General features: G+C 42.1%; 53 protein-coding genes and 1 tRNA gene. 24 read left to right on the top strand and 30 right to left on the bottom strand.

All coding sequences use genetic code 11. The features are described 5' to 3' along the window. Nucleotides 1-159 precede the first annotated feature (159 nt). Nucleotides 160-624 (top strand): crossover junction endodeoxyribonuclease RuvC, encoded by a 465-nt coding sequence (gene ruvC / locus NL930_RS13070; protein WP_039671803.1) that lies wholly within the window; start codon nucleotides 160-162, stop codon nucleotides 622-624. A 59-nt stretch (nucleotides 625-683) separates the two neighbouring features. Here the strand turns inward: ruvC and thyX are convergent, their stop codons facing one another. The 5 genes from thyX to NL930_RS13045 all read right to left on the bottom strand — a co-directional run bounded on the left by thyX (nucleotide 684) and on the right by NL930_RS13045 (nucleotide 8,767). Further along, nucleotides 684-1,304, bottom strand: a complete 621-nt coding sequence (thyX, locus tag NL930_RS13065) for an FAD-dependent thymidylate synthase (protein ID WP_041962778.1) — start codon at nucleotides 1,302-1,304, stop codon at nucleotides 684-686. Nucleotides 1,305-1,359: 55 nt separating this feature from the next. Continuing rightward, complete coding sequence (locus NL930_RS13060; protein WP_254376945.1) at nucleotides 1,360-4,554, bottom strand: flagellar hook-basal body complex protein; 3,195 nt, start codon at nucleotides 4,552-4,554, stop codon at nucleotides 1,360-1,362. 85 nt (nucleotides 4,555-4,639) lie between these two features. After that, complete coding sequence (locus tag NL930_RS13055; RefSeq protein ID WP_254376944.1) at nucleotides 4,640-6,334, bottom strand: flagellar hook-basal body complex protein; 1,695 nt, start codon at nucleotides 6,332-6,334, stop codon at nucleotides 4,640-4,642. Nucleotides 6,335-6,343: 9 nt separating this feature from the next. Beyond that, a complete protein-coding gene (locus NL930_RS13050) occupies nucleotides 6,344-7,054 on the bottom strand; it encodes a flagellar hook capping FlgD N-terminal domain-containing protein (protein WP_041962775.1) in 711 nt (236 codons plus the stop codon). A 12-nt stretch (nucleotides 7,055-7,066) separates the two neighbouring features. Next, on the bottom strand, nucleotides 7,067-8,767 hold the full coding sequence (locus NL930_RS13045; protein ID WP_254376943.1) for a flagellar hook-length control protein FliK: 1,701 nt from the start codon (nucleotides 8,765-8,767) through the stop codon (nucleotides 7,067-7,069). A 194-nt stretch (nucleotides 8,768-8,961) separates the two neighbouring features. On the opposite strand from NL930_RS13045, the gene typA reads away from it, so the two are divergent. The 4 genes from typA to fliL all read left to right on the top strand — a co-directional run bounded on the left by typA (nucleotide 8,962) and on the right by fliL (nucleotide 12,830). Continuing rightward, nucleotides 8,962-10,761 (top strand): translational GTPase TypA, encoded by a 1,800-nt coding sequence (typA, locus tag NL930_RS13040; protein ID WP_039671808.1) that lies wholly within the window; start codon nucleotides 8,962-8,964, stop codon nucleotides 10,759-10,761. 72 nt (nucleotides 10,762-10,833) lie between these two features. Beyond that, nucleotides 10,834-11,388, top strand: coding sequence for a LemA family protein (locus NL930_RS13035; RefSeq protein WP_039671809.1), 555 nt, complete (start codon nucleotides 10,834-10,836; stop codon nucleotides 11,386-11,388). Between the two features lie 21 nt (nucleotides 11,389-11,409). After that, nucleotides 11,410-12,375 carry a DUF3137 domain-containing protein gene (locus NL930_RS13030; RefSeq protein WP_254376942.1) on the top strand — a complete coding sequence of 322 codons (966 nt, stop codon included), beginning with the start codon at nucleotides 11,410-11,412 and terminating at the stop codon, nucleotides 12,373-12,375. Next, nucleotides 12,375-12,830 (top strand): flagellar basal body-associated protein FliL, encoded by a 456-nt coding sequence (fliL, locus tag NL930_RS13025; RefSeq protein ID WP_254376941.1) that lies wholly within the window; start codon nucleotides 12,375-12,377, stop codon nucleotides 12,828-12,830. The genes NL930_RS13030 and fliL overlap by 1 nt, the downstream gene beginning before the upstream one ends. Here the strand turns inward: fliL and NL930_RS13020 are convergent. From NL930_RS13020 to purB, 12 genes are all read right to left on the bottom strand, one after another. Continuing rightward, the gene (locus NL930_RS13020; protein WP_254376940.1) at nucleotides 12,814-13,902 is read right to left on the bottom strand and encodes an MFS transporter; all 1,089 of its coding nucleotides are present in this window, start codon (nucleotides 13,900-13,902) and stop codon (nucleotides 12,814-12,816) included. The genes fliL and NL930_RS13020 overlap by 17 nt on opposite strands. 4 nt (nucleotides 13,903-13,906) lie before the next feature. Then, entirely contained in the window at nucleotides 13,907-14,368 is a 462-nt protein-coding gene (locus tag NL930_RS13015; RefSeq protein WP_254376939.1) for an RDD family protein, read from the bottom strand. Between the two features lie 6 nt (nucleotides 14,369-14,374). Further along, nucleotides 14,375-14,983: an orotate phosphoribosyltransferase gene (pyrE, locus tag NL930_RS13010; RefSeq protein ID WP_039671813.1), complete on the bottom strand. Its 609-nt coding sequence runs from the start codon at nucleotides 14,981-14,983 to the stop codon at nucleotides 14,375-14,377. 8 nt (nucleotides 14,984-14,991) lie between these two features. Next, entirely contained in the window at nucleotides 14,992-15,552 is a 561-nt protein-coding gene (frr, locus tag NL930_RS13005; protein WP_254376938.1) for a ribosome recycling factor, read from the bottom strand. Beyond that, on the bottom strand, nucleotides 15,539-16,495 hold the full coding sequence (locus tag NL930_RS13000) for a polysaccharide deacetylase family protein (protein WP_254376937.1): 957 nt from the start codon (nucleotides 16,493-16,495) through the stop codon (nucleotides 15,539-15,541). Before NL930_RS13000 ends, frr begins: the two co-directional genes overlap by 14 nt. A 3-nt stretch (nucleotides 16,496-16,498) precedes the next feature. Next, the gene (gene secG / locus NL930_RS12995; protein WP_039671816.1) at nucleotides 16,499-16,834 is read right to left on the bottom strand and encodes a preprotein translocase subunit SecG; all 336 of its coding nucleotides are present in this window, start codon (nucleotides 16,832-16,834) and stop codon (nucleotides 16,499-16,501) included. A gap of 146 nt (nucleotides 16,835-16,980) precedes the next feature. Further along, a complete protein-coding gene (locus tag NL930_RS12990; protein WP_254376982.1) occupies nucleotides 16,981-17,661 on the bottom strand; it encodes an anaerobic ribonucleoside-triphosphate reductase activating protein in 681 nt (226 codons plus the stop codon). Beyond that, a complete protein-coding gene (gene nrdD, locus NL930_RS12985; protein ID WP_039671818.1) occupies nucleotides 17,648-17,812 on the bottom strand; it encodes an anaerobic ribonucleoside-triphosphate reductase in 165 nt (54 codons plus the stop codon). The genes NL930_RS12990 and nrdD overlap by 14 nt, the downstream gene beginning before the upstream one ends. Continuing rightward, nucleotides 17,809-19,923: a ribonucleoside triphosphate reductase gene (locus NL930_RS12980; RefSeq protein WP_254376936.1), complete on the bottom strand. Its 2,115-nt coding sequence runs from the start codon at nucleotides 19,921-19,923 to the stop codon at nucleotides 17,809-17,811. The genes nrdD and NL930_RS12980 overlap by 4 nt, the downstream gene beginning before the upstream one ends. 213 nt (nucleotides 19,924-20,136) lie before the next feature. After that, entirely contained in the window at nucleotides 20,137-20,835 is a 699-nt protein-coding gene (locus tag NL930_RS12975) for an aspartate/glutamate racemase family protein (RefSeq protein ID WP_039671820.1), read from the bottom strand. A 71-nt stretch (nucleotides 20,836-20,906) separates the two neighbouring features. Continuing rightward, the gene (locus NL930_RS12970) at nucleotides 20,907-23,273 is read right to left on the bottom strand and encodes a ribonucleoside-diphosphate reductase subunit alpha (protein WP_039671821.1); all 2,367 of its coding nucleotides are present in this window, start codon (nucleotides 23,271-23,273) and stop codon (nucleotides 20,907-20,909) included. Next, nucleotides 23,273-24,601: an adenylosuccinate lyase gene (gene purB, locus NL930_RS12965; RefSeq protein ID WP_254376935.1), complete on the bottom strand. Its 1,329-nt coding sequence runs from the start codon at nucleotides 24,599-24,601 to the stop codon at nucleotides 23,273-23,275. The genes NL930_RS12970 and purB overlap by 1 nt, the downstream gene beginning before the upstream one ends. Before the next feature lie 116 nt (nucleotides 24,602-24,717). Here purB and NL930_RS12960 point away from each other — a divergent pair, with 116 nt between their 5' ends. Together NL930_RS12960 and NL930_RS12955 are read left to right on the top strand one after the other, a co-directional pair. Then, the gene (locus NL930_RS12960) at nucleotides 24,718-25,638 is read left to right on the top strand and encodes an RluA family pseudouridine synthase (RefSeq protein WP_039671823.1); all 921 of its coding nucleotides are present in this window, start codon (nucleotides 24,718-24,720) and stop codon (nucleotides 25,636-25,638) included. Further along, nucleotides 25,635-26,249 carry a fumarylacetoacetate hydrolase family protein gene (locus tag NL930_RS12955; protein ID WP_254376934.1) on the top strand — a complete coding sequence of 205 codons (615 nt, stop codon included), beginning with the start codon at nucleotides 25,635-25,637 and terminating at the stop codon, nucleotides 26,247-26,249. Before NL930_RS12960 ends, NL930_RS12955 begins: the two co-directional genes overlap by 4 nt. A gap of 100 nt (nucleotides 26,250-26,349) precedes the next feature. Here NL930_RS12955 and rlmN read toward each other — a convergent pair whose 3' ends face one another. The 3 genes from rlmN to hisF are packed head-to-tail and all read right to left on the bottom strand — an operon-like array spanning nucleotide 26,350 to nucleotide 28,736. Beyond that, complete coding sequence (gene rlmN, locus NL930_RS12950) at nucleotides 26,350-27,423, bottom strand: 23S rRNA (adenine(2503)-C(2))-methyltransferase RlmN (RefSeq protein WP_039671825.1); 1,074 nt, start codon at nucleotides 27,421-27,423, stop codon at nucleotides 26,350-26,352. A gap of 6 nt (nucleotides 27,424-27,429) precedes the next feature. Continuing rightward, entirely contained in the window at nucleotides 27,430-27,981 is a 552-nt protein-coding gene (locus NL930_RS12945) for a purine-nucleoside phosphorylase (RefSeq protein WP_254376933.1), read from the bottom strand. After that, nucleotides 27,978-28,736, bottom strand: a complete 759-nt coding sequence (gene hisF / locus NL930_RS12940; RefSeq protein ID WP_254376932.1) for an imidazole glycerol phosphate synthase subunit HisF — start codon at nucleotides 28,734-28,736, stop codon at nucleotides 27,978-27,980. The genes NL930_RS12945 and hisF overlap by 4 nt, the downstream gene beginning before the upstream one ends. 149 nt (nucleotides 28,737-28,885) lie before the next feature. Between hisF and rsmA the strand changes: the two genes are divergently transcribed. The 7 genes from rsmA to NL930_RS12905 are packed head-to-tail and all read left to right on the top strand — an operon-like array spanning nucleotide 28,886 to nucleotide 36,787. After that, the gene (gene rsmA / locus NL930_RS12935) at nucleotides 28,886-29,728 is read left to right on the top strand and encodes a 16S rRNA (adenine(1518)-N(6)/adenine(1519)-N(6))-dimethyltransferase RsmA (protein WP_254376931.1); all 843 of its coding nucleotides are present in this window, start codon (nucleotides 28,886-28,888) and stop codon (nucleotides 29,726-29,728) included. Further along, nucleotides 29,697-31,700 (top strand): ribonuclease J, encoded by a 2,004-nt coding sequence (locus tag NL930_RS12930; RefSeq protein ID WP_373027910.1) that lies wholly within the window; start codon nucleotides 29,697-29,699, stop codon nucleotides 31,698-31,700. Before rsmA ends, NL930_RS12930 begins: the two co-directional genes overlap by 32 nt. 8 nt (nucleotides 31,701-31,708) lie before the next feature. Continuing rightward, nucleotides 31,709-32,674, top strand: a complete 966-nt coding sequence (locus NL930_RS12925) for an SIS domain-containing protein (protein ID WP_254376929.1) — start codon at nucleotides 31,709-31,711, stop codon at nucleotides 32,672-32,674. Between the two features lie 8 nt (nucleotides 32,675-32,682). Continuing rightward, nucleotides 32,683-33,462, top strand: a complete 780-nt coding sequence (locus NL930_RS12920) for a pseudouridine synthase (RefSeq protein WP_254376981.1) — start codon at nucleotides 32,683-32,685, stop codon at nucleotides 33,460-33,462. Beyond that, nucleotides 33,452-34,645, top strand: a complete 1,194-nt coding sequence (locus NL930_RS12915; protein WP_254376928.1) for a replication-associated recombination protein A — start codon at nucleotides 33,452-33,454, stop codon at nucleotides 34,643-34,645. The genes NL930_RS12920 and NL930_RS12915 overlap by 11 nt, the downstream gene beginning before the upstream one ends. A gap of 34 nt (nucleotides 34,646-34,679) precedes the next feature. Further along, on the top strand, nucleotides 34,680-36,512 hold the full coding sequence (locus NL930_RS12910) for a flagellar hook-length control protein FliK (RefSeq protein ID WP_254376927.1): 1,833 nt from the start codon (nucleotides 34,680-34,682) through the stop codon (nucleotides 36,510-36,512). Further along, the gene (locus NL930_RS12905; RefSeq protein WP_254376926.1) at nucleotides 36,509-36,787 is read left to right on the top strand and encodes an EscU/YscU/HrcU family type III secretion system export apparatus switch protein; all 279 of its coding nucleotides are present in this window, start codon (nucleotides 36,509-36,511) and stop codon (nucleotides 36,785-36,787) included. Before NL930_RS12910 ends, NL930_RS12905 begins: the two co-directional genes overlap by 4 nt. A gap of 3 nt (nucleotides 36,788-36,790) precedes the next feature. Here NL930_RS12905 and NL930_RS12900 read toward each other — a convergent pair whose 3' ends face one another. Together NL930_RS12900 and purM are read right to left on the bottom strand one after the other, a co-directional pair. Further along, nucleotides 36,791-37,576 (bottom strand): YdcF family protein, encoded by a 786-nt coding sequence (locus NL930_RS12900; RefSeq protein ID WP_039671834.1) that lies wholly within the window; start codon nucleotides 37,574-37,576, stop codon nucleotides 36,791-36,793. After that, entirely contained in the window at nucleotides 37,573-38,571 is a 999-nt protein-coding gene (purM, locus tag NL930_RS12895) for a phosphoribosylformylglycinamidine cyclo-ligase (RefSeq protein WP_039671835.1), read from the bottom strand. Before purM ends, NL930_RS12900 begins: the two co-directional genes overlap by 4 nt. 88 nt (nucleotides 38,572-38,659) lie before the next feature. On the opposite strand from purM, the gene coaE reads away from it, so the two are divergent. The 3 genes from coaE to NL930_RS12880 are packed head-to-tail and all read left to right on the top strand — an operon-like array spanning nucleotide 38,660 to nucleotide 40,713. Then, nucleotides 38,660-39,265 (top strand): dephospho-CoA kinase, encoded by a 606-nt coding sequence (coaE, locus tag NL930_RS12890; RefSeq protein ID WP_254376925.1) that lies wholly within the window; start codon nucleotides 38,660-38,662, stop codon nucleotides 39,263-39,265. After that, nucleotides 39,246-39,989 carry a diaminopimelate epimerase gene (gene dapF, locus NL930_RS12885; RefSeq protein ID WP_039671837.1) on the top strand — a complete coding sequence of 248 codons (744 nt, stop codon included), beginning with the start codon at nucleotides 39,246-39,248 and terminating at the stop codon, nucleotides 39,987-39,989. The genes coaE and dapF overlap by 20 nt, the downstream gene beginning before the upstream one ends. Beyond that, nucleotides 39,967-40,713 (top strand): glucosaminidase domain-containing protein, encoded by a 747-nt coding sequence (locus tag NL930_RS12880; RefSeq protein WP_254376924.1) that lies wholly within the window; start codon nucleotides 39,967-39,969, stop codon nucleotides 40,711-40,713. The genes dapF and NL930_RS12880 overlap by 23 nt, the downstream gene beginning before the upstream one ends. A gap of 6 nt (nucleotides 40,714-40,719) precedes the next feature. On the opposite strand, the gene prfA is transcribed toward NL930_RS12880, so the two are convergent. From prfA to NL930_RS12860, 4 genes are all read right to left on the bottom strand, one after another. After that, on the bottom strand, nucleotides 40,720-41,787 hold the full coding sequence (gene prfA, locus NL930_RS12875) for a peptide chain release factor 1 (RefSeq protein WP_254376923.1): 1,068 nt from the start codon (nucleotides 41,785-41,787) through the stop codon (nucleotides 40,720-40,722). A gap of 37 nt (nucleotides 41,788-41,824) precedes the next feature. Beyond that, the gene (gene rpsT / locus NL930_RS12870; protein ID WP_039671840.1) at nucleotides 41,825-42,100 is read right to left on the bottom strand and encodes a 30S ribosomal protein S20; all 276 of its coding nucleotides are present in this window, start codon (nucleotides 42,098-42,100) and stop codon (nucleotides 41,825-41,827) included. Between the two features lie 124 nt (nucleotides 42,101-42,224). After that, complete coding sequence (locus tag NL930_RS12865) at nucleotides 42,225-43,907, bottom strand: TrkA family potassium uptake protein (protein ID WP_254376922.1); 1,683 nt, start codon at nucleotides 43,905-43,907, stop codon at nucleotides 42,225-42,227. Between the two features lie 10 nt (nucleotides 43,908-43,917). After that, nucleotides 43,918-44,295, bottom strand: a complete 378-nt coding sequence (locus NL930_RS12860) for a DUF6394 family protein (protein ID WP_041962749.1) — start codon at nucleotides 44,293-44,295, stop codon at nucleotides 43,918-43,920. Nucleotides 44,296-44,406: 111 nt separating this feature from the next. Here NL930_RS12860 and glmM point away from each other — a divergent pair, with 111 nt between their 5' ends. From glmM to rplT, 7 genes are all read left to right on the top strand, one after another. Next, entirely contained in the window at nucleotides 44,407-45,747 is a 1,341-nt protein-coding gene (gene glmM / locus NL930_RS12855; RefSeq protein ID WP_041962748.1) for a phosphoglucosamine mutase, read from the top strand. Beyond that, nucleotides 45,740-46,189, top strand: a complete 450-nt coding sequence (gene lspA, locus NL930_RS12850; RefSeq protein ID WP_041962747.1) for a signal peptidase II — start codon at nucleotides 45,740-45,742, stop codon at nucleotides 46,187-46,189. The genes glmM and lspA overlap by 8 nt, the downstream gene beginning before the upstream one ends. 78 nt (nucleotides 46,190-46,267) lie before the next feature. Beyond that, nucleotides 46,268-46,343, top strand: a tRNA-Val gene (locus NL930_RS12845). 50 nt (nucleotides 46,344-46,393) lie between these two features. Beyond that, nucleotides 46,394-48,211 carry a threonine--tRNA ligase gene (thrS, locus tag NL930_RS12840; protein ID WP_254376921.1) on the top strand — a complete coding sequence of 606 codons (1,818 nt, stop codon included), beginning with the start codon at nucleotides 46,394-46,396 and terminating at the stop codon, nucleotides 48,209-48,211. Beyond that, nucleotides 48,208-48,732 (top strand): translation initiation factor IF-3, encoded by a 525-nt coding sequence (gene infC, locus NL930_RS12835; protein ID WP_039671845.1) that lies wholly within the window; start codon nucleotides 48,208-48,210, stop codon nucleotides 48,730-48,732. Before thrS ends, infC begins: the two co-directional genes overlap by 4 nt. A 110-nt stretch (nucleotides 48,733-48,842) precedes the next feature. Further along, the gene (rpmI, locus tag NL930_RS12830) at nucleotides 48,843-49,037 is read left to right on the top strand and encodes a 50S ribosomal protein L35 (RefSeq protein ID WP_039671846.1); all 195 of its coding nucleotides are present in this window, start codon (nucleotides 48,843-48,845) and stop codon (nucleotides 49,035-49,037) included. A 123-nt stretch (nucleotides 49,038-49,160) separates the two neighbouring features. Beyond that, a complete protein-coding gene (gene rplT, locus NL930_RS12825) occupies nucleotides 49,161-49,514 on the top strand; it encodes a 50S ribosomal protein L20 (RefSeq protein WP_039671847.1) in 354 nt (117 codons plus the stop codon). Between the two features lie 49 nt (nucleotides 49,515-49,563). Here rplT and NL930_RS12820 read toward each other — a convergent pair whose 3' ends face one another. The 4 genes from NL930_RS12820 to NL930_RS12805 all read right to left on the bottom strand — a co-directional run bounded on the left by NL930_RS12820 (nucleotide 49,564) and on the right by NL930_RS12805 (nucleotide 53,073). After that, nucleotides 49,564-49,995, bottom strand: coding sequence for a hypothetical protein (locus tag NL930_RS12820; RefSeq protein WP_254376920.1), 432 nt, complete (start codon nucleotides 49,993-49,995; stop codon nucleotides 49,564-49,566). Beyond that, on the bottom strand, nucleotides 49,985-50,938 hold the full coding sequence (locus NL930_RS12815; protein WP_254376919.1) for an SLAC1 anion channel family protein: 954 nt from the start codon (nucleotides 50,936-50,938) through the stop codon (nucleotides 49,985-49,987). The genes NL930_RS12820 and NL930_RS12815 overlap by 11 nt, the downstream gene beginning before the upstream one ends. A gap of 73 nt (nucleotides 50,939-51,011) precedes the next feature. Then, nucleotides 51,012-52,379 (bottom strand): cytochrome c oxidase accessory protein CcoG, encoded by a 1,368-nt coding sequence (ccoG, locus tag NL930_RS12810; RefSeq protein ID WP_039671850.1) that lies wholly within the window; start codon nucleotides 52,377-52,379, stop codon nucleotides 51,012-51,014. A gap of 25 nt (nucleotides 52,380-52,404) precedes the next feature. Next, nucleotides 52,405-53,073 (bottom strand): recombinase family protein, encoded by a 669-nt coding sequence (locus NL930_RS12805; protein WP_039671851.1) that lies wholly within the window; start codon nucleotides 53,071-53,073, stop codon nucleotides 52,405-52,407. Nucleotides 53,074-53,275 lie beyond the last annotated feature (202 nt).

The raw sequence follows: 53,275 nt of genomic DNA, 5'->3' as shown, positions 1-53,275 counted from the left end.
TCAATCTCCTTAAAAAAGTCTTCACATCGTGAATAACATGTGAATAAGTTTGTTTTATTTTAACCAAACTATTATTAGTTCCTTGTTAAAGCAAGTGCCGCTATAATGTGAAAAAAGTTATTCACACTGTGACAAAAGACGTGAATAAAGGATAAAAATATGGTGATTTTAGGTATAGACCCTGGTACTAGAAACTGCGGATACAGCGTGCTTCGTAAAGAAAAAAGCAAACTTATTTTAGTGGAAGCCGGACTGATAAAAATTAAGGAAAAAATTTTACAGCATCAGATTGTGGAATTGGTCGAAGGGCTTGATACGATCTTTCGATCCCATGTGATAGACGAAGTGGCGATTGAAGATATTTTCTATGCGTACAACCCCAAAACGGTGCTAAAATTGGCTCAATTTCGAGGAGCGTTAAGTCTTAAAATTTTGCAGCTCAAAGGCAATTTTAGCGAATACACTCCTTTACAAGTTAAAAAAGCGGTTACGGGAAACGGTAAAGCGCAAAAAGAACAGGTGTCGTTTATGGTGAAAAAGATTTTAGGCATTCAACAAGAAATTAAGCCTTTGGATATTACCGATGCCATAGCAATAGCGATTACGCATGCGCAAAGGCTTTAATCAATACTAATCGGTTTTTTGACGCTAAAAGCTTACATGTCAGTCTTGACATGTAAGGCTTAAAGTGATACGTTTTCTTTGAGGCTAAAGAGGTATCGGTGTTCTTCGGGAAGTGCTTCGTAAAGGGCATGGGCTAAATTTTGAATTTCCCATAGAGCGCTTTTATCGCTTCGAAGCGTTAAAAAGTTTTGAAGGCTTCGCGCGTTAATCGTCCACGTAAGTTCGGTTTTATAGCTCTCCGGAAGGCAGTATTTGGCTTTATCGTTGCTAATGCCTTCGTTGAGTACCAAACGCAAGTTTTCAAGTGCTTTGACGCTCATTTCGTCTACCATTTCGACGCCCGTTAGGACAAGGTACTTTTGGGCGCGTTCAAAATCCTTACATGTAAAGAGTGCTTCGTTTTTGAGTTCTTTTAGGGTATAACGGGTGGATTTTACCGAAAGTGAAGCCATACGATGACGCGCAAGTTCTTGAAGCAAGGCTCTGGAAACGCCTTCGATGTAAAAATTGTAAACCAGATGTTCCAACGTTGAAGCGTGTTTAAATTTATTGCCGACGCGATCGATCAGCTCTTTATCCTTTTCGCCGCCGTTATCGCTTTTATCAAAACTTTGCCAACATGTACGAATAGCGTCTGCACAAATAAGTAACGGAGTGTAGTGATTCAGTGTAATTTTCATGTGTTGAGTCCCAAGTTTTTTGGGACTCATTGTAGTACATGTAAGCTAAAAAAATCTATTTTAATTGAAGAAGCGTATTGAGCATTTCATCCGAAGTCGTGATCGTTTTGGAGTTTGCTTGGTATCCTCTTTGGATAACGATCAATTGCGTTAAGGAGCGTGAAAGATCCACGTTACTCATTTCAAGCGAGCTTGCTTGAATGGCTCCCCTACCGCCGACGGATGCTTGACCGATAACGGGATCGCCGGAGTTTGACGTCTGGATAAAAGTATTTCCGCCGTCGCTTTCCAAACCTTCGTTATTGGTAAATTTTGCCATGGCAACTTGTGCAAGACCGAAACTTCGTCCGTTGGTAAAGCTTCCGATAAGCGTTCCCGTTTCGTCGACGCGAATACCCGAAAGATCGCCGCCCGGATAACCGTCTTGTGAAATACCCGAAGTATTGGACTCTTTATCAAATGAAGTCATACCGTCAAATTGACCCAAAGTACCAAAATGAAGCTCTATATTTTGATTCGGTGATGAACCGTTATTGGCGGTATATGTCAAGTTTGTCGGCGTAAAGGTTGCAAGTGATCCGTCGCTATTGAACGCAATAGAACCTGTGATAATATTTTCAGGTAAATTTCCAGCCGCATAATTAATTTGACCCGGTTCCGGTACGGTAATGAGCATGGACCATTCGGTACCGCCGTTATCGGTTTGTCCAATTTTTCTAAACTCAAAACGAACGGTATGTTTAGAACCTAAAGAGTCGTATACGTCGATACTGGAAGCATGACTTGCCATATAGATATTTTGAGTCGATCTTTCAGACGTACCTGAGGGGAGTGAACCTTGAAGCGCGGAAAACGATGTGGTAAATTTGGTATTTTCACTGACGTTATTGCTTGCATTGGTTAATCCCGTAATAGAAACGTAAATAGCTTGATCGTCTTTTTTACCGTCACCGTCTTTATCGGTAATACCGACATCCGTAACATCGACGGCGTCGATATTGGTTGAAGCAACGATATTTTCCGTTCCTGCACCTTGATCAATAGTAATAACGGATCCTACAACGGACGTGTGTCCGGTATAAGCGGCATCGGCTTCTATTAAGGCTCGTAAACCGCTCGCTATGGTAGCCGCATTCTCTCCGGCAGCAGCAGGAGTATAGGTATACGTTGTACCACCGATAGTAATAGAATATGTTTGTCCCGCAATGGAATTGGACGTACCGGCTAAATTGATCGTACGGTCGTCATCCGCTGCCGCAAGTGCCGCACTAATCGTTGCCGAAATTGTTCCCGCTACACTTGAGGTAGGAGGATTAATCGTTGTCGTACCGGCATTGGTCGGTAAAGTAATCGTCGTACCGTCAAGCGTTGCATCGGCATAGTCGGCTTTAATAAGGGTATACAATGCGCCTGCTACGGTTGCCGCGGTTTCTCCGCCGGCTGCGGCTGCGGTAGTATAGGTTGTACCGCCGATGGTAATAGAATACGTTTGTCCGGCAACGGCCGCCGTTGTAAGCGTAATATCGATGGTTCTATCGTCTGCAGTCACGTCAAGCGGATCGTTAATCGTTGCGCTAAATTGAGGAAAAGTCGTTCCTTGAGGTAATGTAGCGTCCGCACTTAAAACGAAGCCGGCAGGGATTGTTCCGATGAACGTATAATCTCCTTCCGTTCCGTAAGTAGCATCACCCGGGATTTTTCCGCTTAAGGTTACGGTCGTACCCGTAGGTAAAGTGATTGCATTTTTAAATGTTGTTCCGGCAGGAAATGTAACGTCTTGTGAAGATAAAACGGAGTTGATCGTAAAGCCGCTCATGGCTCCGGTATAAACATCCGGTGCATCTCCCGTAGGGTTTTTAAGTACAAATTTTCCCTCTTCGTTGACTAAAACTTGCACGCCGTCGTTTTTATTTAAGGCACTGACGGTTGACCAAGGGATGTTGTCGTTTGTCGTATTTGCTTTATTATCGGCACCGTTTGGATCGACGACGCTACCTAAATAATTCGTCCATAAACGTGCGTCTACTTGCATAGCATTTCGTAAATCTTCCGTCGTATGAAATTTTCTAACGACGCTTGCATCGTAATCATGTGATGCCGAGACGGAAGAGGTCGAATAAGCGTATTGATAAGCGGTAATGACTTGTGTTGACGTTAAGCCGATTGTTGTCGGAGAGGTAACGTCAAGGTTAATATTTTTATGTTGCTCATCGGTTCCTATTTTATTAGTATTTTTAAGAACCAGATGATTACCGTTTTCAACGGTTGCGACAACACCCGTTTCGCTTGTTTTTTGGTTAATGAGGTTTGCAATTTCGTTAGCGACAAGAATATTTTCTTCACTTGTCGGAGTCGCTTTTGCGGCTTTTGTCAATTCGCCGCTGATACTAACGCCGTTAACGGTAATTTTTAACGACGACGTTGAATTGCTCGCCGTGATGCTTTGCGGTTTGGCGACGGCATCGGCATAACTCATCCAAATACCCTGCCCTTCTCTTAGGTTAAACGCTTCGCCCGTGGCATTAAATAAAACACCCATGTCGACACCGCGTTCGACCAATTCATTATCGGTATTGAAAGAGTTTAACGAAGCATCGTTTTCATCATGTTTTTCCGTTGTCGATTTGGTATTGTTATTGTCCTTATCGTACCAACCTTTATATTGATCCAATGCATAAATAGCACTTTTATTTTTGGTAGAATCACCGGAGTTAAGATTGGCTTTAAGCGTAATGTATCCCGTATCGTTAGCCGGCGTGGTCAATCCGGGAGGAATAGTGATATTTCGAATCGGAGCCGTTGCGTCGATTTCGCCGGTAGTATCGTCTCTGACCCAACCTTGTGCAATATAGCCGTTTGCATCGACGAAGTTACCGTTTGCGTCAAATGAAAAATCTCCGTTTCGGGAGTATTTGTAGGTATTTCCGCCGTCTGGAGAAATAACGAAAAAACCGTCTCCGCTGATGGCAAGATCGGTATTTTTATCGGTGGTTTCGATAGAACCTTGTTTAAAAATCTTCGTAACGGAACTGACTTGTGTTCCAAGACCTATTTGCATTGAGTTTTTACCGCCGAGTTCTCCTTGTGGAGCCGTAGCGATTTTGGCCGTTTGATTGAGAAGATCGGAAAAATTCGCACGAGAATATTTAAAGCCGGTAGTATTAACGTTTGCAATGTTATTACCTTCAACGTCCATAGCAATTTGGTGCGCTTGTAATCCGGTAACGCCGGCCCAAAGTGATCTCATCATAGCGTATCCTTTTTAAAGTTACTTTTTAGTGTAATGAATAGTGTTTAAAATCAAAAGCAATTTTTATTCCATATAATGTTAAAAACTATTGTTTCATATTGATAGCATTTTGGAGCAACTCATCGCTGGTCGTAATGCCTTTTGAACTTGCGGTAAATGCTTTTTGTATCACGATTAGTTCGGTCAATGCCGTTGCCATACTAACGTTACTGCCTTCCAGTCGGTGATTTAAAACATTGGAGCCTAAAAAAGCATTTCCGTCTTTATCGGTATAAAAAATAGCTTTTCCGCTGTTGGAAGACTCTTCAAAGAGGTTTGAAGATGCAGACGTTAAACCTTGGTCGTTTTGAAAGTGGTAGACGGCAACTTTAGCAATAGCGGAGCTTTTTCCGTTATCGAATTCGGCAATAATATTGCCGTTGCCGTCCATTCCGTAGTTTTTTAAAAACCCTTCGACGGTACCGTTTGTTTGATAACTACTCGTTTTAGTAATACTGGTACTGGAAACAAGTCCGTCAAAACTGTTAAGTGTTCCCAAATTGACATTTAGAGTCGTCCCTCCGTTGGAAAGTGCGGGCAAAGAGTTGCTAAGAAGTCTACCGGCTCCGTCAAATTCTAAGGTACCCGTTTGGGTATCGACAATTTCATAGACTTTGGCGTCTTTTTGGTTAACGTAATAAAGTGCAGGATCATAGGTCTTTGTACTGTCGTAATTTTCATAAAAGCTGTAAATATTGGCGGTAACATCCCATGTTGTTCCCGAAGCGGCTTGAGGAACTCTTTTCGTAAAGGTCATATCAAGCGTATCTTTATCACCGTCTGGACCAATAATACCGATCGATGCATGGTCTTGATTGGCAACCTCTTGGTTGGTTGTTACGGAGACCGAAACGTTTAAAGGGTTACTTGTGTCGAGTTCGCTGACATTAACATTGGAAATGCTCCATTGATTCGACGCATCTAATTGGGTAGTTGCCGTTAATTTTTTACCGGCGTTATCCGTAACGGTAACGAGCACTTGATCCCCCGGTTGAGGATTTTGAAGTGCGCTCGTATGCGTCGTCGTTCCGTTTAGGCTTATTTTTCCGGAAGCGGCGGTAACGGTTTGCGTGTAGTCATCGCTGTTCAGAGGAACGCTAACGGAACCTATCGTGACCTTTGGATTTAAGCTGGCACTGTAAGAAACATTCGTCGTTGCCGTCGGAGGATAGTACAATAAATCGGGTAAATGCACTTTTGTTTGTTTTCCGACGCTTCCAAGAGGCACATCTCCCGTAGCATTAATCGCGTACGGTTGTGCGGGTGTTTTTGCGGTGCTTTTGTAATACGTACCGAATTTGGAGAGGGTTGTTTCATCAAGTGTCGTCGGAGTGATATTATTTCCCGACGTCGCTAGAAGATAATTGCCGTTTATGTCGACTAGATCACCGTTAGAATCGATTGAAAATTGTCCCGCTCGCGTAAAATAGGTTTTTTCGTTAAGCCCTTGAACCCCGAACCAGCCTTCTCCGCCGATCGCCAAATCAAAGGCATTATCGGTGTTTTGAAGGATACCTTGGTTCATATTAAACGCCGTCGTTTGGCTAGAAGCACCTAAACTGTCGTCATTAGCATATGCGGCATAGGTACCTGCCAGCGTCGTTGAAAAAAGCGATGAAATTTCCGGCGTGCTTCCTTTAAATCCGATGGTATTGATGTTAGCGATGTTGTTGGATTGGACGTCCATCGCGAACTGAAACGATTTAACGCCCGAGACGCTATTGTATAATGAACTGTTCATCGCCGTTTCTTACGAAATTAAAGATTGTTCGTAAAACTCGGTTACGTCACCCATCGGATAATAAGTTGAACCGAGTTTGACATAAGTTTCGCCGTCTTCGTAACGAATGGATTCTACGGGATAAACACCGAATTGCGTTGTTTGTGATTTACCGTTTGCATCGACGTAATCCGCCGTAACGCTGTAATATCCGTCTTTAACTTTATCGCCGTATTGGTTCGTACCGTCCCATTTAAAGGCGACTACGCCGCTTTTACCGGCGGCAACGTCTCCAAGGTCGATGGTTTGCACGGTATTTTTGTTAGCGTCTTTAATCGTAAGCGTTCCGTCTTTAATCTCATTCGGAAAGTAGACTTCATACGCCGCTTCGCCGTCTTTTAACGTGATAGCGTTATAGCCGAGGCTTGCCATTTTACCGATAACCGAAGTTGCTCCGGCACTCACGCTTTGTTTCAGTTGTGCCGCTAAATCTTCCAGAGCTTTATTGGTGTTTTCGGAAGCTTCAAGGGTTGCTAATTGTGATGTTTGGGTCAAGATTTTATCGCTATCCATCGGATCGGTTGGATCTTGATGTTGGAGCTCAACGAGTAAAAGTTGTAAAAAATCATCTTTATTTAAACTATCGGCAGAGCCTGTTTTTGCCGTACTCGTGCTTGAACTTGTACCGCTAGTGGTTGTAGAGCTTCCCGTTTTAATAAGATTTTCATATCCTGTTGCCATGTTCTATCCTTTTTAAACGTATTGAGGAATGACGATCTCTAAGAGTGCCGTATCGTCCTCGGTTTGTTCCGCGCCGAACTCTTTAAAGTTTCCGCCGCTTTGTTTTTGGTGGTGTTGCGATTGTTCACTATTACGTTGATCGCTGAAGTTCATTTCAAGGTTGGTAAAACCCATATTGACCAAAGCACTCTTGACTTCGTCTTGATTTTGAGTGAAGAGGTTCATGGTCGTCGTGTTGGATGAAATGTTGACATGTAGGTTATTGCCTCGCGTCAATAACGTTACGTCGACATCGCCTAAACTTTTCGGACTTAAGGAAAGTTCTACTTTCATAATGGGTGGTTTATAGGTTTCGATCTGCTCTTTTAAATCGCTGGCAAACTGTGAGAGACTCTCTTTGGTCGTAGTCGGTTTATTCGTGTTAAAATCTTGTTTTGTCGTTATTTTTACGGTGCTATCGGTTTTAATATCGGGCGTTGATTGTATATCTTCGCTCGATGATTTTACCTCTTCCGATACGAGCGGCTTTGTCGTCTGTGCAGAAGAAAGTTCGTCATTTGTCGTGTCGATTGTTTTTTCTTGTTTCAAAGATTTTACCAGCGATTCGTCATTTTTAGCGTCGCTTTTTTGAATAACTTCCGCTTTGAGGTCATTAGGTTTTGCTATCGGAGTCTCTTGCGTTGTTACGCCGTTCTCGTTGATTGCTTGCGTCGGAACTTCAGATTTTTTCATTTCTTGTTTGACATCGTGCAATGCTTTTTGAATAACGGTTTCCAACGGTTTTGTTAATACTTCGATAGAAGATTTTACCGCATCGTCGGTGTGCGGATCATTTTTTTGTTGCATCGAAGCGTCGGTCATTTTAGTTTCCGATGCGGCGTTGTTTACTATTTTTTGTGCTAACGTTTGTTGCTTTTCGTTTACGATCGACGTCTCTTCTAAAGGCTTAGACGACGTTGGGATGGGTTGTTGTGAATGTGTCGCTTCGCTAGAACTCTCTTTGGCGATTAGCTCGCCCAAAATGGATTGCGTCTGCGGCACGGGTTGGGTTTTGGGCTGTTGATTATCCAAAAGATTCATGAGCCCTACTTGGGTCGGAATCGTTGTTTGTTGCGTTGTTTGCGCCGTTGATCGAGGCTCGGTTTGCATTTGCTTGAGTGCTGTCGTAATCTCGTCGAAAAAGTTATTTTGCGTTAGCTTCGGAAATTTAGTTTGTAAACTTTCAACGCTCTCTTTTGAAATCGAGAGTTTTTCGAGTCCTAAGTCGTATTTTTTGGAGACTTCAAGCAAGTCGCTGACGTTTTTAACATTGGCAAAATCTTGGCGAGCCGTTTCATTGTTAAGAATCTTTTCAAGATTTGAAGACGCTTTTAAAGTCGGGAAATTCGTTGTTTGCGAATCTTGTTGCAAGGTATTGACGATGCTTAAAAGATCTTCTAAAAGATGTTCGTCGATAGGTTTTGCCTCATCCGTACTGCCTGCCGTCAAAAGGTTCTCCGTAGCGGCAGAAGTCGTCGTATCGATCGGAAGTTCTTCAAGCGTTTGAGGATTTTCTTCTTGCGTCAATTTTCCCAAAATAATTGCAAAAAAACTTTCGGCAAACGCTCCTTCTTGCGCAGGCGTTTGCGTACCAGAAACATCGGTGTTAACGCTATTAGACGCTGTAGATAAAGGGCTGCTTTTGGTTTGAACAAAAGAGAAAAGATCTTGCATGTTCATTGCCTTATACTCAAATTTTAGATAATTCCACGCTTTTAACAAGCAATCTTCATTCCACATCGGTAACAAAGCTTTACATGTAAATTTAGCGATAAAATGATATAATGAGACATATTACTTCTTCGAACTACACCTGCCACGTATGTTTTATTAAGAGATGTAAAAGCTAAGATAACGAGGAGAATTTTTTGCAAGAGTTTAGAAATATTGCCGTAATCGCGCACGTTGACCACGGCAAAACTACTTTGGTCGACGAGTTGTTGAAACAATCGGGGACCTTTAGCGCACACCAAAAAGTCGAAGAAAGAGCGATGGATAGCAACGATCTTGAGAAAGAACGCGGCATTACCATCCTTTCTAAAAATACGGCGATTCGTTATAAAGAGACGAAAATCAACATTATCGATACTCCGGGCCACGCGGATTTCGGCGGTGAAGTTGAGCGTGTTTTAAAAATGGTCGACGGTGTTTTATTGCTAGTCGATGCACAAGAGGGCGTTATGCCTCAAACCAAGTTTGTCGTCAAAAAAGCGTTAAGTTTGGGTTTGTGCCCGATCGTCGTCGTCAATAAGATCGACAAGCCTGCAGCCGATCCCGATCGTGTCGTCGATGAAGTGTTCGACCTTCTCGTTGCGCTCGGTGCGAACGAGCAGCAGTTGGAATTTCCCATTGTTTACGCCGCGGCACGCGACGGTTACGCCAAGTACGATATGAGCGACGAAAACAAAAATCTAGAACCTTTGTTTGAGACGATTATCAAACATGTTCCCGCACCTTCGGGCAAACCCGAAAATCCGCTTCAACTACAGGTATTTACCCTTGATTACGATAATTACGTCGGTAAAATAGGTATTGCGCGTATTTTTAACGGTACGATTAAAAAGAACGAAACCGTCATGCTTGCCAAAGCGAGCGGGGAACAAACGCGCGGACGTATCTCTAAATTGATCGGTTTCCACGGTTTGGATCGTATCGATATTAACGAAGCCGAAAGCGGCGATATCGTTGCGGTTGCCGGTTTTGAGACACTCGACGTCGGCGATAGTATCGTTGATCCGAATAATCCGATGCCGCTTGATCCTTTGCATATCGAAGAGCCTACGCTTTCGGTCGTTTTTGCGGTTAACGATTCTCCGTTTGCGGGACTTGACGGCAAATACGTTACTTCCAATAAACTATCCGAGCGTTTAGAATCCGAGATGAAAACCAATATCGCGATGAAATACGAGTCAGAGGGCGAAGGTAAATTTAAAGTTTCCGGCCGCGGCGAGTTGCAAATTACGATCTTAGCGGAAAATATGCGCCGCGAAGGGTATGAGTTTTCCCTTGGCCGTCCCGAAGTTATCATCAGGGAAGAAAACGGTGTCAAAATGGAACCTTACGAGCACTTGGTAATTGACGTGCCTGACGAGTTTACCGGAACGGTTATCGAAAAACTCGGCCGCAAAAAAGCGGAAATGAAAACGATGAATCCGACGGGTGACGGACAGACGAGAATCGAGTTTGAAATTCCCGCGCGCGGTCTTATCGGCTTTCGCGGACAGTTTTTGACCGATACCAAAGGCGAAGGCGTTATGAACCATTCGTTTTTAGAGTTCCGTCCGCTGAGCGGCGAAGTCGAACACCGCAAAAACGGTGCGTTGACCTCTATGGAAACGGGTACGGCAATGGGTTATTCACTCTTTAGCTTGCAAGAAAGAGGCGTTTTGTTTATCGATGCGCAGGTTAAAGTCTACTCGGGTATGATTATCGGCGAGCATTCACGTCCAAACGATTTGGACGTCAATCCGATTAAAGGCAAGCCTCAAAGTAACGTTAGAAGTAGCGGTGCCGATGAAGCGATTAAACTGGTTCCGCCTCGAAAAATGAACCTTGAGCTAGCGCTTGAGTGGATTGAAAACGATGAACTTGTCGAAGTGACGCCTTTAAATATTCGCATTCGTAAAAAATACTTAGATCCGACGCAACGTAAACGTATGAGTCGTTAATACGGCTTGATCGAGGGCTCTGCCGAATCTACATGTAGACTCGGCAGAGCCCATGTCATAAGGAGGTTTATCGTGGAAACGTTTTTGATCATCGGCGGTGCACTGCTTTTCATTTTTATCGTTTTGTACAACACGTTAATTTCTAAAAAAAATCAAGTCGATAATATCTTTGCGGGACTCGACGCGGTTTTGAAAAAACGTTACGATCTGATTCCCAATCTTGTCGCGACGCTCAAAGAGTATATGCTTCACGAAGCGGGAACTTTAGAAAAAATCACTTCTTTACGTTCGCAAGCCCTTCAACCGAGCCTTAATGCCCAGGAAAAGATGGCATTGGACAAAGCACTCTCGTCCGCATTGGGTTCGTTGATGGTAACGGTTGAAAACTATCCGATACTCAAGGCAAACGAAAATTTTCTACATCTTCAACATACGCTTCATGAGGTCGAAGAGCAAATTTCCGCCGCACGTCGTGCTTACAATCAAAGCGTTACCGATTATAATAATGCGCTTGAGATGTTTCCTACCAATGTACTTGCGGGTTTTATGCACTTAGAGAAAAAAGAAGTGTTGCGTATTGACGTTACGGAGCGTGAGAACGTCAACGTCAAAAATCTTTTTCGTTAGTTAACGCCCCCCCTTCGTATCATGGCGACGCTTTCATCGCTGCTTGAATACTACTACGAAACGATGCAGGAAGCACTCTTCCCTTTGGAAGAGGAACGCAAGCGCATCGTCAAAAAGCTCCAAACGGTCGCTTTTTTTATGAGCATAGGAGCGGTCGTTTTTTTTACCGTTTTACATCAACACATGCATTTTGCACCTTTGCAGGCAGGCTTACTCAGCGCTATGAGCGGCTTTTTGATTTTTATGTTTGTTTACCGTCACGAAAAAGCGGGTTTTACGGCACTCTTTAAAGATCAGGTGATCGAAAAGCTGCTTTATCAAATCGATGCATCGCTTTCGTATCGCAAAGAAAGTGCCATCGATGAAGAAGCATACCGAAGAAGCGAGCTTTTTTTGGAAGATTACGATCGATTTGAAGGAAGCGATCTGGTAAGCGGTTCGATTGCGAAAATCGACGTGCGATTCAGTTTTTTACATACGCAACAAAAAGAGCGTGATAGTAAAGGAAGAGAACGGTGGGAGACGATTTTTCAAGGGCTGTTTTTTTGCGCCGACTTTAACAAAGCCTTTAAAAGTAAAACGGTAGTTTTACCCGACACAGCGGAGCGAACTTTAGGTGTTTTAGGAACATGGTTTCAACGTATGAACGTCGCCAGAGGATCGCTGATGAAGCTCGATCATGCCGAATTTGAAAAAATTTTCGTCGTTTACGGGGACGATCCGATAGAGAGCCGCTATATTCTTTCACATTCCTTCATGGAAAAAATCGTGCTTCTTCAACGAAAAATTAACCGACCGATCTATCTCTCTTTCGTTGCTTCGCAAATTTATATTGCTATTGCCTACACAAAATCTCTTTTTGAGCCGATATTAACACGTTCATTATTGGAATTTTCGTATATTAAAGAGTATTTTCAACTTCTCAATACGGTCGTCGGGATCGTTGAAGAACTCAAACTCAATGAAAAATTATGGAGTAAACGCTAATGCTCAATGAAAAATTGCTCAAAATTACGTTGGGATTTATCATTTTGCTCATCGGTATCGGTTTTTGGACGATTCGCTATATGCTCAAAGAAGATTCATCTATTTCTTCATACGAGAACGTTGCTGCAAAAACTAAAGCGACGAACGTCAGCACCGATGCCAATGAGGTCAGCTTGGATACGATTTATATCAATATCCGCTCGCAAAAATTCAAAATTATGAAAGCCGATATTGCCCTGATTATGAAAAACGCGAGTAGCAAAAAAGCTCTCAAAGGCAATATGGAAAACGTGCGAAACGCCGTTTTACAGTACCTCAATACGATGGACTCTAACGGTTTGGATACTTTAGAGGGGAAAGAGCGTTTAAAAAGCGAATTAATGGGTATGATAGAAGAGAATTTCGGTTACGAAGTCGAGACGATCTATCTTAAAAATTTTATTCTTTCTCCTTGAAAAGAAAAAGGCTTCCAAGCGAAAGTAACGCTATCAAACCGGCGTACATGTAAAGCCTTGGACCGTAAAAATTACCCGCGATCAATGCACCCGCAAATCCTCCCAATCCGAAAGAAAGCCCGTAGTAAAACTGTGCCGCAAGCTTTTTGTGTGCGTACAGAGCATAAAGTAAACTCAAAGCTGCGGTATGGTGCAGTGCAAAACTAAACGCATGCAACGATTGCGTTGCGTAAGAAGCCAAAAGCGACGAGGGAAATAAAAAGAGTAAAAACCATCGAACGGCGGCACTTAAAACGCCGAATTTCAGAAGGCTTAAAAGCGTAAAACGTTTGAGAAGCGGTGCTTGAAAATAAAATAGAATAATTTCGCAAACGACGCCGAAAGCCCACAAATAGCTGGTTGTCTCTAAAGTGATACCGTGAGCGGTTTCGTAAATGGTAAAAAAGTTGTAAAACGCGCCGAAACTTACTTGCATCAGAAAGAAACTGATCCACAAAAACGTAGCATGCGAAAATCGGAAAGTCGTATTTGAAACGGTCGGTGCCGATAAAAGAGCGTTATGGCGCGTAAGCCAATAGGCGGATGCCGCCGTAAGTACGATCGCCGCCAAAAGGTAGTGCAAAGCGTTGTCGAAATGCTCCAAGCGACGCGCAAGAATGATGCCGATTGCCATGAAGCCGATCGAGCCGAAAAGTCGAGCACGTCCGAAACGCTCTTTTTTAAGATGTTCCATTGCGTATGTCTCAACGTAAGGCAAGATCATACCCAAACACGCTCCTAAAAGCATATTGGGAAGCATGAAAAGGTAAAAATGCTCGATTGTGGGATAAAAAAGCACTATGGCACCGATGGCGCCGAGTAAAGCGGTATAAAAAACCGTACGCGAGAGTTCAAAATGCTTTAGGAAAAAAAACGGAACGATGAAGCGCATCAACGGGGCAAGCGCAAAGACGGCGCCGATTTGAAAGGCGTTATAGCCGATGGTTTGCAGCATTTTAGGCATAAAAATGACGTACACGCCGGTTACAACGAAATAGAAAAAGAAGAAACTCGAAATTTTGGTAAAAATCACGGGCTTACTTGCAAAGAGGCACGCTACGGCTGAGAAGATCGTAAAGCGTACGGCGGTCTTTGCGTAGCAAAGGGAGCAAAAGCCCGATGAGCGTTATACATGTAAGCAGTGCCGTAAGATAGCGTATCAGCAACATCGCGAGAGACGGCGTACGAAGCGTTTGAGGGTCTTTAAGCTCGATGTCATAGGCTTTAAAACCGGGCGTTTGCGCCGTTTTGTAAAAAAAGAGCGTCGTCACGAAGCCGTACGGAGCTAAGACGAGTAGCCATCCTAGCGCCCAGTGTTGCGCAAAGCCTTCGCGTGAACCGAAAACGAGATAAAATACAACGTAAAGAATCGGCATGAGAAGCATAAACGAATCGACGATAAATGCCTTAGCTCTCTTGGAAAAAGGCGCGATACGATCGGTTTGCCGTTTCGCAATCGGTGCTTTTAAGCCGCCTTTTTTCGCCTCACGCCATCGCATAAATGCTTAGTTTCCTCGACTGCCGGGTTTGTATGCGATACTTCCTTCTTTACACAAAGGACAATCGCTTGGATCGTAGATATCGAACTCAAAATCGGCCAAGGCAAAAAACGGTGCGTCGTTTGGAAGCTTACATGTCGGTTTCGCTTCCAAATCGCTTCCGATGCGTTTGCAAAAACCGCGATTGGCAAGGGCTGCAAATCCGACGATAATACCGCCCATACTTTGAGCGACGTTTGCCGCTTCAAGTGCGGAACCGCCTGTCGTGATAATATCTTCGCAGACCAAAATTTTCTCGCCTTTTTTCACGTCAAAACCGCGACGAATCGTCATCTCTCCGCCGACGCGTTCGGCAAAGATAAAACGTTTGCCCAGTGCCCGTGCTAGCTCGTATCCCGCCAATACGCCGCCAAGAGCGGGAGAACAGACGGTGTCGATTTCCAGTCCGTAGGCTTGAATCATTTTTGCGAGTGCGACGGCAAGTTCTTCAGCGACTTTAGGGTCTTCTAAAACTTTGGCACTTTGAAGGTAAAAACGAGAATGTTTGCCGCTACTAAGTAAAAAATGTCCTTCTAAAAGCGCGTTAGCTTCTTTATAAATGTTTTCGATTTGCATAAAAACCCTTAAATTTTGAGCAATTCAGCTTCTTTTTCTTTGACCAAGTCGTCTATTTTTGCGACCGTCGCATCGGTAATTTTTTGAACCTCGTCTTGCGCTTTTTTGGATTGATCTTCGGTGATCAGCTTATCTTTTTCGAGCTTTTTCACTTGGTCGTTGGCGTCTTTACGTACGTTACGTGCGGCAACTTTGGCTTTATCGCCCATGATTTTGGCTTGTTTTGCACTCTCTTTTCGTTGCTCGCTCGTCATCGGAGGGAAAAAGAGTTTGACGCTTTCGCCGTCGTTATTCGGGTTGACGCCGATATTGGCTTGCATGATTGCTTTTTCGATTTCGCGTAGCATCTTTTTTTCCCACGGCGTAATGCTAATCGTCGTAGCGTCGGTTGCTAAAACGGTTGCGACTTGATTTAAAGCAGTCGGCGTTCCGTAGTAATCGACATGAATGTTATCTAAGATCGAGATAGCGACTTTTCCGCTACGAATCGTCATAAAGTCGCGTTTAAGGGAAGAGATGCATTTTTCCATATGCTCTTTTTGTTCGGCATATACTTTATTTAGTTCCATAGTTATCCTTTACGAGTAGTTTCGTTGAAATTTTATTGCCCACGGAGACGATGAGCCTCGTGCGCTCTTTGGTCAAAATTTTAGTGATATTCGCTTGAAAAACACCTTCTTGAAGCTCAAGTTCTTGATAGCCAAAACCGCTGATATACAAACCGCCTTTGGTTGCGCTTGTGTTAGCTTTGACATGTAAGGTACCGACTTTAGCGTCTTTGAGAAGGTATTGAGGTTCGATCCATGTCGCTTCCAAGGCTTTGTATTTTAAAAAGGCGTTCAAATCGCTTTTGCCTACAAGTGCCGAACGGTCTAAGTCCAAGGGATCGCTAAAGGAAGCAACCGCCCCCATATTTTGGTTTAAAATCGCTTCGAAGCCGTAGCTTTCGGCAATGGCTTTAACGCGCGGACTAAACTCTCCGAAAGGATACGAGAAGTAGCGCGGTTTAATACCCAAACGTTTTTCAAATAAGGCCAATCCTTCGTCGAAATCTTTTTTAAGAGCGTCGTCGCTCAGTTCGGTCATATGCGGGTGATGCATAGAGTGAAACGCTAAAGAGCCGTATTTCGCAAGTTCTTTGAGTTCGTCCCAGCTCATATAATCACCGTATTTTTGCTCCGTAGCATCGACGTAAACAAACATCGTAAACGCATAACCGTACTCTTTGAAGAGTGCAAGTCCGTGTCGGTAAAAGCTTTTATAATTGTCGTCTATAGTGAGGACGACCCAGTTGTCGGGGATCGTTTCCTTTGCCCGGAGTGCTTGAACGAGTTTTTCAAGCGGAACGACTTCATACCCGTTGCGTTTAAAATACTCAAATTCATACCGTAACTCTTGCAACGACGTATTGGTGCTGGGATAGCGATCATCGTTAAAGCGATGATAGATAAAGATATGGGCATCCGCCCATACCGTTACGCTAAGAAGCAAAAACGACCAAAAAAATTTCATCGATTATTTGGTGCTGGGAGCTTCAGGTGCGCTTGGAGCTGAGGGCATCGGTGCAGGAGTGCTCGGAACGACGCTCTTTTCGATTTTGATATCTTCGGCAATCGAAACTTTTTTATCTTGATTGTAAAAATAGCCTAACGCAAGCGTATTTGCGATAAAAAGAATACCGACGACAAACGTAAATTTTGCCATAAATCCGGCAGGTCCTTTTGCTCCGAAAAGCGATTCGTTACTGCCGCTATACGCGCCAAGTCCGATAGAAGAGCTTTTTTGAAGTAATACGGCAACGGTTAATATACCGGTTAAAACAAATTGTAAAACCAATAAAACGGTGGTCATTTGAGATGTCCTTTGTGTTTCATAATCTAGTAGAACTGAAGATTATACCCAAACCGATTTTAAAATGTATTAAAGCCTCTTTTTTTGATGTGGTATTTGTACCGATCGCAGGAGTGATTTTCGCGATTCGAAGCGTTTCGATCGACTTAGTTTCGAAAGCTAATCGGAAGTAAGTTTGAGAGCTTTGTACGGTCGAAAGCGTTTTGAGGCGGCATCGTATTTCCCATCGTCTCTTCGACATGTAAGTAGCGTTGTAGGTAATACGTACCGCGGTAACCTTTGACATGTAAGTCTTGAATCACGGTATTAATATCTTCGACGCTTAAAAGATCGTTGTGCAGCGTCGTTCTGACTTCAAAAGGCATTTCGGAGCGTATCAAAAGCTCTAAACTGTGTTCAAAGCGTTTGACATGTCGATAATGAACGAGTGCTTCGTATTTTTCTAACGGTGCTTTGTAATCGAGTGCAACGTAGTCGATCATTTCGTTTTCGATCAATCGCTCCAATAACGTCGGGTTGGAACCGTTGGTGTCGATTTTGATTTGAAAACCTAGTCGTTTGATTTCACATGTCAAGGCCTCAAGGTGCGGGTAAAGCGTGCATTCGCCTCCGCTTAAGACAACACCGTCCAGTCTGTTTTGTCGGGATTGCAAGAAATTCAGTGCTTCTTCGAGGCTAACGAGACCCTCTCCCCGCACGATTTGCGGATTGTAGCAGTAAGGGCATGCCATATTGCATTTGGCAAACCAAAAAATCGACGCTAGATGATTGGGAAAATCCAGCGTCGTAAATTTCGTGATACTGTGGATTGCCTTATCGGCAAGCACATTTTTCAACAAATTGGACACGCTCTTTGTGTTCGCCTAATTTACCTACGTTAAAACTCTCTACCGGCCTGTGATACCCCATAACGCGCGTATAAACGATACATTTTGTTCGTTTTTCCTGCAATTTCTCTAAAATTTCCGTTTTACTCATGACGCTGCTTCACCCTCCTCTTTGTGGTATTGTGCTAATAATTCTTCGTCGCATTTCGGACAAAACTCATGCTCCCCGCTGATATAACCGTGTTTTTCGCAAACCGAAAAGACCGGTGTAATCGTCAAATACGGCATACGATAATTGGTAATAATGTTTTTAACCAATTTCTTGCATGCTTCGCTAGAGCTAATGCGCTCTTTCATGTAAAGGTGCAAAACCGTACCGCCGGTGTAAGAACACTGCAAATCGTCTTGCATATCGAGTGCTTCAAACGGGTCGTCGGTAAAATTGGCAGGCAATTGAGAAGAGTTCGTATAATAAACGTTCTTTCCCGACCCTGCTTGAATAATATCGGCAAATCTCTTTTTATCTTCTTTCGCAAAGCGGTACGTCGTTCCCTCTGCCGGTGTGGCCTCAAGGTTGTAAAGATTGCCGGTTTCTTCTTGATACTGAACCATTTTTACGCGCATAAACTCTAAAATTTCATGAGCAAATTTCATTCCGAATTCATCGGTTATGTTATGCTTGTCGCCCGTAAAGTTACGAATCATCTCATTGATGCCGTTTACGCCGATGGTCGAAAAATGGCTGTTAAATCCCGGTAAATAGCGTGCCGTATACGGATAGAGTCCACGATTGTACATCTCTTGGACAAAAACTCGTTTTTTCTCCAACGTTGATTTGGCTAAATCCATCAGGTATTCGAAGCGTTCCATTAAGGTCTCTTTATCGCCTTTATAGAGATACCCCAAACGTGCCATATTTAACGTAACGACACCGATGCTTCCCGTCATTTCGGCACTTCCGAAAAGCCCTCCGCCTCGTTTTAAAAGCTCTCTTAAATCCAATTGGAGTCTGCAACACATGGAACGTACATGTCCGGGTTTATACGCTTTAGGATTTTCGACGAGCTTTCCATTTTCGTCTCGCACGTATTGACTTCCGATAAAATTTTGGAAGTAAGAAGAGCCTATTTTAGCCGTATTTTCAAAAAGTAAATCGGTATTTTCTCCATCCCAGTCGAAATCTTCGGTAATGTTAACGGTCGGAATCGGAAACGTAAACGGTTGACCCGTTTTATCACCTTCCGTCATAACTTCGTAGTAAGCCTTGTTAATAAGATTCATTTCCGCTTGAAAGTGTTTATATGTCATTGCTTCCAAAGAGTTTACGCCTCTTTTTTTTGCTTCACTTAAAAGTTCGGCGTCGTTAATGCCTTTAAACAGATGCGTTTGGCTTGACGTCGGAATTTGATCCGCTAAATCTTTCGGCACGGTCCAATCGATTGTAATATTCGTAAAGGGACTTTGTCCCCAACGCGCCGGAACGTTTAGGTTATAAATAAAACTACGAATCGCTTTTTTAATCTCTTTGAACGAAATTTTATCTTTAAACGCATACGGTGCTAAATACGTATCAAACGAGCTAAACGCCTGTGCACCGGCCCATTCGCTTTGAAGGATTCCCAAAAAGTTTGCCATTTGCCCTAAGGCTTCACGGAAATGTTGGGGAGGACGACTCTCTACGCGTCCACGTACGCCGTTAAAGCCCTCATCCAAAAGAACGCGCAAACTCCAACCCGCACAATACGCAGTCAAACAATCAAGATCGTGAATGTGATAGTCGCCGTTTCGGTGTGCCAATCCCTCTTCTTTGGAATATATCTTATCGAGCCAGTAATTGGCGATAACTTTACCCGCGGTATTATTGACGAGTCCGGCGTTAGAATATCCCGTATTGGAATTGGCTTTGATCCTCCAGTCGCTTTTACCGATGTACTCTTCAATCGTTTGGCTCGAATTGACGTACGTCGTATCTTCGCTGAGTCCGTAGATGTGCTCTCGTTGCATTTTATGCGTATGGCGGTAAAGCATAAAAGAGCGCATGACGTCAAAGTAACGTGCCTTATAGAGTTCTTGCTCTATCATGTCTTGAAAGTCTTCAACCGCTGCAACGCGTTTTTTCTCGATACGTTTGATAATTTCGTCGAAAATAGATTGATCGTAGGTAACCCCTTCGCTTTTAAATGCTTTTTTGATGGCATCTTCAATCTTAAAAGGGAGGAACTCTTCGGTTGTGCCGTCACGTTTGAGTACTTTGGTTAGCATGGTTGTCCTAAGTAGAATAAAGTATGAAAAATTATAGTAAGTATAAAATTTAAAAAAACTTAATAATTAACCTGCGACAAATATGTCACACTCTAAAAAATGAGTTTTTATGCCATTGTTTCTTAATAAGATAAAAGTCCTTTATATAAGCTCTTAAAAGGACTTTTTCCTATTTTATATTAAAAAAATAAATTAATATAATTTATTTATATTTCAAGATTTCAAAGCGTATTCTAACGCTTCGTCGACATGGATAGTCGTCGTATTAAAAAGCGGTAGCGTCGAGTCTTTTTGATGAAGGAGTAGACCGATTTCCGTACATCCTAAGATGACCGCATCTAAATCGGTATGTTCTTTTTGATAGTTTTGAATCAGGGTTACAAAAAAGTTCAAAGAGGGTGTTTCAATTTTGCCGACACATAATTCGGAGAAAATAATCTGATTGATCGTTTGAATTTCCTCTTCATTCGGTATCAGTACGTCAATACCGTGGAAATGTAAAATATCTTTGTAAAAGCTTTCTTGCATCGTGAATTTGGTTCCGAATAAAAGTGCTTTTTTGACGCGGTTTTTTTTCAGCGTATTGGCCGTCGCTTCCGCGATATGTAAAAAAGGCGTTTTAAGATACGGTGTGATAAACGGTGCCATTTTATGCATGGTATTGGTGCAGAGTAAAATGACGTCGGCACCGGCATGTTCTAATGAAAGAGCGGCTTGCGTCAACGTAATGCTCGCCTCATCCCAGCGTCCTTCGTTTTGCATACGAGCGATCGGGGCAAAATCCACGGAATGTAAAATAATTTGTGCGCTATGAAGCCCTCCCAAACGTTCTTTGACCCCTTCGTTTAGAAGTTTATAATACAACAGGGTCGATTCCCAACTCATACCGCCGATTAAACCGATGGTTTTCATGTTAAATCCTTTTAGTGCAAAATGCAACGTTGCGTAAAATACCTTTTCCTACGAACGTTGCGGTATCACGTCTATTGACATCCTTCACATTCAATACTGCGATCGGCAACTTCAATTTTACTCTCCGGCGATTGCGATCGGAGATAGTACGTTGATTTAATACCGAGTTTCCAGCCTAACATGTAAATATCGTTTAGGTATTTTCCGCTGGCTTTATCTAAGGTCATAAAGATATTGAGGCTTTGCCCTTGGTCGATCCATTTTTGGCGAATGGCACCCGCTTTGATGAGGACTTTTTGATCCAAATCGTATGCCGGCGTATAAAATCCCCATGTTTCCGGGCTGAGATTGGGTACGACGACCGGAATCATGCCCGATAGGTTTTCTTCAAACCATTTGCGCTTGTAAACGGGTTCGATCGTTTGCGTTGTTCCGACCAAAATAGAGATCGAGCTCGTCGGTGCAATGGCCATGAGGTAACCGTTACGCATACCGTTTTTCTTCACGCGCTCTCTCAGGCTTTCCCAATCGTACATGTAACCGAATAAGCCTCCGCGATCAACCAGCTTTTTTGCCTCTTCGTTTGCCGTGTCGATAGGGAAAATTCCCCTGCTCCATTTTGAGCCTTGAAATTCCGGATAAACCCCTTTTTCGATAGCCAGATTGGATGAGGCGAGAATGGCGTTATAGCTAATGGCTTCCATCACTTCGTCTATCTTGCTAAAATGATCGTAGCTTCCCCATGCGATATGTGCTTCGGCAAGCATTTGCGCTTCGCCCATAACTCCTAATCCTATGGCACGTGATTTCATATTCGTATGTTTCACTTTAGCGTGCGGGTAGAAATTGAGATCGATCACGTTATCGAGCATACGAATCGCAATGGGGATCGTTCGCTCGATATCTTCTTTCGTATGAATTTTGGAAAGATTGACGCTCGCCAAATTGCACACGGCGGTTTTACCTTCGACCATCTCTTTCTCAACGATAAAAATATCTTTTCCGTTGATTGAATCGAGTGCCGTAATTTTTTTTGCTTCTTTGCTAAGCCCGCTATCGACCGTTACTCTGTCGGTCTCTTCAAACGTATCGATGCTGCCGTCATTGTAAACGACTTTGATTTTATAATGGTTCGGTGCGGTGTTCTGAAAGATTTCTGTACAGAGATTGGAGCTACGAATAATGCCGACATGGTCGTTTGGATTGACTTTATTGGCGTTATCTTTGAAGCAAAGAAATGGACTTCCGCTCTCAAAATAGCTCGTTAAAATCTTTTTCCACAGCTCTTTCGCCGGAATATGTTCTTTTGAGATGGACTCATTTTGCTCGTAGGCTAGATAGCGACGTTCAAATTCTTCTCCGTAGACCTCGGAAAGATCGGATGTTTCCGCCGGATCGAAAAGCGTCCAAATAGCATTTGTTTCGACGCGTTTCATAAACAGATCATTAATCCACAAGGCGGGGAAAAGATCATGGGCACGACGACGCTCTTCTCCTGAGTTTTTCTTCAAATCCAAAAAGTCGGATACGTCCATATGCCACGGTTCGATATAAACGGCGATAGCACCTTTACGTGTACCGAGTTGATCGACGGCGATCGCGATATCGTTGGTGATTTTGAGGAACGGGATAATACCGCCTGCGGCATTTTTATGCCCGTCGATCATACCTCCCATCGAGCGAACCAAGTTCCAATCCCATCCGATTCCGCCGCCGAATTTACTTAGAAGCGACATCTCTTTGTAGGAATCGAAAATGCCTTCGATATTATCGGGTGTACTGCCGATATAACACGAGCTTAGCTGATGGCGTGTTGTTCGTGCATTGGAAAGCGTCGGCGTGGCCAACATAACTTCGAATTTGCTGATAACATCGTAGAATTTTTTTGCCCAATCCATCGAGTTGAGTTCATTTTGTGCCAAAAACATTGCGATTGCCATAAACATATGTTGCGGCAATTCGATCGGTTTTCCTTGTTTGTCCTTAATCAAGTAGCGATCGTGCAAAGTTTTGATTCCAAGGTAGGTAAATTGCAAATCGCGCTCGGGTTGAATGTACGCTTCCAATTCTTTAAGGTCGTATTTTTCCTTAAGTCCTAAGGCAATACGTCCCGCTTTTTCGCCTCGTTCGAGATATTCGCCGAAGTTACCGTATCCCGTAAAACCGTTGACTTTATGGTACAAGTCGTATAAAAAAAGACGTGCGGCGACATAGGTCCAGTTCGGTCGATCGATATCGATTTTATCGACTGCGGTTTTAATCAATGTTTTTTGAATTTCTTCGGTCGTAATTTGATCGCGAAATTGAATTTTTGCATCGACTTCCAGTTCGCTTTGTGACACATTCTCCAAGCCTTTGATAGCAGAACTTGTGTATTTTTGTATTTTTGAAATATCGAGCGGCTCGGTACGACCATTACGCTTTTGAACGGTTAGCATTATTTGAATACCCTTTGGAAGATTTTATCGACGTTTTTTGTATAGTAATCGTAATTAAAGCATTCTCTTATTTGCGCTTCGCTGAGGTTCGCTCTTAAATCTTCATCGCTAAGGAGATTTTGAAGATAGAGGCTCTCGCCTTTGGCGTTGAGAGCTGCTTTGCCCTGCTGTAAATCTTCCCAGACTTTCATAGCATTTCTTTGAACGATTTTATAAGCATCTTCACGGGAAACGCCGCATAAAGGTAATTCGAGCAAAATACGTTGTGAAAAGACCAGCCCACCCGTGAGGTTAAGGTTTTTCATCATATTTTCGGGATAAACGACTAATTTGGAAATGACGCTATTTAAACGGGTTAGCATAAAGTCGGCGGTAATGAAACCGTCCGGTAAGATAAAGCGTTCGACCGAGCTATGGCTAATGTCTCTTTCATGCCATAATGCAACGTTTTCCATAGCAGGGATGGCGTAAGAGCGAATCATTCGACAAAGTCCCGTAATGTTTTCGCTTAAAACGGGATTGCGTTTGTGCGGCATTGCCGAACTTCCTTTTTGCCCTTTTTCAAAGAACTCTTCGCATTCATAGACTTCGGTTCGTTGGTAATGTCGAATAGCAACGGCAATTTTTTCGCAACTGGAAGCCAAAAGCGCAAGTGCGTTCATCAGTGCGGCATAACGATCGCGTTGAATGACTTGATTGGAAACGGGAGCCGGTTTAAGTCCTAATTCTTCACATACGAGTTCTTCGAGTTCGATCGGTGAGTGTGCCATATTTCCCATCGCACCGCTTATTTGACCTACGGAAATTACTTCCATTACGTTTTCAAAATTTTTGAGACTTCGTTTAATTTCTTCGTACCAAATGGCAAGCACTAACCCGAAGGTAATCGGTTCACCGTGAATACCGTGACTGCGTCCGACCATCAAGGTCATTTTGTGTTCCATCGCTCTTTTTTTGAGCGATTCCATTAAAACTTTGACGTCTTCAATAATGACATGTAAGGAATCGCGCATCTGAAGCGCAACGGCCGTGTCAATACAATCGGAACTGGTCATACCGTAATGAACCCACCTACTCTCATCGCCTAAGCTATCCGCGACGCTCGTAAGAAAAGCGATAACGTCGTGTCGGGTAACTTTCTCGATTTCATCGATACGGTCAATATCAAATTTTGCATTTGTTAAGATTTTTTCACAATCGTCGTTCGGAATAAGCCCGAGTTTGTTCCACGCTTTGGTCGCCGCCTTTTCCACTTTAAGCCAAGCGTTGTATTTGGCCTCGATCGTCCAATGCTTTTTCATCTCTTCTCTAGCGTAGCGCTCTACCATCTTCTTCCTTCTTCGTTTATGATTTTTCTATGATAAAATACGATGAAATTATCTAAAATGGATTCTATTTTTGAAGATAAAATTCTAACAAAATAGGACTAAAAAAGGGTTGAAACTTGTCTTATACGACTAAGAAATTTACGGTAGAAACACCCGTTCTTGCATTTCGTTTTTTAATGGATACTTTTGGTATAACGATGAGTGAGGCACAAAAAACGATTGATCGAAAGCGTGTGTACGTGAACGATGAGCTATTGACGCGAAAATCGGCTCGCATTTTTGGAGAAATTGCCGTAGTCGTTTTTGAAGGAACGTCTAAAGGGCTTATCCCTGTTTTTGAAACGGAAGATTTTGCGGTTTACGATAAACCCAGTGGCGTCATGATCCATCCTCGAAAACGCTCAGATGGTTACACCCTCAACGATGAAATTAAATCGCGTTACGGCAAGGATGCTAATGCCGCGCATCGTATCGATAAAAGTACAAGCGGACTTGTCTTGATAGGAAAAAATAAAAAAGCGGAAATTGAGTTAAAAGCTATCTTTGCCGCACGTAAAGTGCATAAACGATATTTTGCTTTGGTTCGCGGAAAAATTTCCGATGAATTTTTGATTGATGCTAAACTCAAGCGTGATATTGTAACAAGTCAAATACGTTTGAAAGTACATGTCGATGAAACGGGGAAACCTTCTCAGACGCGCGTCATTCCCGTATGCTACTTTGAAGATAAACATGCAACGTTTATTGAGGCAATTCCTTATACAGGAAGGCAACATCAAATCAGAGCTCATTTGTTCCACGTGAAACATCCAATCGTCGGCGATCCGATTTACGGTATCGACGAAGTAGATGCAGAAAGATTTTTAGACGGTAGTATGTCGCATGAAGAACAAACGCGTAAAACCTTGAGTCCGCGATTGTTATTGCATGCACAATCTTTGGCATTTTGTTATAAAGGGATTGATTATGCAATAGAATCTACTTTTAATGCCAAAAGTGAATTTTACAATTTACTCCAAGAAAGGGTCAACGAATGAACACGATTCATTTTAACGGCGAAGATATTGTGCCAAGTAAAGTCGTCTGTGTCGGTCGTAATTATGTAGAGCATATTTATGAGCTTCATAACGAACTTCCAACGTCGATGGTTCTTTTTATGAAACCCAATTCGGCTATTGCGCATACGCTAACGGAACAATCGCAAACAACGTTACACTATGAGGGAGAAATTTCATTTCTCATCCGAAATAAAACAATTTGTGGAGTCGGTTTCGGTTTAGATTTAACTAACCGAACATTGCAGAGTGAGTTGAAAGCAAAAGGCTTACCGTGGGAACGTGCAAAGGCTTTTAACGGGGCTGCGGTTATGAGTACGTTTGTCGGTATTGAACCTTCAGATCTGCATAAAGTTGCGATGCAATTATGGATTAACGATGTGTTAGTTCAAGAAGGAAGCAGTGATTTGATGATTTATAAACCGTTTACTATCCTTGAAGAAATTGAGACTTTTTGCGCTTTGGAAGATAACGATATTGTTATGACCGGAACTCCAAAAGGTGTCGGGACTTTTCATTCAAACGATAAATTTATCGGAAAAATTTTTATCGGTTCAGAAGAAATCATATCGCAAGAGTGGATTGTGCAGTAAAGAGCAGCGAGAAGCTCTTTACTTTTTTCTAAATAGAACGTTAATCATTCCTCCTACACCTACGATGACGACAATGATTAAAAAACCTAATTGTACCATATCAAGCGATGTCATGTTTTTCCTTATCCTGTAATTGTCCGCAAGCCGCACTGATATCGATGCCTTTGGATTGACGAATCGTACACAATACCCCGTGATCAACGAGATATTGCTGAAAAGCTAACATGTCTTTTTCACTCGGACGATCAAAATCGCTTCCGTGATGCGGATTAAAATAGATCAAGTTAACTTTTGCTTTAATGCCGTGTAAGAGCTTGACCAGTTTTTTGGCATTGCTTTGATCATCGTTAATGCCCTTCATCACAAGATATTCAAACATCACGCGTTTGCGTGCATCGATAGGAAAAGCACGTACAGCATTCATGATAGATTCGATATTGTAAGCTTTATTGATCGGCATTAGCTTTTGGCGTAAAGTATCGTCGACGGCATGAAGCGAAATTGCCAATAAAATGCCCAAGTCAAGTTGCCCTAATTTTTCGATTTGTGAACTAAGTCCACTCGTTGAAATTGTTTGACGTCGCGTTGAAATAGAAAGACCGTCGATATCGCTGAAAATATGAACGGCTTTACTCACGTTAGTTAAATTGTCGAGCGGCTCGCCCATACCCATAAAAACGATGTTAACGCGTCTGTTTTCGGCAATAGCGTTATCGCGTTTAATCATTAAAACTTGTGATGTTATCTCTCCGGCAGAGAGGTTGCGTTTGAATCCGCTTTTACCGGTAAGGCAAAAAGTACAGCCGATTTTACAACCCACTTGTGACGAAATACAGATGGTATAGCGTGTATGATGCACGCGTTTGCCCTCTTCGTCGACTTGTTCTTGCTTCATGGGTAAAAGAACCGACTCAACCGTGTTTTTGTCTTTCAATTCAAAAAGGTACTTTTTACTACCATCTTTACTGACTTCGATTTTGACGATGCGTAAAGGATCAAGATAGTACGTTTTTTTTAACGCCAATTGAAGTTCTTTCGGTAGATTTTTCATTTCTTCAAAAGACGTAACGTATTTTTGATACAGCCATTGATAAATTTGTTTTGCTCGAAAAGCAGGTTTTATCGCGTTTGACAACTCTTCTTTTGACAAATCCAGTATATTTATTTGTTCCATATGCCCTCAAATTTTCATATTTTTTTCTACATGTAAGGTAATTAACTCTTTGGCTTTCGCTTGATTGGAGACAAAATCACGATGGGCATTTTCATTGCAATAGTTGGTAACGACAAACAAGCCAAGGCATGGAAGATCAAAGGTATTGGCTACTTGTATAACGGAGAAGAATTCCATATTTTCTAAAGCAATATTTTTCTCATTGAAAGAGTGCGATACCTGAAAATCCGTTGTAATATAATTGCTAGAATTGACGGTTTCAAAAGGGTAATTTGTTCCACGTGAAACATTATAATGATGTTTTGCATGAATGGTATTTTGAATCGGCGTATAACTTTGATTTTGGAGCAAACTAAGTTCTACATTGGCGGCACTATAGCTCAAAACAAGATCGAACGGCTTATATCGTCCATAACTGCCAGCCGTTCCTACAAAAAATACAAAAGAAGGTTTTTGCTCTAGAATGTATCGGGTAAGCTGTATAGCACTTTGTATAAGCCCGACACCAATGGGTTGAGCAAAATCAAAATGTTCATTGTTGCCGGCACAAAGTATCATAAGCGAACCGCTATTCCCTGACGTTTAAGGTAGTGTTTGAGTGACATGATCTCGATTTCTTTAAAGTGAAAAATAGAAGCGGCTAACGCCGCATCGGCACCGCTTGTAAAAGCATCTTTAATATGTTCCATCGTCCCTGCTCCACCGCTTGCGATGACAGGAATATCAAGCAGAGAGCTGATTTGTGAGGTAATGGAAAGATCATAACCGTTTTTTGCACCGTCACAATCCATAGATGTTAAAAGAATTTCACCGGCACCTCTATCCGCTGCTTCTTTTGCCCAATTTATAGCATCAATGCCCGTATCGATACGTCCGCCGTTAATAAAAACGTTCCATCTATCGTTCGTGCGTTTGACGTCGATAGCGACGACAATACATTGAGAACCGAAACGTTTGGACGATTCGTCGATGAAATGAGGGTTTGCAATGGCTGGAGAATTGATGCTGACTTTATCGCATCCTACATTGAGAAGGCGGTAAATATCTTCTAAAGTACGAATCCCTCCGCCAACCGTCAGCGGAATAAAAACTTCACGTGCAACTTTTTCGACAATTTCGACGATGGTTCCTCGACCTTCATGACTTGCCGTAATATCTAAAAAAGCAATTTCATCTGCACCCTCTTCGTTGTAACGTTTGGCAATTTCAACGGGATCGCCGGCATCTTTTAAGCCGACAAAATTAACGCCTTTAACGACACGACCGTTTTTAACGTCAAGGCATGGGATAATACGTTTGGCAAAGTAGTCCATAAAAGTCTCTTTAGAAGGGAAATGTTGAGTGTTTATGATAGCAAAAGTATTAAAAAAAACTTCTGAAAAACCTGCTTCTTTTGCCTCCTAACAATTTTGTAAGTAAAAATTGAGTAAAATCAATAAAATTTTAAAAAGAGTGAGTCAAATTGATAGAGGCAAAGAAAAAATTTGGCCAAAATTTTTTAAAAGATAGAAATATTCTATACAAAATCATCCAAGCGATGCCCCACAATGAATTTAAACTTATTGAAATAGGACCTGGCTTAGGTGATTTGACGCAAGAACTACTTAAGGTAAAGCCCTTAGTAGCATATGAGGTCGATGAAGACTTGTGCGTTTATTTGAGAGAGAAGTTCTCAAAAGAGATAGAAGAGGGAAGCTTAACATTGGTGCATACCGATGTGCTTGATCAGTTTAATAACGGTTCGCTGCAAAACGAGCCTTATGATTTAGTAGCGAATTTACCCTATTACATTGCGACGACGATTATTTTGAAAGCTCTAGAAGATCCTTACTGTCGATCAATGACGGTAATGGTGCAAAAGGAAGTCGCAGAGAAGTTTGCGGCCGTACCGAAAACGAAAGAGTTTAGCTCTTTGGCTATTCTAGCGCAAAGTATCGCAACCGCAACACTGCTTTTTGACGTAGCTCCGACATCGTTTGAGCCGCAACCGAAAGTGACATCTTCTATTCTGAGAATCGACAAAAAACAAGAATTTATACAGGATAAATTTCTTGGAATATTTGAAGACGAAAAGACTCTGCAAAAATTTAAAAAGTATTTGCGATGCTCTTTTCAAAGTCCGCGTAAGACGTGGTTAAAAAATATTTCGAGTGAATATAATAGAGAATTTGTTGAAAAAGTGATGCAAATTCATGCTATTCCCGTAACGATTCGACCTCATGAACTCAGCGTCTCGTCTCATCATCTACTATTTAAACATTTAAGGTTGAATGATGCAAGAAAACGAGATTCCATCCACGAATAACGAGCAATCCAACGCGGCAACGCCGCCAAAACCCAATAAAAACAGACGACGACGTTCGAAACCGAAAGCGGCGCCAATGCACTCTGGGGAAGACCAAACGGCAGTCGAGCAAACCGACAACGGTACTGCACAGCCAAATGCCGGCGAAAACAAACCGAAAACCAATAACCGTAGACGCAATAAAGCGAAAACGCAAACGCCTTCGATCGACGGTAACGAACCGTGGCAGCGCGATATAAAAAAAGCGATTGATGCAAACCAAAAAATGCACAAAGAACGCTTGAATAAAGCCTCCGTCGTTGAGCAAAACTCCAAAGGAAAGATCAAAATCACTCCGTTGGGAGGCCTCGGCGAAATCGGTGGCAATATTTGTGTCTTTGAGACTGACACTTCGGCAATCGTGCTGGATGTCGGTATGAGTTTTCCAAGTGAAGATATGCACGGTGTAGATATTTTGGTCCCTGATTTCAGTTATTTGAGGCAAATTAAGAAAAAAATAGCTGGAATTATTATTTCACATGCGCACGAAGATCATATCGGAGCCATATCGTATCTTTTTAAAGAGATGCAGTTTCCGCTTTACGCAACGCCGTTGCCGTTGGGAATGATTTCAAACAAATTTGACGAACACGGTTTAAAAGCGTATAAGAAGTATTTTCGTCCGGTCGAAAAGCGTAAACTCTATAAAATCGGCGAATTCGAAATCGAATGGATCCATATTACGCACTCGATTATCGACGCTTCCGCATTGGCAATTACGACAGAAGCCGGAACGATTATTCATACGGGAGACTTTAAAATCGATCATACTCCGATTGACGGGTATGTAACCGATTTGAACCGTTTTGCGGCATACGGTGAAAAAGGCGTATTGTGTTTAATGAGCGATAGTACCAACTCTTATAAAGAAGGTATTACGCGTAGCGAAAGTACGGTCGGGAAAACGTTTGATTCTATCTTTGCAAAGTCCAAGGGACGGGTGATTATGTCTACCTTCTCATCGAATATCCATAGGGTTTATCAAGCAATTGATTACGGTTTAAAATACGGACGCAAAGTCTGTGTGATCGGAAGGTCGATGGAACGCAACCTCTTTACCGCGATTGATCTAGGGTATATTCAGTTGGATAAAAGTATTTTTATCGATCCGCATGAGGTAAATAAACATAACGACAAAGACGTTTTAATCGTTACGACGGGAAGCCAAGGCGAGACGATGAGTGCCTTGTATCGTATGGCGACGGATGAACATCGACATGTAAAGATTAAACCGACCGATCAAATTATTATCTCCGCTAAAGCGATTCCCGGTAACGAAGGCAGCGTCTCTAAGGTGTTAAACTTTTTATTAAAAAGCGGTGCAAACGTAGCATACCAAGATTTTAGCGAAATTCACGTGAGCGGACATGCTGCGCAAGAAGAGCAAAAATTGATTCTCCGCTTGGTCAAACCGAAGTTTTTCCTTCCGGTTCACGGCGAATACAATCATATTACCAAACACAAAGAAACGGCAATGCAATGCGGTATTCCGGAGCGTAATATCTATTTGATGAGTGACGGCGATCAAGTGGAATTGTGCGGCAAATATATGAAAAAAATCAAAACGATTAAAACGGGTAAGGTCTTTATCGATAACCAAGTCAATGAGCAAATTGCCGATGATGTCGTTATCGATCGACAAAAGTTAGCGGAAGCCGGACTCGTGATGCTCGTCATTCAAATCGATAAAAGCGAGCACAAACTGATTGCAAAGCCGAAAATTATCAGTTACGGACTTGTGCCGGATAAAGACGATAAAGCTTTCTCGATAGAGATGGAAGGTGTGATCGATCAATTTATTGCCAATGCCAAAAAAGAGCTACTGGAAAATGCGCGCGCCCTTGAAAACGAAGTACGACAAGTCGTTCGTAAACATATCTATCGCCAGATGAAAAAATACCCGACAATCGTTCCGACGATTTTCATGATGTAGGATCGCCGATGCAAGATTTTCAAGCGATAGCCAAAGAAGTATTAGAATTGGAAGCCAAAGAGCTTTTAAACACGGCCGCGCATATCGGGACAGAGATCAATGAAGCAACGTCTGCGATAGCGAAGATTAAAGGAAAGCTGATCGTAACGGGGGTTGGAAAAAGTGGATTGATCGGTGCAAAAATTGCCGCAACACTTGCGAGTACGGGAACGAGCAGTTTCTTTTTACATCCGACTGAAGCCATGCACGGAGATTTGGGTATGATCGGTAAAGAAGATGCCGTGTTAGCCATCAGTTATAGCGGTGAGAGTGAAGAATTGATTAAAATTTTGCCGCATATCAAACGTTTCGAAATTCCCCTGATCGGTATGGCGCGCTCAAAAGAGTCGTCATTGGGACGTTACAGCGATATTTTTATTCCTTTACACATCGAAAAAGAGGCATGCCCTCTCGATGCCGCTCCTACATGTTCGACAACGCTGACGTTAGCGCTAGGAGATGCGTTAGCCGTTTGCCTTATGAAGCAGAAAAATTTTAAAAAAGAGGATTTTGCGTCGTTCCATCCGGGTGGAAGTCTCGGCAAACGTTTGTTTGTCAAAGTAAAAGATTTGATGCTCACGAGTGAGTTACCCGTTATTTCTGAAAAAACAAAATTGAAAGAGGCGATTATTGCTATGAGCGAAGGGCGTCTAGGCAATGTCCTGATTACGGATTGCGACCATACGTTGTTAGCCGTTTTAAGCGACGGTGATTTACGACGTGCGTTAATGCGAGACGATTTTCGCATGGATGCGTATGCGTACGAATATGCGACGAAGCAACCCAAAACGATCGACGACGCGACGATCCTTGCAAGCGATGCGCTAGCATTGATCGAAAAATATAAAATACAATTACTTGCGATTACCGATAAACAAGGTAAGCTAGAGGGCGTATTGCACATTCACCAATTGGTAGAAGCGGGGATAAAATGATAGAATTAATGCGACTTAATAAGATGATTTCCCACAATACGCACTATTCACGACGTGAAGCGGATCAATTGATCAAAGACGGCTTAGTGAAAGTCGACGGTAAAGTCGTAGACGATCTTTCGATGCAAGTGAGTTTTAAAAACAGGATTGAAATTAAAGGTAATGCGCTTTTTGAAAAGCATGGTTATTCGGTTATCGTGTACCATAAACCCAAAGGTGAATTGGTAAGTAAAAAAGACGATCGCGGACGCAAGACGGTTTACGATTCGCTTCCGTCGAAATTCGGGCATTATTTAAGCGTCGGAAGACTTGATTTTGCCAGTGAAGGACTTTTGCTTCTGTGTGATTCTCCTACCGTGGTTTCGGCGTTAATGCACGGCGATTTGGAGCGGGTTTATTACGTTAAAATCAACGGAGCGATTACGTTAGCGATGGAAAAAGCGATGCAAGAGGGATTGAAATTGGACGATGCTCGAAAAGGCGGGCATGCCAAGAGTGAGATTCATTCCATGGAGTTTGCGCCGTTTTTAGCGTATCGTATTATTAAAAATTCGCCGACGTTTTCGACGCTTAAAGTGACGATTAACGAAGGAAAAAACAGAGAACTGAGACGCTTTTTCGGATATTTCGACGTGGATGTCGTAGATCTCAAACGCGTGAGCTACGGCAAAGTCGATTTAGGAACGCTAAAGCCGGGAAAACATCGTTTTTTTAATGCAAGCGAATATAATGCTTTGCGCGATTATCTTGAATACGTGAAACAGGATACCAAGGGCGATGATCAATAACTTTGCCCTCTTCTTTCGCCCGAAACGCATTGAAGAGTTAGCCGGACAAAAACACTTAAGTGCAAAAAACAGCCCTTTTTTCAAACTGTTAAAAGCAGGCTCTATGAGCCATGCCCTCTTCTTCGGTCCGGCAGGAGTAGGGAAAACGACCTTAGCGCGTATCGTCGCGAATGAGTTGGATTTGCCTTTTTTTGAGCTCGACGCCACCAGTATTAAAGTCGAAGAGATTCGTAAAATTCTTTCACAGTATAAAAACGCTTTGCAAAAACCGTTAATTTTTATCGATGAAATTCATCGTCTTTCTAAAACACAGCAAGAGGTTTTGTTATTGCCGATGGAGAATCACGAGATGATTCTTATCGGAGCATCAACCGAAAATCCATACTTCGTCCTAAGCTCTGGTATTCGCTCACGGATGATGTTATTTGAGTTTTATCCGTTAGAAGAATCGGATTTGCGTGCTATCGTCGAGCGCGTACGAAATGTCGTGACATGTACGATTGACGAAGACGCGTTGAATTACCTCGTAAGTTCTAGTGCCGGCGATAGCAGATCGCTTTTAAACCTTTTAGAATTTGCACTGAAAGTCGATTTACATGTCAGCCTTGAAACGCTCAAATCGTTGCGACCGAGTGCACTCAAAGACGGCGTGAGTTCAGATAATACGCATTATAATCTCATTAGCGCCATGATTAAAAGCGTGAGAGGTTCAGATGTCGATGCGGCACTTTATTATCTAGCACGTTTAATAGACGGCGGGGAAAGTCCCGACTTTATTGCGCGAAGATTGATCATTCTTGCAAGCGAAGATATCGGTAACGCTAATCCTAACGCTTTAAATCTCTCTGCCAGTACGCTAACGGCCGTAAGTAAGATCGGTTATCCCGAGGCGCGTATTATTTTATCGCAATGCTTGATTTACCTTGCGTGTAGTCCTAAATCGAACAGTGCCTATCAAGCGATTAACGATGCGTTATCGTACGTCAAAAACGAAAAGGCGCTAGATGTCCCGGAACATCTTAAAAGTCCTTCACCTAAAGGGTATTTGTATCCACACGATTTTGGCGGTTGGGTCGAACAAAGTTACAGTGAAAAACCGCTTCATTTTTATCGAAATTTGCCGATAGGGTTTGAAAAGACTTTAAACGAGTGGTTGGAAAAAATCAAATCGGTTCACCGTTAAAATACGAATTATTTATCCTATAAGGTGATGTATTATGGACGTCAATACGGCTTCGCTTCTTGCCAATCAACTGCAAACGCTCGATACTAAAACATCGCTTGAGACTAAAGAGGCACTCACACGGCAAGCCGATGCGCTTATACAAAAAAGTGCTCAATTACCGTTAGAACTGAGTAGCGAAAAAACGGCGTATGCAAAAAAGCCGAGTGATGCAAAAGAGGTTGTAGCACAACTTCTAGGAAGTGCAATCAGCGAGGTGAAATCAAAAAGCGCGATTTATGAGGTTTTGCAAAAGAGCCAACTGTTTAAAAATATGGGTAATTTTGCCGACGATATTAAAACCTTAACGACAACGACTAAGCTCGATTCTACGATAGCTCAACCGATGGCCTTATTGCAATTGTTTACGAAAAATATCGATCAAATCGATACGAAGATGCTCCAAACGCAAATACAAAATTCCGGTATTTTCTTTGAATCGAAATTGGCAAACACGCTTAAGATGCAAGGTGCATCGGATACGTTGGAGACGCTTCGTACGCATATTCAAACGCATTTAGATACGCCTTTGCTGCAAACATCGCCGATTACGAAAGAAATTTCCGCCGTTTTGGATTTATTGGCGGCGTCACAGGATCTCTCGTCCAAAGAGGCGCAAAGCAACCTAAAAACCCTACTCGATCTTTTTAGGCAAGGCGTTAAGCAAGTCTTAGCAGAGCCTTCTATGTTTAAAGAAGCGTATCAAATTGCACAAAAGCTTGAATATGCGATCAAACAAACCGATTTAATTGCGTCTAAGGTTGAAAATTATCCTGCATCGATGAAAGTTGAGGAACATTTTAATACGCAAGTCAAAGTTTTATTAGAACAGCTCAAAGAAAATTTAAGCGAGCTCGGTTTAAACGATCTTGAGCCTCAGATCGATGAATTACTTCTGAAAGGAAACTTTCTCCAAGAAATCGTCAAGTCGCTCAAATCTTCACTCCTGGATGCCGCAAATACGATGTCTATGCCGAAAACTCCCGTATCGGCAATGCAAGAAGGTGTATTACTTCAAGAGCATACGGTAGAGGAGCCGATGAGCGATCAAGAGGTCACAGCTTCTTCGGTACAAAATTCCTCGGTTACGGCGATGCCTCTGCCCTCCTCTTCCGCAATGCCTCAAAGCGTTGAAGAAGCTTTAAAAATGCTTGCCAATCGTATTAAACAGCAAATCGAAGTGATCGATCCTCAGACCGTACGTCAAGCCGAGTTTAACGCCAAAAGCAGTACGTTGGATCAGACGATTCACGCGTTGATTAAGCCGGAACTCTTCGTCGGTAAAACATTGGCGCAAAAACTCCAACTCGATCCAAGCGACGTAGAACTCTTGAGTGATATAAAAGGGGTCTTAACGAAGCTCAACGAAGCGTTTGCGACGTCGCCTCAGAATAAAGAAGCATATGAAATTACAAATCGCCTGTTAACGCAAATCGAATACCATCAGCTCTTTTCTTACGTAAGTAGTTCGACGCACGTGTATATTCCTTTTAGTTGGGAAGGGATGAAAAACGGCTCTATGATGATGAAACAAAGTACGCAAGAGAGCTTTCATTGCCAAATCGATCTGGATTTGGAATATTACGGTAAAATCAATATGATGTTGGTTCTATCGAACGATAAATACGTAGATATGAACGTTGCCGTACAAAAAAGCGAGCTCAAAAAGAAAATCGGCGATCAACTTCCAAAACTCAAACGAGCTTTGAATGAAGTCGGGTTGATAACGGGTATGATAAAAATGTTGGAATACAAAGACGTTTCAGCCGTTAAAAACGATTATTTTAGCGGTGAGCAAATTGAATTCGGGATTAACCTAAAAATATGAACGATCCAAAGCCGAAAATTCAAAAAGCCGTCGCACTCAAGTACGAACGCGAAAAACATAACGCTCCTAAAGTCGTCGCTTCCGGTAAAGGAAATGTGGCAGAGCATATTATCAAACTTGCGAAAGAACACAATATTCTCATTAAAAAAGACGCTGATTTGGTCGAGTTGCTTTCGAAGATAGAAATCAATAAAGAGATTCCGCCGATGCTTTATAAAGCAGTGGCGGAAGTCTTTAGTTTTATTTATAAAATTACGAACGATAAACGTAAATAACGCTTAAATGCCTCTTATTTTCAAGCTGAGCAAGCCGGCATACTCATGGAGTGCGATGAAGCTTTTATAAAAAGCGTGCGCATTGGGAAAATAATCCCACATATCTCGGGCTCGATGGTTAATTTTAAAATTGGTTGCCGCGGGAATCACGTGAAAACCGAAATGTTCGTAAAGCATCACGGCACGCCTCATATGATACGCCGAAGTAACCAGATAAACGGTCGGCTCGGAGATACCTACCGCTTGGAAAGCTTGTTTACTAAAGAGTGCATTTTGGTAGGTATCGATGCTTTTATCTTCTACATGTAAAGAAAATTCTTTACTAGCAAGGCTTTTGGAACTCGGCGGTTGGATGTCGAGATACGATTTGATCTCTTTAAGGCTATCCAAAAAAGCATCGCTTTCCAGATACTCTTTTTGATTGCCGCCGCCGCTAAATAGGAGCGGAAGGTTGTTGGACTTGGCAACCATAAGTCCCCACATCATGCGTTTATACGCGTCGCTGCTAAGCGGTAGGTTGGCAACGCCTTGCGTATGCCCTCCTCCCAGTACGATGACCGCATCTACGGCTCTTTTTTCGAAGGAGGTATTGTAAGGTGCTTCCAAAGGCGTTAAAAGCCAATCGGCAACGTAAGGCGTGCTTAAAAAGTATAGAATAATGCCGTTGGCAAAGAAAAAAAGGCGAAAGCGTTTGACGAAAAACGCTGCGCCGACAAAAAGGAGAGCAAAAATACCCGGCGGTAAAAACAGGTACGTAAAGAGTTTAGAAACGATATAAACGCTACTCATGGAAGCATGAGTGCACATCGCGTGCCGGTTTTAAGTTCGCCGATAACATAGCCGTCGCTGTTACATAAGACCGTATCGACGTTTTCGGGACTCACGACTAAGATCATACCCACGCCCATATTGAACGTTCGGTGCATTTCGCTTTCGTCGACGTATCGGCTCATAAAATCAAAAATCGGCAATGTTTTGATTTTTGACATGTAGACATGTGCTTGCAAGCCTTCGGGAAGAACGCGCGGAAGGTTTTCGACGATACCGCCGCCGGTGATATGTGCTAAAGCGTTAATGTGCGATTTGAGTGCTTTAAAAAGTTTGACGTAGAGACGTGTCGGCGTTAAAAGCGTTTCAATCAACGTTTTACCGTTAAATTCCGTTTCAAACGTATAACCGAGTTTATCAAAAAAGAGCTTTCTTACCAAGGAAAAACCGTTGGAATGCACACCCGAGCTGGGAAGTGCAATTAAAATATCGCCAGCTTTCACATGCGGCAAACGATTCATCTCGTCTTTTTCGGCAATTCCGACCGCAAATCCGGCAAGATCGAAATCTTTACCGTGGTACATTCCGGGCATTTCCGCCGTTTCACCGCCGATGAGAGAGCATTCGGCTTGGAGACAACCTTCCGCAATACCTTTGACAATGCTAACCGATGCGTCGATCTCGAGTTTACTCATCGCGTAATAATCCAAAAAGAAAAGCGGTGTTCCGAAGTTGCAAATAAGGTCGTTGGCACACATTGCGACGAGATCGATACCGACCGTATCGTAAATACCCGAATCGATAGCCAATTTAAGCTTAGTACCCACACCGTCGGTTGCCCCTAGAATGACGGGTTGTCGATAGCCTGAAGGGAGTTCGTACGCGCCGGCAAAAGAGCCGATTCCGCCGATAACGTTGCGGTCAAACGTTGATTTTACGATAGGTTTGATATTTTCTACAAACTGGTTTCCCGCATCGATGTCGACACCGGCGTCTTTGTAGCTGACTGTACTCATGAATAAGCCTTTAGGAGGTTGTTTAAAAGATTTTAACAAAAGTATGTTAAAATCGTTATAAAATCTAATTGAAGGTCTGAAAGAATTCATGGCATACGAACACGCGATCGTCCTAACCGGCGGCATTGCAACGGGTAAAAGTACGGTTTCTTCTTTGCTTCATGCACAAGGATTTGAGGTTATTGACGCCGATAAAATCGCCAAAGAAATTTTGCCTCTACATGTCAAAGAAGTGGAAGCGATTTTCGGCGATCGCGTGATCAAAGAGGGTACGATCGACCGTAAAGCGTTGGGTGCTCTGATTTTTAACGATAAAGCGGAACGTGAAAAACTGAATGCCTTTTTGCATCCGTTGATTCGCGCCGAAATCTTCAAACGTAGCGAAGTGCTCGAGGAGCGGAAAAGACCTTATATTATCGATATTCCGCTCTATTTTGAAAGCGAAGGGTATCAGTGTAAGGTCGTCGTCGTCGTTTATGCACCGGTCGAAGTTCAGCGAAAACGGCTTATGATACGTGAAGATTTTACGAAAGAAGAGGCTCAAAAACGTATCGATGCACAAATTAGTATTGAAGAAAAGAGGGTTATGGCCGATTTTCTGATTAACAACTCGTTCGATATGAAATTTTTAGAGAGCGAAATTGAAAAATTTATCAAATTTGTAAGAGGAAAATATGCAGATTGCAAAATATAACGCTAGCGGAAACGATTTTGTTATTTTACATACGTTTATCGAAAAAGATCGAAGCGATTTTGCCAAAAAAGTATGCAATCGACAAAGCGGAATCGGTGCAGACGGATTGATCGTCTTGTTGCCCGATAACGAACATGACTTTAAATGGCAATTTTACAACAACGATGGCTCGGTTGCGTCTATGTGCGGCAACGGAACGCGCGCATGCGCGCATTATGCTTATACCAACGGGCTCTGCGACGCACAAATGCGTTTTATGACAGGTGCCGGCGTGATTCATTCTTGTGTGGAGGGCGACGTCGTAGAGACGGAATTAACCGAGCCGAAAAAATTGAGAGATTCGTTTGAAGAAAACGGTTTGGTATGGTATTTTTGCGATACGGGCGTACCGCATTTGGTAACGTTTGTGGAGGATATCGGTTGTTTTGACAAAACGATTGCACGCCAAATGAGATTTAAATACAACGCCAACGTCAATTACGCCATGATTCGTGAAAAAGCCTTACATGTAAGAACGTACGAGCGCGGTGTCGAGGATGAAACATTGGCGTGTGGAACGGGTATGGCGGCGTGTTTTTACAGTGCGTATCGCGAAAAGTTTCTAGAGGATTGCGCCAAAGTCTATCCGACGAGTCAAGAGGAGTTGCAATTGCGCATCGAAGGCAACAAACTTTTTTTCAAAGGTCTCGTACAAAAGGTCTTTGAAACGACGCTGGAACTCTAAATTCGTGAAGATTTTTTTCTTCTCTTTTATCGCTTTTTTCTTAAGTATCTCCGGTACGCTTTATGCCGGAGGACTTCCGAACGACTACTATCAAATTGACGACAATACCAAACAAAAAGAGGCTTTTTTTCTTCATATGAAAGCGTTAGTCGATAAAAGTAATGATGAAATTAAAAAAGACCGTGAGTTTATTACCGACTTTTTTGCGAAGGCGATGCCGGGAGCTTTTCGGGGGCTAAATCAGAAAAATGTCGGTTACCTGATCGCATTACGCAATAAATACGGGATCGAAAACCTCTTCGATCGCGACGAATATTACAAACGAATCAATACGGTTCCCGTTTCGATGGCACTTGCACAAGCAGCATTGGAGAGCGGTTGGGGAAAGAGTCGGTTCGCGCGGGAAGCCAATAACCTTTTTGGTCACTGGACGTATTCTGGCATCGGTTTAATGCCTCAGAACCGATTACCGGGTAAAACACATATGATTCGCGTTTTTAGCTCTTTACAAAAATCGGTTACTTCGTATATGCTCAACCTCAATACCAACGATGCATATTCGTTATTTCGTGAAAGGCGTTATCAAGCTTTTCTCGAAGGTCGAACGTTCAACGGTATGGAATCGGCAAAAACGATGGTTAATTATTCCGAACTGAAAGAGGAGTACATTAAAATGATTCGAGAGATGATCGAGCAAAACAATTTAAGTATTTACGATCAATAAGCGGTATTAAAGGTTGGCTTCTTTCATCAGTTCGGCTTGGTAATGCGCGATAATAGGCTCGATAATCTCATCAAAAAGTCCGCCTTCCATCACGGCATCTAAACGGTAAAGCGTGAGCCCTACTCTGTGATCGGTAATGCGGTTTTGAGGATAATTGTACGTGCGAATTCTTGCGCTTCTGTCACCGGAGCCTACTTGTTGTTTGCGTGCTTCACTCTCTTTGGCGTTGCGCTCTTGCATCTCCATATCGTAAAGCTTTGCTTTTAAGATTTTCATAGCGGCGTCTTTGTTCTTATGCTGAGATTTACCGTCTTGATTCACGACGACTATCCCGGTCGGTAAATGCGTAATGCGTACGGCACTGTCGGTCGTGTTGACCGATTGTCCGCCGTTTCCGGAAGAACGCATAACATCGATTTTAAGGTCTTTTTCTTGAATATCGATTTCGACGTCGTCGACTTCGGGCATCACGGCCACCGTCACGGCAGACGTATGAACTCTCCCTTGCGATTCGGTTAAAGGTACACGTTGAACACGATGAACGCCGCCTTCGTATTTAAGTCGTGAAAAAGCACCCTGCCCTTTAATCAACGCGATTACTTCTTTATAACCGTTTAAAACCCCTTCGCTTAACGAGACGATTTCAACTTTCCACCCGCGGTTTTCGGCATAACGTAAATAAGCTTTAAATAAATCCGCCGAAAAAATGGCAGCTTCGTCTCCGCCGGTTCCTGCACGAATTTCAAGGAAAATATTACGTTCGTCGTTAGGGTCTTTGGGAAGTAAAAGAAGTTTAATTTCCTCTTCCAACGTTTCTTTAAGAAGTTCTAAACTTTTAAGTTCTTCTTTTGCCAACTCTCCGAGTTCTTCGTCGTCCAAAAGGAGTTTATTTTCTTCGATTTGGGTTAAGGTCGTAAGATAGGCAAGCGACTTGTCTTTAATCTCTTCAAGAGAAGATTGCTCTTTGGAAAGAGCCGTCATTTTTTTAATATCGTTAGCGATATTAGGATCGCTAAGAAGAGCGGAAAGCTCATTATAGCGCTCGACGAAGGGGACAAGTTTTTCGTTTAACATGAAGGGAAACTAAAAATAAAGAGGGAGTTGCCGCAGGTTATGCAGCAACACTACCTAGCGTATTAACAAGTTGAGCAAGACGGCTTACGCGACGAGCAGCCGTATTTTTCGTCAAAATACCTTTGCCGGCATAAGAGTGAAAGCTTTTGTTTACATTTTTCAACGCAACGGCGGCAGCTGCTTGATCACCCGCCTCAACAGCTTCTTTTACGGCACGTGTTAGATTTTTGATTCTAGTTTTATAAAATCTATTTCTTTCGGTGCGTTTTTTGGTTTGTCTAATACGCTTTTCTGCTGACTTGTGATTTGCCATAGATAAGCCTTTCGTTTTAAATTTAGGCGTAGATTATATAAAAACTAATATTAAACGCAACTTATTTTAAGGGCATTTTAAAATAAATTTGTTCTAAAATCATCCCTTCAAAGAGCTTTGAAGGCTAAGGCGTGCGTAATCTGCCGAAAATACTTTTTTCTTTACCCTCAAGAGCATAATAAAACTCATAATAATTTTGTGCAATCGACTCGAGGTGATCTTGAGCATTTTCGTCGCCGGCAAATAAAAAAAGATCATTGATGGCGATCGTTTCGTTCCAGGAAGGGAAAAGCGATACTTCTTTGTTCCGTAAACGCATGAGCACGATCAGATTGTTATCGATGCGTCTATTTTTAAGAGACGTTTTGAGTAAAGAGAGCGGAAGCGTATTGTTCGTATGTTTTAAAAGCATCGGGGCTTGCGTTGCGTCGATTTTCAGTGCGAAAATCGACGGATGCATCGAGATGTTTAAGAGCGTTTTGGTCAAAGCGATGATGTCTGTCTCGTCTAACGCATAAATGTGTTTGATAAACTGATCGAGTGCCGGATTGAGGATGGCATGTACCGTTTTATTGATTAAAATTTTTGCGGGTATAAAAACCGAATCGATGCCGGAGTTTTGAAAAATCGAAAAATCTTCCAATTCGTTTTCACGCGCAATGGTAATAATCGATGGGTTTAGTTTTTTGGCCGTCGCTAAAATAGAAAGGTTGGTCGTATCGTCGTTGGTTCCGGCGATGATCGCGGCACACTCTTGGATGCCCAATGCTTTTAACATCTCTTTATCGTCGCCGTCGCCGATAACAATTTTCGGATGTGCTTCGCTTGGTGTTGGCTCTTTTTTTTGCGAATCGATTTCGGCAAAAACGGTTTCAAAATGGTTCTCTTTAAGCACTTCGTAAATACTTTTTCCCATACGACCGTATCCGCATACAAGGTATTTTCCTCGCGGTAGGCGTAAAAGAGGATCGTATAAATGCCCCAAACCGTATAGCCATCGAATCAGACGTAAAGAGTGTGGGGCATTAATCGCTAAATGAATATGCGTTGCGATAATTTCAAACGGATTTTCAATAATTTGGACGCCTAAATCTTGAAGATTTTCGGCTTGGTTTTTCGTAGTCGCTTTAATCGCCATCGTGATATTGGGATTGAGAATTTTAGACGTTAACGCGATGCGAAGATTGAGTGCATCGTTTTCAAAGAGGCTCACGATAGCACGGCAATAAATGGATTTAATTCCTGCCGTTTCCAGTGCCTCGGGATTATGAACGTCCGCATTAAGACAATAAACGGGCGGCGTGAAGTTTTCCAACAGAAGATGGTTGCGTTTACTTTCGTCTTTTTCAATTACTACGGAGCGCAATCCGTATTCGTTAGCTTTTTTAATAATTTCGCTGGTAATAGAGTTGTAGCCGAGAATAATGATATATTTCTCTTTTAAATAGGCAATATTACGTCTAAATTTTGCGCGCGCGAACTCTTCTAAAAAGAGTTTGTCTTGAAGGAGGGCGACTAAGGATCCAAGACTGTAGAACCAACCCGTGACGGTAAAAAAAATAGACATCGAGACCCAAATGCGTTGAGGGTAGGTAAACGTGAAAGGCGTTTCCCCAAATCCGATCGTTGTTGCGGTATAGCTAATAAAATAAAATGCGTCAAAGATAGAGAGCCGATAAGCTCTTCCCTCTGCGTCGACGCCCTCAATCAGTAGTAACCCGATAATAGAAATCGTATACGTTAAAATAATAATAAGGAAAGGGGTGCGCATACGCTGTAAAATAAGCCATAAGGAGCTGGTTCTCAAAAAGAGCCCTTTAACGTTTGGATTTAAGCGTATCGCCGATATAGAGTAAAACACTGGTTACGTTGGCCAGTAAAGCTCCGCCGCTTAAGCTGACGATAATCGAAGTGATTTCTCGATCGATCGTATACGCATACGCCGCAACGGTCCAAACGGTTGCCGAGGCAATCAGCTGAATATCCGCGACCAGACTCGTAGCGAGCATTACCGAACCCAATTGCGTTTTATCACCGATTTTGAGCGTTGTCGCAATGATGTTCACGACCAATGCCGCAAAGAGTTCGTATTTGCTATGCAGTTCTAAATCCGACAAATCGCCGTAGAAAAATCCGAAATTGAGCGTCATCGCCAGAATGAAAAAAAATCCGGAAATTACTTTGTCCAAGTTCATGTGGTGTCCTATTCTCCCAATGTAATAGGGTTATTATACCGTTTACATGTCAAGATTAAAAAAGTTTTGTTACAATTCGCCTAAGAGTTTATCGTATAAGGTGAATCCATTATGAAATTATTCGGAACCGACGGCGTTCGGGGAAAAGCGGGAAAAAAACTGAGTGCTTTTTTAGCAATGCGTTTAGCGATGGCGGCGGGTATCTATTTTCGTAAAAATTCGATTACCAATAAAATCTTGGTCGGTAAAGATACCAGACGTAGCGGATATATGATCGAAAATGCGATTGTGTCCGGACTGACCGCAGTGGGATACGACGTAAGACAAATCGGGCCGATGCCAACGCCCGCGATCGCGTTTTTAACGGAAGATATGCGGTGTGACGCGGGTATCATGATTAGTGCGTCGCATAATCCGTTTTCCGATAACGGAATTAAATTTTTCGATAGTCTCGGCAATAAACTCGGCGAGGCCGAAGAAGCGGAAATCGAAAAAATCTATTTTGACGACGAATTGATTGAAAAGAACCAAAAAACGGAATTTGAAATCGGTAGATCCAAACGGATCGATGACGTGATCGGACGCTACATCGTCCAGATCAAAAACTCTTTTCCAAAACACTTGACGCTCAAAGGATTTCGTATCGTCTTAGATCCTGCTAACGGAGCCGCTTACAAAGTCGCTCCGACCGTTTTTAGCGAACTGGGGGCTGACGTGATTATGATTAACGACGACCCAAACGGGAGCAACATCAATCTCAATTGCGGTGCGTTGCATCCTGAAGAACTCGGCGAGGAAGTACGCAGACTTCGTGCCGACATCGGGTTTGCGTTTGACGGCGATGCGGATCGTTTGGTCGTCGTAGACGAAAACGGCAATCCGATCCACGGCGATATGCTACTCGGCAAACTGGCAACGTTTTTACAAAGCCAAAACAGGCTGACGAATAACGGTGTTTGCGTTACCGTTATGAGTAATCAGGCGTTAGAAGATTATTTGGCCAAATCGAACATCAAAACGTATCGCTGCGATGTGGGAGATAAAAACGTTTTAGAATGTCTCTATCGACAAAATATTAACTTCGGCGGTGAGCAAAGCGGGCATATTATTGTTTCCGATTTTGCTAAAACGGGCGATGCACTCGTCGCATCGCTTGCCGTGATGCACTGTGTTTTAACGGAAAAACAAAAAGTCAGCCGACTTTTCAACCCTTTTATTCTCTATCCCCAGTTGCAACACAATCTTAAAGTCGACAACAAAATACCGCTTTTAGAACTCCAAGGCTACGATGCCTTGATTCAAGAATTCCAAAGTAAGCAACTTCGGGTATTGATTCGTTATTCCGGAACGGAAAATCTTTTACGCATTCTTTTGGAAGGTAAAGACGAACAGGTCTTGGAAGCATCCATGGAAAAAGCCGTCGCATTTTTCAAAAGTGCATTAAATGAATAAAGCGTGGATCTTTTTATGTGCTGCTGGACTCCTTGTTTTTGGAGTTGATCAGGCAATTAAGCTTCTCTTTTTGGAAGGGTTTCGCTGGGAAGGCGATTTTTTTTCACTTATCCTAACGTTTAACAAGGGAGTCGCTTTTTCGATGTTCGCTTTTTTGGAAGAGTATTTAAAATACCTTCAAATAGTATTAATCGCGGCATTGGGAATCTATCTAGCCATGCACCGTGACGTTCTCCTTGGGCATGCGTCGGCGATCGGTATGATCGCAGGTGCGGCGTTGAGTAATATTTACGATCGTTTTATTCACGGCGGCGTCGTGGATTATTTTTTTTGGCACTACGGATTTAATTTTGCCGTTTTCAATTTTGCCGACGTGATGATAGACGTGGGCGTACTTTGCATCTTGTATCGTACGTGGAAACGTCCTAATCCTACGAAATAATAAGGTTTCGAAAGATTTTTTCAAAAAAGAGTTGCATTTTTAATTTTTTTTGGTATAATCTCAGCTCTTAAATGAGTCGGTCGCGTAGCTCAGTTGGTAGAGCACTACCTTGACATGGTAGTGGTCGAAGGTTCGAATCCTTTCGTGGCCACCATTTTTTGTTCTCCCGTTGGTTTGGGAGTTCATACAAGTAAAGGATCTACTATGATGCATGATGTTATAGCCTACAAAGAAGGTGCTCTCATCATCGACACGCAAACCGCTGTTACTTCTTCTAAAATCTACGAAAACAAAATCGTATTTGACAACTCTAAAGAGGCGATCGAAGTGATCCGTCACTCCTGTGCGCATTTAATGGCACAAGCGATTAAAGCACTCTATAAAGATGCCCAATTTTTTGTTGGACCCGTGATTGAAGACGGCTTTTATTACGATTTTCGCGTCAATGAAAAGATCGGCGATGCCGATTTAAAAGAGATCGAGAAAAAAATGGCGGAACTTTCCAATGCCAAACTTCCGATAGAGAAGATTTATACAACCAAAGCGGAAGCACTCAAGCATTTTAGCCATGACGACTTAAAGCAAGAAGTGTTGCTTCGTATCCCTGAGGGCGAAGTTTCTATTTATAAACAAGGCGATTTTGAAGATTTATGTCGCGGGCCTCACGTCCCTAATACGAAATATCTCAGATTTTTTAAATTGATTAAAGTCGCGGGTGCCTATTTGGGTGGCGACGAAAAACGTGAGATGCTGACGCGCATCTACGGAATAGCGTTTGCAGATAAAGAGAGTCTTAAAGATTATGTCACCATGATCGAAGAGGCGAAGAAGAGGGATCATCGAAAAATCGGTAATGAACTCAAGCTCTTTACATTTGATGATGAAGTAGGCGCAGGACTTCCGATTTGGTTGCCAAATGGCGGACGCCTTCGCTCAAAACTCGAAAAATTGTTATTTACGGCACACCGAAAACGCGGTTACCAGCCCGTACGCGGTCCTGAAATTTTGAAATCGGATGCATGGAAAATAAGCGGTCACTATCAAAATTACGGCGAAAATATGTATTTTACCGTGATTGACGAAGCAGAATACGGTATTAAGCCGATGAACTGTTTAGGTCATATTAAAGTTTTTCAAAGTGAAGTTCGAAGTTATCGTGACTTACCGCTGAAATTTTTTGAATACGGCGTCGTGCACCGCCATGAAAAAAGCGGTGTATTACACGGACTATTTCGCGTGCGTGAATTTACGCAAGATGATGCGCATATTTTCTGTACACCGGATCAAATTAAAGAAAACGTTTTAGAAATTTTGAGTTTTGTCGATTCTATTATGAAAACGTTTGGGTTTCATTACGAAATGGAAATTTCGACACGTCCCGAAAAATCAATCGGCGATGAGCGATATTGGGAAGCGGCAACGCAAGGTTTAAAAAATGCATTGGATGAAAACGGTATCAAATACGGTATTGATGAAGGCGGCGGAGCATTCTACGGCCCTAAAATCGATATTAAAATCACCGATGCCCTAAAGCGTAAATGGCAGTGCGGAACGATTCAAGTTGACTTTAACTTGCCGGAGCGCTTTGATATTTCATATGTCGATGCAAACAACGAACATGCACGCCCCGTGATGTTACACCGAGCGATTTTAGGTTCGTTTGAACGCTTTATCGGTATTTTAATTGAGCATACGTCCGGTGAATTACCGTTTTTTGTTGCACCGACACAAGTGGTAATCGTACCGATTTCCGATCAACATGTCGCTTACGCAAAAGCTTTGGCAAATGAGTTGATCGATGAAGGAATCGATGTGGAAATTTCATCAAAAAACGAAAGCCTTAATAAACGTATTCGCAATGCGGAAACAATGCGCGTTCCGATGATTCTCGTTCTCGGAGATGCGGAGGTAGAAGCGCAAAGTGTAGCCGTACGTGACAGAAGAGAAAGAACACAGTATAATATGAGCAAAGTTGAATTGATTAAAACCCTAAAGGAGAAACTGAGTGAGGTACACTTTTGAGTAAAGACAAAGAGGTTATACTAAACGAGGAGATAAGAGCAGCAGAGGTTAGATGTATTGGAGACGATGGTATGCAATACGGTATCATCTCTCGTAAAGAGGCTCTTGCAAAAGCCGATGAACTGGGACTCGATCTGGTTCTAATTGCACCGGATGCGAAACCGCCGGTCTGCAAGATTATGAATTACGGTAAGTTCAAATACCAGCAAGAGAAAAAACTTAAAGAAGCACGTAAGAATCAAAAGATCATTGAGATCAAAGAGATTAAGCTTTCGGTCAAGATTGCTCCTAATGATATTAGCTATAAAGTGAAACATGCAAGGGAGTTTCTTGAAGAAGGTAAACACGTACGTTTTAGAGTTTTTCTTAAAGGTCGTGAAATGTCCAATCCAGAAATCGGCGAGCACGTTTTAGAAACCCTTTGGCCGTTGCTTGAAGATATTGCCGAGCGTGAAAAAACACCGAAGCTTGAAGGTCGATATATTAATATGTTGGTAACACCGAAAGCTCCTAAGAAATAGCGTTTTCTCTTCCATTTTAATCCCCTCTAAGAAATTTTTTGCTAAAATAGCCGGTTTCTAGAAAATAGAGGGGTTTTCCTCGTTTTTAGAGTCAATATTAAGGAGATAGCATGCCGAAAATGAAAACGGTACGCGGTGCCGCAAAACGTTTTAGAGCAAGTAAAAATAAGATTAAAAGAGGCGCAGCTTTTAGAAGTCATATTCTTACGAAAAAACCAACGAAGAGAATGCGTGGGTTGAAAGTGGCTAAAACCGTAGATGCTCGCGACGAAAAATCCGTTAAATTAATGCTTTGCCAAGCATAATTTACAGCTAAAGTTTTTGACAAAAAGTCATTCATCGTTTATATGCAGCGTACCCCTCAAACGAGGGCAAGTTCTTGTATTGATACAAGACACCGACATTAATATATTGGTCAAGGAGACACAATGGCAAGAGTAAAAACAGGTATTGTCCGAAGAAGACGTCATAAGAAAATTTTAAAAATGGCGAGAGGTTTCTACAGTGCAAGAAGAAAACACTTTAGAAAAGCGAAAGAGCAATTAGAAAGAAGTCTCGTATACGCGTTTCGCGATAGAAAACAGAAAAAAAGAGATTTTAGAAGACTTTGGATTACTAGAATTAATGCGGCATGCCGCTTAAACGATATTAGTTATTCTCGTTTTATCAATGCACTTAATAAAGCCAATATCGAGTTAGATCGTAAAATTCTTGCCGACATGGCTATGAATGACCCTGAAGCGTTTGCCGTTGTCGTAAAACAAGCAAAAGCAGCTCTTTAATAGACTTTTTTAACATTAAGGCGGTTAAAAAACAACCGTCTTAATGCCACTACTTTTTTTGAAATACTTCCTTTTTCAATTTTGCAATTAATGTTTCTATATCCTCGCAGTTCATCGTTCCGGTTTTGTTAAGTTGAAGTTTATAGAATTCTTGTCGGTCTTGATATAGCGTGAGGCGAATATAAGATTCTTTCGGCATGTTTGATGAGCGCGCACATGTAAGATTTGCATCTAAACTGCTTTCAAGCATGATGCCCGTTCTTTTAGAAGCGTCTAGGATAAATCCTGCTTGTTCGAAAAGCCTTTGAACGTCGATCGTTTTGCAAAAGACGGTATGATTTTGTAATGCCAAAGGCGTATGGAGCGACATGTAGAAATCAGGATCGTTTTTACGGGAAAAAGAGTGTTGCGAACCGTCGCAAGCCATAAGAAAAAAAAAGATCAACACAAGCGAAACGTATTGCAGAAAATTATTCTGCAATACAGATCTCTTTTTTGGAAACATAATAGAGCGTTTTGTAGCCGACAAAAGCAATAACCAACGTCGTAGCGATCAGTAAAAACGAAGCAATGATACCGTAGAACGGTATGTGCGTCGTATGAAAAACTGCCAAAGAAGCGATGGTCATAGCGGCTAGCGGAAAAGTAAAAGCCCACCATGATATAAAAAATTGCAATTTGAGAAAATTTTTGATCATAAAAAGCAGTAAAAATGAAAAAAAGAGGGCAATACTGTAAAGAAAACTTGCGAAAAGATCAAATGTCTCGGTAATTTTGAGATACGAAATAACGCCGACGGCGGGAGGTGCGATCAAAATAAACAGCGTCGGTAGAAACTTTTGTGCCAATTGATGGTGGAAAATAATACGATTGACGATAATCGGTAGTAAAATGATCCAAAAGAAAATTCCCACCGAAAAGAAATAAATCAAGATATGCAAATCGACAAATCCAAATCCTCCGATAGGAACGATCACATTACCGACGATAGGAATAAACCATGCCGGATTGGAATGGGTAATCTCCATATTTTTCGTGATCCAAAAACTAATCGTATAAAATGTCAGAAACGTTTGAATCAGCGCACCCGCATACCATAAGTCTTGGGCTACTTCGATCTGTATATCGTGATACACGATGGAAAGAAGCAATAAAGAGATCGAAAAAGCGGCAAAGAAATTAATTCGAATAGGATGTGCAAACTCGTGTTTGACTTCTTCAAAAAAGAAGAGGCATTTAAGACCGTATAGCGTAGCGATAATGGTAAAAATAGCAGTAACGATTACAACCGATAACGTAGCAATGAATGATGGAAATCCTAGCCATAAAGCGGCTTTTTGGTAGACGATGGTTAAACCCGAAAGTCCCATCACGATTGCAAACATCATAATAGGAAAATTTTTAATACGATCCGATAGAATCATCGGCAAAGCTCCTTAAGAAAGACGCTACGCAATCAAAAAGAGTTGCGTAGCACCCGAGAATAATGGTGATGGATTAAGGCTGAATATCGCCTTTTTTAGGATAGATAAAGATAGTTTTGCGATCGACGACGATTCTGCTCTTTTCGTCAAGTGCGTATGCTTTAACCGTAATCGGTAAATCTTCTCCTTCCACTTTGAGTTCTTTCGGAACAGACGAGAGGATAACGACTTTTTTGAGTTTTGCACCGGCTTTGAGCATAAAAGGTTCGCTCGGTTGATCGATTTTGATCTCTTTATTGGAAATATCAAAATAATATTCATGGTCTTTGGTATCGGTATTTTGGAAAAGAAACGTATAAACGTTTTCGACCGTTTTACCGTCATCGGCCATCTTATAGAGTTGGCTTGTTCGGTTAATGTTTAAGAGCATATACTCTTTTTTACTGCCCATAACAAACAGTCCGATCAGTACGATCGTCAATGCAACCATATAGGCAATCGTTCGAAAGCGGAAATAGTGTGTTCTATCGCCTTTTTCCACCGCATTGGCACTGGTCCACGTAATAAGAGAAGGTTTACCGAGTTTTGCCATAATCGGTGTACATGCATCGGCGCATTCCAAGCAGTTAATACACTCTAATTGCATACCTTTACGGATATCGATATGTGTCGGACAGACACGAACACATGCTTCGCATCCGGTACAATCGTCGGTTGCTAAAGGCGGTTTGCTTCCGAGTTTAGTGCCTTTTTTATCGTAAATTTGACCGCCGCGTTTTTCATCGTAAATAGTTTGAATCGTATTTTCGTCAAAAAGTGCGGATTGAATACGAGAGTACGGACAAATGTAAACGCAGAAATTCTCTTTTAAAGACGTGATATCGTAAACGAGAAATGCCGTGACACAAATAAGAAAACCGTACAATACGGTATGTTCCGCAGGATTTTGGATGTAGACGAAAAAATCTTCCGGAGGAATGAAATACCACATAAAATTCGATGCGGCTAAAAGTGCTAAACACGCCCAAATCAAAACGGCGATAAAACGTTTGAAGAAATCGCCCTCAGGTGCTTTTTGTTTATTGGCGATACTTTTACGAATACCGAGGAGTTTGGTTTGGATAAAGTCACGAAATATGATTCTAAAAATCGTTTGCGGACAGGACCAACCGCACCAAACACGGCCTCCAAGTGTCGTAATAAAGAAAATACTCAAGAAAAAGAGCATCAAGACGAAAGGCATCAAATAAAGCTCTTGCATGTCAAACGTCGTAAAAAAGAGATGCAACTGCTTTTTATCAAAGCTGAGTAGAAAAAAGTGATTGCCGTCAATGCGAATAAACGGTAACGATAACGCTACCAGCGTAATAACGGCAAAAACAACATAGCGTTTATACCTGTAATAAACAGGTTGTACGGAAGAGTTCGTATCGCAATTCATTATGTAATTCCTTATAGTAAATATTTTAAGATTCAGATTGTTGAATCAAAGAGCACTCTTTAAGTGGCGTGTTTTTCAAAGGCTGGGTCTCCTTTTTAGGTGTTTTAAGCAATGAAATTTTAGCTTTTACAAGATCTTTCAGTCCTCTGGAATTGACATAGTCTTTTAAAGAGGTACGGCTTACATGTAAGATTTTCGAGATTTCACTAATAGAGGTTTTTTGTTCTAAAAGTTCGATAATATACGGGCGATGCATGTCAAATTTGGATTTAGACATCCTGCCTTTAGGGCGACCTTGCATTTTTTCTTTTTCAAGCTTTTTATTGAGTTCTCGTTGTTTGACCAAAAGCTGTAATAAGGATAAAGGGCTGGATTGAAGGTCGATACGCATACTTTCATCGGCGATGTGAACCGAAATAGAGCGCGTAAGAAGGCATTCTAACACTTTGACGAGTTCTTCGACGTTGCTCGAAAACGTTGAAAGGTCAAAGATAATTAAATGATCATTGGGGGATAAAGAGCGTAAAAAGCCCTTAAACTCTTTGCGTTCCTCCAAATCCAAATTCGGATTTGAATTTTCAATCTCGGTCGTATCGATTTTGAGATCGTTGTGATGGGCATATTTTAAGATTTGCTTTTGCTGAATCGTAATATGCGAATTGTCATTTTTGTTTTTTAAAAGCGCGATAATCATAAAATTGTCACCTTTTTATCATTTTAAAATAGCAACAGTATACTCAATGTTGACGTAGAAAGTCAAGCCTTTTTCGATTTTTATCGTCAAATTTCTAAAAAATTACTTTTTTAAATCAATTAATCGTAACACGATGTTTTAAGCTTAAATGTACATAAATTTAGATAGAATACCTTCTCAAATTCATCAGAAAGGTGGTGGA

Origin of the sequence: Sulfurospirillum sp. hDNRA2, assembly GCF_024206095.2 — a bacterium.
GTDB lineage: Bacteria > Campylobacterota > Campylobacteria > Campylobacterales > Sulfurospirillaceae > Sulfurospirillum.
Note: the sequence above shows the minus strand (reverse complement) of the source record. Positions and strands in the feature narration are given on the sequence as shown.

Coding starts and splice junctions, on each gene's coding strand:
- NL930_RS12925 (WP_254376929.1), top strand. CDS start 31,709: ATGCAAGATTTTCAAGCGATAGCCAAAGAAGTATTAGAATTGGAAGCC.
- rpmI (WP_039671846.1), top strand. CDS start 48,843: ATGCCGAAAATGAAAACGGTACGCGGTGCCGCAAAACGTTTTAGAGCA.
- pyrE (WP_039671813.1), bottom strand. CDS start 14,983: ATGCAAATCGAAAACATTTATAAAGAAGCTAACGCGCTTTTAGAAGGA.
- NL930_RS12910 (WP_254376927.1), top strand. CDS start 34,680: ATGGACGTCAATACGGCTTCGCTTCTTGCCAATCAACTGCAAACGCTC.
- NL930_RS13045 (WP_254376943.1), bottom strand. CDS start 8,767: ATGCAAGATCTTTTCTCTTTTGTTCAAACCAAAAGCAGCCCTTTATCT.
- dapF (WP_039671837.1), top strand. CDS start 39,246: ATGCAGATTGCAAAATATAACGCTAGCGGAAACGATTTTGTTATTTTA.
- NL930_RS12815 (WP_254376919.1), bottom strand. CDS start 50,938: ATGATTCTATCGGATCGTATTAAAAATTTTCCTATTATGATGTTTGCA.
- purB (WP_254376935.1), bottom strand. CDS start 24,601: ATGGTAGAGCGCTACGCTAGAGAAGAGATGAAAAAGCATTGGACGATC.
- NL930_RS13060 (WP_254376945.1), bottom strand. CDS start 4,554: ATGATGAGATCACTTTGGGCCGGCGTTACCGGATTACAAGCGCACCAA.
- NL930_RS12975 (WP_039671820.1), bottom strand. CDS start 20,835: ATGAAAACCATCGGTTTAATCGGCGGTATGAGTTGGGAATCGACCCTG.
- hisF (WP_254376932.1), bottom strand. CDS start 28,736: ATGGACTACTTTGCCAAACGTATTATCCCATGCCTTGACGTTAAAAAC.
- NL930_RS13050 (WP_041962775.1), bottom strand. CDS start 7,054: ATGGCAACAGGATATGAAAATCTTATTAAAACGGGAAGCTCTACAACC.
- fliL (WP_254376941.1), top strand. CDS start 12,375: ATGCTCAATGAAAAATTGCTCAAAATTACGTTGGGATTTATCATTTTG.
- NL930_RS12955 (WP_254376934.1), top strand. CDS start 25,635: ATGAACACGATTCATTTTAACGGCGAAGATATTGTGCCAAGTAAAGTC.
- nrdD (WP_039671818.1), bottom strand. CDS start 17,812: ATGAGTAAAACGGAAATTTTAGAGAAATTGCAGGAAAAACGAACAAAA.
- NL930_RS12970 (WP_039671821.1), bottom strand. CDS start 23,273: ATGCTAACCGTTCAAAAGCGTAATGGTCGTACCGAGCCGCTCGATATT.
- NL930_RS12980 (WP_254376936.1), bottom strand. CDS start 19,923: ATGCTAACCAAAGTACTCAAACGTGACGGCACAACCGAAGAGTTCCTC.
- rplT (WP_039671847.1), top strand. CDS start 49,161: ATGGCAAGAGTAAAAACAGGTATTGTCCGAAGAAGACGTCATAAGAAA.
- NL930_RS12860 (WP_041962749.1), bottom strand. CDS start 44,295: ATGAACTTGGACAAAGTAATTTCCGGATTTTTTTTCATTCTGGCGATG.
- frr (WP_254376938.1), bottom strand. CDS start 15,552: ATGGAACTAAATAAAGTATATGCCGAACAAAAAGAGCATATGGAAAAA.
- NL930_RS13015 (WP_254376939.1), bottom strand. CDS start 14,368: ATGCGATGGCGTGAGGCGAAAAAAGGCGGCTTAAAAGCACCGATTGCG.
- NL930_RS12945 (WP_254376933.1), bottom strand. CDS start 27,981: ATGATACTTTGTGCCGGCAACAATGAACATTTTGATTTTGCTCAACCC.
- glmM (WP_041962748.1), top strand. CDS start 44,407: ATGAAATTATTCGGAACCGACGGCGTTCGGGGAAAAGCGGGAAAAAAA.
- NL930_RS12930 (WP_373027910.1), top strand. CDS start 29,697: ATGCAAGAAAACGAGATTCCATCCACGAATAACGAGCAATCCAACGCG.
- NL930_RS12900 (WP_039671834.1), bottom strand. CDS start 37,576: ATGAGTAGCGTTTATATCGTTTCTAAACTCTTTACGTACCTGTTTTTA.
- prfA (WP_254376923.1), bottom strand. CDS start 41,787: ATGTTAAACGAAAAACTTGTCCCCTTCGTCGAGCGCTATAATGAGCTT.
- thyX (WP_041962778.1), bottom strand. CDS start 1,304: ATGAAAATTACACTGAATCACTACACTCCGTTACTTATTTGTGCAGAC.
- rpsT (WP_039671840.1), bottom strand. CDS start 42,100: ATGGCAAATCACAAGTCAGCAGAAAAGCGTATTAGACAAACCAAAAAA.
- NL930_RS12915 (WP_254376928.1), top strand. CDS start 33,452: ATGATCAATAACTTTGCCCTCTTCTTTCGCCCGAAACGCATTGAAGAG.
- NL930_RS12905 (WP_254376926.1), top strand. CDS start 36,509: ATGAACGATCCAAAGCCGAAAATTCAAAAAGCCGTCGCACTCAAGTAC.
- lspA (WP_041962747.1), top strand. CDS start 45,740: ATGAATAAAGCGTGGATCTTTTTATGTGCTGCTGGACTCCTTGTTTTT.
- rlmN (WP_039671825.1), bottom strand. CDS start 27,423: ATGGAACAAATAAATATACTGGATTTGTCAAAAGAAGAGTTGTCAAAC.
- purM (WP_039671835.1), bottom strand. CDS start 38,571: ATGAGTACAGTCAGCTACAAAGACGCCGGTGTCGACATCGATGCGGGA.
- NL930_RS13055 (WP_254376944.1), bottom strand. CDS start 6,334: ATGAACAGTTCATTATACAATAGCGTCTCGGGCGTTAAATCGTTTCAG.
- ruvC (WP_039671803.1), top strand. CDS start 160: ATGGTGATTTTAGGTATAGACCCTGGTACTAGAAACTGCGGATACAGC.
- thrS (WP_254376921.1), top strand. CDS start 46,394: ATGATGCATGATGTTATAGCCTACAAAGAAGGTGCTCTCATCATCGAC.
- coaE (WP_254376925.1), top strand. CDS start 38,660: ATGGCATACGAACACGCGATCGTCCTAACCGGCGGCATTGCAACGGGT.
- NL930_RS12805 (WP_039671851.1), bottom strand. CDS start 53,073: ATGATTATCGCGCTTTTAAAAAACAAAAATGACAATTCGCATATTACG.
- ccoG (WP_039671850.1), bottom strand. CDS start 52,379: ATGAATTGCGATACGAACTCTTCCGTACAACCTGTTTATTACAGGTAT.
- secG (WP_039671816.1), bottom strand. CDS start 16,834: ATGACCACCGTTTTATTGGTTTTACAATTTGTTTTAACCGGTATATTA.
- NL930_RS12920 (WP_254376981.1), top strand. CDS start 32,683: ATGCGACTTAATAAGATGATTTCCCACAATACGCACTATTCACGACGT.
- NL930_RS13000 (WP_254376937.1), bottom strand. CDS start 16,495: ATGAAATTTTTTTGGTCGTTTTTGCTTCTTAGCGTAACGGTATGGGCG.
- NL930_RS13030 (WP_254376942.1), top strand. CDS start 11,410: ATGGCGACGCTTTCATCGCTGCTTGAATACTACTACGAAACGATGCAG.